The sequence below is a fragment of the Kribbella sp. NPDC051770 genome, from assembly GCF_040681455.1.
GTDB lineage: Bacteria > Actinomycetota > Actinomycetes > Propionibacteriales > Kribbellaceae > Kribbella.
Map to the genome: position 1 here is coordinate 1,085,066 of NZ_JBFAYT010000001.1, position 56,250 is coordinate 1,141,315.

Consider the following 56,250-nt stretch of genomic DNA (forward strand, 5'->3'; position numbering starts at 1 on the left):
TCTACCCGCTGATCCCCGCGCTCGAGCCGACGCTTGTGGTGCTGATGATCGGCTGGTCGATCGCCGGTGCGGGGATCGCGTTCTGGTCGGTGCTGTGGTCGACCACCGTGCAGACGCAGGTGCCGCCCGACCTGCTGAACCGCGTCTACGCGTACGACGTCGCCGGGTCGCTCGTCACGATGGCGCTCGGGCGCACGCTCGCCGGGCCGATCGCCGGGGTGACCGGCGCGGTCCCTCTGATGGTCTTCGCCACGGGGCTCGGGCTGGTGTGCGCGGCGCTGCTGCTCGTCGTACCGGCTACTCGCCGGCTGCAGGTGCGCTGACGGTCTTCACGTACCGGTGGCAGGGCACGGGGAGCGTGCCGCCGTCGACCGCGGCCTGGTACTCGAAGGCGCCGTCGTCGGTCCAGCCGGAGCGCTCGTAGAACCGCCGGGCCCGACCGTTGCCGGTAGCAACGGCCAGCCAGGCGTGGGGGTGTCCGGCCTGCGCTACTTGACGTTCTGCTTCGGCAAGTAGGAGACCAGCAACACCTGATCCGCGGTGCTCCGAGGAGACGTAGACCTGCTCGACCTCGTCGCCGGAGACGATCACAAACCCGGCCACTACTTGTTCTACGGTGGCGACTGTTGTCTCAGAGGTTCTCTCGGCGGCGCGGGTCCAGAAGGTGTCCTTGGTGCGGACGGCGCTCAGTTCCTCGGGGACGTTCCCGTCGTGGCCGTCGTGCCAGCCGGTGAACCAGATGGCGGCGACGGCCTCGGTGTCTTCGGTGGTGGCGGGGCGCACGTGCATGCGCCCCACCGTGCCACCTACTGCGGGTCGTACGCCAGGTTCGGGCGCAGCCAGCGCTCCATCTCGTCGAGCTCCAGGCCGCGGCGCTTGGCGTAGTCCTCGACCTGGTCGCGGCCGAGCCGCCCGACGCTGAAGTACCGCGCGGACTCGCTGGCGAAGATCAGGCCGGAGACGGCCGCGGCCGGGGTCATCGCGTACGACTCGGTCAGGCCGAGGCCGATCTTCTCGGCCTCGATCAGCTCGAAGAGCTCCTTCTTCTCGCTGTGGTCCGGGCTCGCCGGGTAGCCCAGCGCGGGCCGGATGCCGCGGAACCGCTCGGCGTGCAGGTCCTCCAGCACCGGGACGACGTCCGGCTCGAACCACGCCTTGCGGGCCTCCAGGTGGATCCACTCGGCGAACGCCTCGGCCAGCCGGTCGGCCAGCGCCTTCACCATGATCGCCCGGTAGTCGTCGTTCTTGGCCTCGTACGCCGCCGCCAGCTCCTCGGCGCCGTGGATCGCGACCCCGAACCCACCGAGGTGGTCGCCGGACGGCGCGATGTAGTCGGCCAGGCAGCGGTTGTGCCGGCCGGCCGGCTTCTCGGTCTGCTGGCGCAGCATCGGGAACGACAGCCCGCGGTCGTCGAGCACGATGTCGTCGCCCTCGCTGTGCGCCGGCCAGAACCCGTACGCGCCCTCGGCGGTGAACGATCCGTCGGCGATGATCTGGTCGAGCAGCGTGTTCGCGTCGTCGAACAGCTCCTTGGCGACCGGGTTGTCCAGGATCGCCGGGTACTTGCCCTTCAGCTCCCAGGCCAGGAACAGGAACTGCCAGTCGATCATCTCGCGCAGCGTCTCCAGGCTGGGCGTCTCGCGCCGCAGCCCGGTGAACGCGGGCACCGGCAGTTCGCCGTACTCGACCGGTTCGGCGTTGGCCCGGGCCTGCTCGACGGTCAGCAACGGTGCGCGCTGCTTGTTCGCGTGCTGCTCGCGGAGCCGGTCCTGGTCCTCACGGTTGCTGACGGCCAGCGCTGCCGCGCGGTCCTCGTCGAGCAGGTCCGACATCACGCCGACCACCCGGGAGGCGTCCAGCACGTGCACCGTGGTCTGGTCGTACGCCGGGGCGATCCGCACCGCCGTGTGCTGCTTGGACGTCGTCGCGCCACCGACCAGCAGCGGCAGCTTCAGCCCGCGGCGCTGCATCTCCGCGGCGACCGAGACCATCTCGTCCAGCGACGGCGTGATCAGCCCGGACAGGCCGATCGCGTCGGCCCCCTCAGCGATCGCGGTGTCCAGGATCTTCGCGGCCGGCACCATCACGCCGAGGTCGATCACCTCGTAGTTGTTGCAGCCGAGCACCACGCCGACGATGTTCTTGCCGATGTCGTGCACGTCGCCCTTGACCGTGGCCATCACGACCTTGCCCTGCCCGCGGAACGCCTCCTCGCGGCCCTCCAGCCGGGCCTGCTCCTTCTCGGCCTCCATGAACGGCTCCAGGTAGGCGACCGAGCGCTTCATCACCCGGGCGCTCTTCACCACCTGCGGCAGGAACATCTTGCCGGAGCCGAACAGGTCGCCGACGATGCTCATCCCGTCCATCAGCGGGCCCTCGATCACCTGCAGCGGCCGCGGGTACTGCTGCCGGGCCTCCTCGGTGTCCTCCTCGACGAAGTCGACGATGCCGTGCACGAGCGCGTGCGACAGCCGCTCCTGGACGGTGCCCTCGCGCCAGCTCAGGTCGACCTCGCGCTTGGTGCCCTGGCCCTTCACGTTCTCGGCGAACGCGACCAGCCGGTCGGTGGCGTCGTCGCGGCGGTCGAAGATGACGTCCTCGACCAGCTCCAGCAGGTCCTTCGGGATGTCCTCGTAGACCGCCAGCTGGCCGGCGTTCACGATGCCCATGTCCAGGCCGACCTTGCCGGCGTGGTACAGGAACGACGAGTGCATCGCCTCGCGGACGACGTCGTTGCCGCGGAACGAGAACGACAGGTTCGAGATGCCGCCGCTGATGTGGACGCCCGGACAGCGCTCCTTGATCTGCGGCAGCGCCTCGATGAAGTTCTTGGCGTAGCCGTTGTGCTCGGACATCCCGGTCGCGACGGCCAGCACGTTCGGGTCGAAGATGATGTCCTCGGCCGGGAAGCCGATCCCGGTCAGCAGGTCGTACGCGCGGGCGCAGATCTCGACCTTGCGCTCGACGGTGTCGGCCTGGCCCTGCTCGTCGAAGGCCATCACGACCGCGCCGGCGCCGTAGCTCATGATCCGGCGGGCCCGGTCGAGGAACTCCTCCTCGCCCTCCTTGAGGCTGATCGAGTTGACCACGCCCTTGCCCTGCACGCACTTCAGGCCGGCCTCGAGCACCGACCACTTCGAGCTGTCGATCATGATCGGGATCCGGGCCACCTCGGGCTCGGTCGCGATCAGGTTCAGGAACGTGGTCATCGCCTGCTCGCTGTCCAGCAGGTCGGCGTCCATGTTCACGTCCAGCAGGTTCGCGCCACCGCGGACCTGCTCCAGCGCCACGTCGACCGCGGCCTGGTGGTTGTCACCCTCGATCAGCCGGCGGAACTTCGCCGAGCCGGTCACGTTGGTGCGCTCGCCGATCATCACGAAGCCGGTGTCCTGGCCGATCGAGAACGGCTCCAGGCCGCTGAACCGGGTCCGGTCGTACGGCGCGGCCACCTCGCGCGGCGTCACCCCGCGGACCGACTCGGCGATCGCGGCGATGTGCGCGGGCGTCGTACCGCAGCAGCCGCCGACCAGGTTGACCAGGCCGGACTGCGCGAACTCCTCGAGCATCCCGGCGGTCTGGTCCGGCGTCTCGTCGTACCCGCCGAAGGCGTTCGGCAGGCCGGCGTTCGGGTGGGATGCGACGTAGGTGTCGGCGAACCGGGCCAGGTCGGCCACGTGCGGGCGCATCTCGTGCGCGCCGAGCGAGCAGTTCACGCCGACGACCAGCGGCTTGGCGTGCTCGATCGAGCTCCAGAACGCCTCGACGGTCTGGCCGGACAGCGTGCGGCCGGACAGGTCGACGATCGTCACCGAGATCCACAGCGGCAGCTCAGGGGCGACCTCCTGGGCGGCGGCGATCGCGGCCTTGCAGTTCAGGGTGTCGAAGATGGTCTCGATCAGCAGCAGGTCGACGCCGCCGTCGCGGAGCGCGGCGATCTGCTCGGCGTACGCCGCCTTGACCTGCTCGAACGTCACCGCCCGGTACGACGGGTCCTCGACCCGCGGGGACAGCGACAGCGTGACGTTCAGCGGGCCGATCGAGCCGGCCACGAACCGGCCACCGAACTCGTCGGCGGCCTGGCGGGCCAGCCGGGCGCCTTCCAGGTTCATCTCGCGGACCAGGTGCTCCAGGCCGTAGTCGGCCTGACCGATGCTGGTCGCGGTGAAGGTGTTGGTGGTGGTGATGTCGGCGCCGGCGTTCAGGTACTGCCGGTGCACGTCGAGGATGACGTCCGGCCGCATGATGTTCAGCAGGTCCGGGTCACCGGTCACGTCATGGGTGTGGTCACCGAAGCGGTCGCCCTGGTAGTCCTCCGGCGTCAGCTTCGCGCCCTGCAGCATCGTGCCCCACGCACCGTCCAGCACCGCGATGCGCTGGTCGAGCAGGTCTCGCAACGAGCTTGTGGTCACCCTTGGCCTCCAGAAGATTCCCGGAGGCGCCCTTGCGTGTGCTGATCAGGACGAGCGTGGCGGGCCTCCGGCCCGTTGCAGCGCCTCTCGGCCCAAGGAAAGATCGTACTGGCCCGAGCGCCCGGAAACACCACAAAATGTCCAGTTAGTGAGACTGCTGTCCATTCTGGTCGATCAGGTGCTGCAGGGCCGGGCCATAGAGGTCGGCGAGCAGCTCCGGGTCAGCGGCTGCGGCTTCGCCGGATTTCTGGACGGCGAGCAGGGCGCCGAGGCCGAGCAGGTGCGCGACGATCAGCTCGGCGCGCAGCTCGCGATCGGCGCCCTCGAGGTTGTCGGCGAAAACTCGCACGACCTGCTCGTGGAAGCGGTCGCGCATCATCTTCCGCTCGTCGCCGTCGCCGGCCGCGAAGACGACCCGGACCATCAGGTCGCTGTCGTGCTCGCGCCGCCAGCGGACCAGCGTCAGCACGGCGTGCCGCCCGAGCTCGGCGTTCGGCGCCGCGACCAGCAGCTGCCCGGCGTCCCCGAAGTCGGCGACGACGTCGAAGAGCTGATCCTTGCCGCCGTAGTGCTTGACGATCAGCGACGCGCTGACGCCGGCGTCGGCGGCGATCCCCCGCAACGTCACCGCGGCGTACGGCTGCCGCGCGAACGCGCGCTTGGCCGCTCTGAGGATCGCGGTCCGGCCGTCGTCGCTCATGTCACGGTCTCCACCAGTACCGCGGCCTTGCGCCGCGCAGGAATCAGCAAGGTGAGAACGATCGCCACCAGCGCCGCCGTACCGGCGATCACGAACACGATCAGGTAGGCGTCGAGCGTCGGCGCCGTGTGTCCTGCGTGCGTCGCCACCACCGTGCTCAGCACCGTCGCGACGACCGCGCTGCAGACAGCCTGCCCGATCGTGCGCATCAACGTGTTGAGGCCGTTCGCCGCGGCCGTTTCGGTCACCGGCACAGCATGCATGATCAGAGCGGGCAACGCCGAATACGCGACCGCCGTCCCCGCCGAGACCACGGTCGCTCCGGCCACGATCGCGATCAGGTTCTCACTGGTGAACAGCCGTACGACGTACCCGGCAGCCATCAGCGCCGCCGCGAACGCCAGCGTGAACCGCGGGCCGCGCGCGGCGGAGATCCGCGCCGAGACCGGCGAGAGCAGCACCATCGCGACGCCGCCCGGCAGCAGACACAACCCGCTCACCACGATCGACGCACCGAGCCCGTAGCCGGTCGACACCGGCTCCTGGACGAGCTGTGCGGTCGACAACGAGTTCGCGTAGAAGGCGAAGCCGATCAGCAGCGCCGCGAGATTGGTGAACAACACAGCCGGTCGCGCGGACACCCGAAGGTCGACCAGCGGGCTCGCCGTACGCAGCTCGAAGAACACCCACAACGGCACCACCACGAGCGCCCCCGCGAAGGTCGCGATCGTCGCCGCCGATCCCCATCCCCAAGCACTCCCCTTGGAGACAGCCAGCAGCAGACAAACCAGGAACGCGCTCAGCCCGAGCGCCCCCAGCACGTCGAACCGCCCACTGGTCCGCAGCTTCGACTCCGGCACGATCAGCAGCACGACGAGGATGTCGAGCACGCCGAGGCCGGCGCAGATCCAGAACATCGTGTGCCAGTTTGCGTACTCGACCACCAACGTCGCCGCCGGAATCCCGAACGCCGCCCCGACCCCGAGCGTCGAGCTCATGATCGCGATCGACGGAATCACCCGCTCGGCCGGCAGCTCGTCCCGCAGAATGCTGATCCCCAACGGCACCACAGCCACCGCCGCGCCCTGGAACGCCCGCCCCACCACCAGCACCGCCAGCACCGAGCTCGTTGCACAAAGCAACGACCCCAGCACCATCGACACCAGCGCGACCAGCAGCACCTTGCGCTTCCCGTACATGTCCCCCGCCCGCCCGAGCAGCGGCGTGAACACAGCACCGGTCAGGAGCGTCACCGTCAACAACCAGCTCACATCAGCCGGCTTGCTGTGCGTCAGCCCCGGCAACTCGGGCAGCAGCGGCACGACGATGGTCTGCATCACCGAGACGAGCACGCCGCAGGAGGCGAGCGCGGCAAGGATGAGACGAGGATGGGCGGCGGGCCGAACAGTCAACGGGGCGTCCTCACAGGCGGAGATGAACAAACGTTCACCTCCAGAGTAAACAACCGTTCACCGCGGGCGCGACTCCGGACCCGCCATGCTTCTGCCGCGCTCCCGCCGGGGCGGCCGGGGTGAGAGCCGCCGAGCCCGATGCGGCCCGAGCAGAGGTGGTGGGCTGCGGACGTCCACCACTCAGTAACCACCGCCGGGTGGTGCGGTCGCGGGCGCGCTGGGCTCAGATGGGGTGAGCTGTGGAGGGTTAGTGAGTGGTGGAGGTCCGGCTGCCAAGGCAGTCGGGCAGGTCAGCGGGGGCGGCGAGCTGAACCGTCCACTCTCTACCGCCTTTGGCCCACCGGAGCGGCTCGGTATTGGCCCATGGCCGTGGGCCGGTGTGGTTCTAGGGTGCTGGGGTGACTCGGATATTTCTGGCAGGGGCGACCGGGGTTGTCGGGCGGCGGTTGGTGCCGCGGCTGGTGGCGGGTGGGCATGCGGTGACCGCGTTGACCCGGCGTACGGCGGACGTGGAGGCGTTGCGGGCGCAGGGGGTCGAGGCGGTGGTCGGGGATGTTTTTGATGCCGACTCGCTGCGGGCGGCTGTGGTTGCGGCGGGGCCTGAGGTGGTGATGCAGCAGCTGACGGATCTGGCGGGGCTCGACTTTGCGGCGAACGCTCGGCTGCGGAAGGTCGGGACGCGGAATCTGGTGGATGCGGCTCAGGCGGCGGGGGCGCGGCGGTTTGTCGTGCAGAGCATCGCTTGGGCGTACGAGGCCGGGGATGAGCCTGCGTCGGAAGGTACGCCGTTGGATGTGGACGCGGAGTCCGAGCGGCGGCGTGGGACTGTCGACGCGGTGCGGACGATGGAGGAGTTGGCGGCGACGCTGCCGGAGTACGTCGTACTGCGGTACGGGACGCTGTACGGGCCGGGGACTTGGTATGCGCCGGATGGGCTGACGGTTGAGCAGGTGCGCTCTGGGCAGGTGGTGGCGAACGCTGATGTGAGCAGCTTCCTGCACGTCGATGACGCGGCGGGGGCCGCGGTCGAGTCGCTCGGGTGGCCGTCTGGCGCGGTGAACGTGGTGGATGACACGCCGGCGCCTGCGAGTGAGTGGGTGCCTGCGTTCGCGCGGGCGGCGGGGCTGGCCGGACCAGAGCCGGTGAGTGCAGAGCGGACCGGTTGGGCCCGGGGCGCCGACAACTCGTACGCGCGCAAGGAGCTGGGATGGACGCCGCAGCACAGCTCGTGGCGTGAGGGGTTCGGTAGTGCCTGAGACAGACAGCAGCCGGGCCCGGGGCGCCTGAGGGGGGAGGCGCCGGCCGCGCCCGGTTTGTGCGGTCCGCTGGTTGGGGGAGGCGTCAGCGGACCGGTCCGGTGGTCAGTTCGATGTCAGCGGTGTGGCGCTGGCCGGACTGGTCGGTCCAGGTGACTGCGACCTTGTCGCCGGGGTGGTGCTCGTTGAGGGCGGTGGAGAGAGCTTCCGGGGAGTCGATCGTCTTGCCGCCCAGGGCGGTGATGACGTCGCCTGCGGACAGGCCCGCTGCGGCGGCCTTGCCGTTGGCGACCACGTCGTTGACCACCGCGCCCTGGTCGCCGTTGGTGAGAACGGTGATGCCGAGGATCGGGGAGTCGCCGATGTGAACGTCGGCCGAGGACTGGCCGGCCTCGATCTGGTCCGCGATGGCCATCGCTTGGTTGATCGGGATGGCGAAGCCTTGGGTTTGGCCGCTGCCGCCGCCGTCGCCCTGGGACTGGCCGCCGTCGCCCTGCGATTGGCCGTTGCCGAAGCCGCCGTTGCCCTGGGACTGCCCGTCGCCGAACCCGCCGTCGCCTTGGCCGAAGCCGTTGCCCTGGCCGAACCCGCCGTCACCGAAGCCCGGCGCGCTCGGGTCGAACGCCGTCTGACCAGCCCCACCCTGGTTCCCGTTCCCACCCGAGCCGGCGACGTCGACGCCGATCACCTCACCCGCCGAGTTGGCCAGCGGGCCGCCCGAGTCGCCGGCCTGGATGTTCGCGTCCGTCGCGATCAGCCCGGTCAGGTTCTCCGGGTTCTGACCCGACTCGTCCGTCGCTGTGATCGCCTGGTTGAGCGCAGTGACGTCACCCGGCGCGTAGCTCGGCTGCCCGCCCTTGCCGCCCGCGTTGCCGATGCCGACGACGTCGTCGCCGATCTTGACCGTCGAGGAGTCGCCGATCTTCGCGGTCTGCAGCCCGGACGCGTCCTTCAGCTTGAGCACCGCGATGTCGTGGCTGTCGTCGTACCCGACGACGCTGGCCTGGTACGTCTTGCCGTTCCCGACGTCGACCACGCTGATCTGCGTCGCGCCCTGGACCACGTGGTGGTTGGTGAGCACCTCGCCGTCCGGCGTCAGCACGATCCCGGTCCCGGCCGCCCGCGCTCCCTCGAAGCCGAGCACGGTGTTGATGTTGACCAGCCCGGGCGAGACCTTCGCCGCGACGTCCGCGGGGCTCAGCACCTGGGCGAGCTGCGAGGAGTTCGCGACGTGCTGGTCGATGCCCCAGGCGACCGAGCCGGCGACCAGCGCGGCCGCGAGGCCGAGCGCGCCGACCATCGCCGGCAGCCGGCGCCGCCGCTTCGGCGGTTGCGGCTGCTGCCACGGCCCGTACGGCGGCGGGTACTGCCCTTGCTGCCAAGGCCCCGGCTGCGGGTACCCGTACGACACGTACCCCGGCTGCCGCTGATCGTTCTGCCCCTGCTGGTCCATCGTCCCTGCGCCTCCTCAGGCTGTTCCTTCCTGAGATCGAGTAGACCGCGCCGACCTGAGAACCCGATCGGACGAACAGAGGAATCAGCTGAGAATCCGGTGTGCCCCGCAACACACGCCGAGGGCAACTATTTCGTGGCCGGCCCGACCAGGCGTTCGACCGCCGCGACGACGGCCCGCCGCCGGGCGGGCTGATCGGGCACCCCGGACTCGAACTCCGGGTTCATCGAGGACCAGCTGGTCGCGATCGCCTGCACCAGCGACAGCAGCTCGACCGGGCTGAAGTCACTCACCAGCGTCCCGGCCGCCCGCGCCCGCTCCAACTCTTCGAGCCGAGCCGCGTTGACCTCGAGCACCACCTCGAGCCGCGCACTCCCCGGCCGCTCCAGCCGGTACCAGACCGCCAGCCGCAGGTGATCCGGGGACGCCTCGAAGTAGTCGAACACCCGCCCCGCGTACGCCGGCAGGTCGTCCGCGCTGAACCCGACCTCGGCCAGGTACGCCTCGACGTACGCCGTGAACACCGCGTCGAACAGCCCGTCCTTGTTGCCGAAGTAGGCGTAGATCATCGCCTTGTTGCACCCGGCCAGCTCGGCGATCCTGTCCACCCGGGCGCCGGCGATCCCGACCTTGGCGAACTCCCCCGTCGCCGCCGCCAGAATCTCCCCCCGCGTCCGCTCCGCATCACGTGTTCGCCTCATCCTCGCAGCCTAGCAACCAACTGGTCAGTTGCTTAAATGTCTCGGAAGGTGTTTCATGGATGTATCCAACCAGTCAGTTAGTTAGCGAGAAGGAAACCAAGATGTCCAAGACGTGGCTGATCACCGGGAGTTCCCGCGGTCTCGGCAGGGAGTTGGCGGTGGCGGCACTCGAGGCGGGCGATCGTGTCGTGGCGACCGCGCGGACGCCCGAGCAGCTCTCCGACCTCACCGGCAAGTACGGCGATCAGGTGCGCGCCGTCGCGCTCGACGTGACCGACGCCGCGGCCGCTCGCGCGGCCGTCCAGGTCGCGCTCGACGCGTTCGGCGGGCTCGACGTCGTCGCGAACAACGCCGGGTACGCGAACAGCGTCGCGATCGAGGAGATGGCCGAGGACGACTTCCGGGCGCAGGTCGAGACCAACCTGTTCGGGGTCGTGAACGTGACCCGGGCGGCGTTGCCGGTGTTCCGGGAGCAGCGCGGTGGGCACTTCCTGCAGTTCTCGTCGGTCGGCGGGCGGGTCGGCGGTACGCCGGGCATGGGCGCGTACCAGACCGCGAAGTTCGCTGTCGAAGGGTTCAGCGAGGTGCTCAGCAACGAGGTGAAGCCGTTCGGGGTGAAGGTCACGATCATCGAGCCGGGCGGGTTCCGGACCGACTGGGGTGGTTCGTCGATGACGATCCCGCCGGTCGGGGCGGACTACGAGTCGACGGTCGGCGCGATGAACACCTACCGCCGCGAGACCGACGGCACCCAGCCCGGGGATCCGGCCAAGGCCGCCAAGGCGATCGTGGAGATCACCAACCTCGACAACCCGCCGCTGCGGCTGCTGCTCGGCAAGGACGCGCTCGAGGCGGTCCGGAAGTCCTCGGCCGCCCGCGCCGAAGAGGCCGAGCAGTGGGCCCATGTCAGCACGTCCACCGACTACTGAGTCAAGAAGGCATCGATCATCGCGTTCACCTCGGCCGGGTTCTCCAGCGCGGCCAGGTGCGCGGTCTTCTCCAGTACGGCGAACGTCGCGCCCGGGATCGCGTCGGCCATCGCCTGCGTCTCGGCGACTGGGAAGGTCGCGTCCTCGCGGCCGGCCACGACGAGCACTGGCGCCGTGATGGTGCCGAACAGCTCACGCTGGTCCGGCCGCCGGGGCACGACGCTGGTCACCGCGTGCCGCACCGAGGAGACGTCGGCCCGCGACGCCAGTTCGTTGACGAAGGCAACGGCCTCGGGTCGCTCCCGTTTGCTGGTCGGTCCGAGGAACGCGTCCCGGACGGGCCCGACCAGCGGCCCGCGCATCCCGCCGAGCAACTGCGCCGCCCGCACCAGTACGCCGTACTCGGCCTTCTGCCGCAGGCCGGCCGGGGACGCGGTCGCGTTCATCAGCACCGCACGATCGACGCGTGACGGGTGCAGTGCGGCGAAGGTGCCGCCGATCATCCCGCCCCACGAGTTGCCGACCAGATGCGCCCGGTCGATGCCGAGGGCATCGAGAATCTGGACGACGACCTGCGCGCACTCGGCGAAGCTGAACGAACCTGTCAGCGGGCTGCTCCCACCGTGCCCCGGCGGGTCCACCAGGACCACCCGGAACCGCTCAGCGAAGTACGCCGCCTGCGCGTTCCACAGCGTCCCGTCCATCAGCAGGCTCGGCCAGAACACCACCGCCGGCCCCTCACCCGAGACCCGCAAGCGGATCCGCCCGAGCACCGTCTCGACGTACTGGTCTTCCATGCGCTGGACTCTAAGCTCCCGCGAGCCGGGCCGCTACTGTCCGGGCATGCTCGGCGACCTCGGGTGGTGAGACGACCTCGACGGCGACGCCGAGCAGTCCCATGTAGAGGACGAGCTCGTCCAGCGAGTTGGAGCCGGTCCGGACCAGGCAGCTCGCAGAATCCACCGCCTCGATCGTCGCGACCGTCGACGAGAGCCGGTCGGCGACCGCAGCAGCAGAAGCGTGCACGCGGAAGACCGCCTGGTACTTGTAGCCACCGGAAGCGATCCCAGGAAGAGCTTCCGGAATCTCGCGCGGGGTGAACCGCGGCCCGGTCGGAATCCTCAACGTCATCCGATCCAGCCGATAGGTCCGCCAGTCGTCGCGATCCAGATCCCAAGCCGTCAGGTACCACCGCCGGCCCGTGTGAATTAACCGATGCGGCTCGACACTCCGCACACTCGCCGTCCCGTCGTGCGACCGGTAGTCGAACCGCAACCGCTGATGGTCCCGGCACACCGCAGCGACCACCAGCAACACCTCCGGGTCCACAACAGCACCCTGAGCAGCCGGTACGGCGACCGACTGCAGCAGCCGCACCCGGTGCCGCAGCCGAGACGGCAGCACCTGCTCCAGCTTCGTCAGCGCACGCACTGACGACTCCTCCAGCCCAGCCACTCCCCCGGCCGCCGAGCTCCGCAGCCCGATCGCCACCGCAACCGCCTCCTCGTCGTCCAGCAGCAACGGCGGCAACGACGCCCCGGCGCCCAGCCGATAGCCGGCGACACCAGGGACCGCCTCAACCGGGTAGCCGAGGTTGCGCAACTTGTCGACGTCCCGCCGTACGGTCCGGACGCCGACACCCAGCTCCAAAGCCAGCGTCGTCCCCGACCAGTCGCGCGGGGTCTGCAGCAGGGAGAGCAGCTTGAGCAGCCGCGCCGAGGTTTCCAACATGTCCCGAAGTCTGTCATCCAGCTAGGACCGAAGCTGTCCTAACCGGATGACAGAGTCATAGCCATGACGACGATCACCGAGTTCCGCCTCGACATCCCGCAGAGCACCCTCGACGACCTGCAGCGCCGGCTGACCGACGCGCGGCTCCCCATGGAACTTCCGGGCGACGGCTGGGACACCGGCGTCCCCGTCAGCTGGCTGAGCGGCCTCGTCGACTACTGGCGCACCGAGTACGACTGGCGCAAGGTCGAGCAGCAGCTCAACGAGTTCCCGCAGTACACGACCGAGATCGACGGGCAGCGGATCCATTTCCTGCACGTCCGCTCGGCCGAGCTGGACGCGCTGCCGCTGCTGCTGACGCACGGCTGGCCGGGCTCGTTCGTCGAGTTCGTCGACCTGATCGGTCCGCTGACCGACCCGGTCGCGCACGGCGGCGACGCGGCTGACGCCTTCCACGTCGTGATCCCGTCGCTGCCCGGTTTCGGTTTCTCGACGCCGGTCGTGGACGCGGGTTGGACCACCGAGCGGATCGGCCGGGCCTGGGCCGAGCTGATGAGCCGGCTGGGCTACGACCGGTACGGCGTCCAGGGCGGTGACATCGGCGGCGCGGTCTCGCCGCAGGTCGCCCGGGCCGACCGCGAGCGGGTCGTCGGCGTGCACGTCAACGGCGGGCCGGCGCTGCCGCCGTTCCCGCTGCCGGACGAGGAGCTCGCGACGCTGACGCCGCTGGAGCAGGACCGGATCGCGCGGGTCGGTGAGTTCATGCAGGAGCAGTTCGGCTACATCGCGATCCAGTCGACGCGGCCGCAGGCGCTGGCCTACGGGCTGGTCGACTCACCGGTCGGGCAGCTGGCCTGGATCATGGACAAGTTCCGCGAGTGGACGCACCCGCGGGCGACGCTGCCGGACGAGATCATCAGCCGCGACAAGCTGCTCACCAACGTGATGATCTACTGGCTGACCGGCTCGGCCGGTACGGCGGCGTACGTCGGGTACGCCCAGGGCGGCGCCTGGGGTGCTCAGCTGGAGAACTCCGGCGTCCCGACGGCGGCGATCATCTTCGCCCACGACGTCTGCATCCGGCGCTACGCCGAGCGCGAGAACACCATCGTGCGCTGGACGGACGTCGACCAGGGCGGCCACTTCGCCGCCCTGGAGGAGCCGGAGCTCCTGCTCGCCGACGTCCGGGAGTTCTTCAGGAGCGTTCGAGGATGACGATCTGGATCTTGCGGTTGGTCCTGGTCGTGTAGGTGTCGTAGTCCGGCCAGACCTCGACCATCTGCGGCCAGATCCTCATCCGCTCCTCGTCGGTCGCCACCCGGGCGCGGGCCGCGAACCGGTCGCCCTTGATCTGGACCTTCACGTCCGGGTCGGCGACCAGGTTGTGGTACCAGCCTGGGTGCTGCGGCGCGCCGCCCTTGGAGGCGACGATGGCGTAGCCCTCGTCGACCTGGCGGTAGATCAGCGCGTTCTTGCGCTCCTCGCCGGACTTGGCGCCGATCGTCGTCAGGACCAGGATCGTCGCGCCGTGGTCGCCCCAGTCGTAGCCGACCGCGCCGTCGCTGTCCTCGTACGCCTGGACGTGCTCGGCTCCGTACAGTTTCTGCTCTGCCATACGACGTGTAGCCAACCGGACACGCGATCTATTCCCGGCGCGGGACCGGAATCCGGGCCAGGTCCGCGGCGATCACGACCTCGCCGCCGAACTCAGCGCGGGCCTCCTCCTCGAACGGTTTCATGTCGGTGTAGCGCTGCGAGAAGTGCGTCAGCACCAGCGTCCGGACGCCGCACTCCTGCGCGACGCGCGCGGCCTGCCGGGCGGTCAGGTGCCCGAAGTTCCGGGCCAGCGTCGCCTCCGAGGACAGGTACGTCGACTCGATCACCAGCAGGTCCGCACCGTCGGCCAGCCGGAAGACGCTCTCGCACAACCGCGTGTCCATCACGAACGCGAACCGCTGCCCCCGCCGCGGTTCGCTGACCTGCTCGACGGTCACCGTCCGCCCGTCCACCACCAGCGACCCGGCCGCCTGCAACCGCCCGACCGCGGGCCCGCTCACGCCGTACGCCGCCAACTGCTCCGGCAGCATCCGCCGCCCGTCGGGCTCGACCAGCTGGTAACCGAACGCCTCGACCGGGTGCTCCAATCGGCGTACCCAGAGCTGACCGAACGAGCCGACCGAGAGCAGCCCTTCCTCGTCGATCGGCTCCTCGCGCAGCTCGGCCCGCTCGAAGAACGACGCGGCGTACCGGAGCCGGGTGAAGTACTCCTGCCCCGACGCCGGGTAGTGCGCGTGCACCGGGTGCGGTACCCCGTCGAGCGACAACCGCTGCACCACCCCCGGTACGCCGAGGCAGTGGTCGCCGTGGAAGTGCGTGACGCACAGCCGCGTGATCGCGCCGGCCGCGACCCCGGCGTACAGCATCTGGCGCTGGGTCCCCTCGCCCGGGTCGAACAGGAACCCCTCGGAGTCCCAGCGCAGGAAGTAGCCGTTCTGGTTCCGCTCCCGGGAGGCCACCTGGCTCCCGGTGCCGAGCACAACTAGTTCGCGCACGCCCTCACAGTAGTGCGAACGCCTTCAGGAACAGCTCGACGTGCTGGGTCTCCCAGATCAGCGGCGGCCGGATCTTCAGCACCTGACCACCGGGTCCGGTCGTGCCGACCAGTACGCCGTGCTCGCGCAGCCGCTCGGCCAGGTCGGCCGCGGTCACGCCGGCCTCGTCCGGGATCTCGACGCCGACCATCAGCCCCTGCCCGCGGACCTTCGCCGCCCGGTGGATCGACGGCGCCAGCTCGGTCAACCCGGCGAGCAACTGCGCGCCGACCGCACCCGACCGCGCGACCAGGTCGGACTCCTCGATCACGTCGAGCACGGTGTTCGCCGCGACGCAGGAGACCGGGTTGCCGCCGAAGGTGCTGAAGAACTCGTCCACGGTCGCGAACTGCTCGGCGATCGCGCGGCGGGTGATCAGCGCGGCGACCGGGTGCCCGTTGCCCATCGGCTTGCCGAGCGTGACGAAGTCCGGCGTCAGCCCGTAGTCCTCGAACCGCCACAGGTGCCGTCCGCCGCGGCCGAACCCGGCCTGCACCTCGTCGGCGAGGAACAGCCCACCGGCCGCGTGCACCGCGTCCTGCAGCCCACGCATGAACTCACCGGTCGGCGTCAGAATCCCCGCGCTGCTGAAGACCGAGTCGACCGCGAGCAACGCGACGTCGTGCCCGTCCAGCTGGTCGCGCCCGGCCTGAACGCGTTCCCGGGCCTCCTCCGCAGTCGGCTGCCGACCGTCCACAACCCGCGGCGCCTCGAACGTGCCGACGTGTGCCGGACGCGCCGACGGTGGATAGGTGTTGGTCGACCAGGCAGTCGTCGCCTCGCTCACCCCGTGGTACGCCAGATCGGCAGCGATCGCGCCCGACCGCCCGGTGACGATCCGCGCCATCCGCCAGGCCAGGTCGTTGGCCTCGCTGCCCGAGTTCATGAACACGCAGGTGTCCAGCCCGTCCGGCATCGACGCGGTCAGCCGCTCGGCCAGCTCGATCGCGTGCGGGTGCAGGTACCGCGAGTGCACATTCAGTACGCCGGCCTGCCGCGCGACCGCCTGCACCACGGCCGGGTGCGCGTGCCCGACGACCGGAACGTTGTTGTAGGCATCGAGGTAGCGCTTGCCGTCGGTCCCTTCGATCCAGACCCCCGCGGCCCGCGCGACCTGCAACGGCCGCCGGTAGAACAACGGCGACAACGTCCTCCCCCCGAACACCAAGTCCCGGCGGTCGAGCAGGTCATCACCTCCCGCAACACTGACGCGCGACGTGCCGCAGATCCGGTGGAACCGGTCCGACAGCTCCCGCGGCGACAGCTCCGTCCACAAGTCGAGCACGTGCCAGCTCCCGGCGACCAGGCTGGTCAGGTACTCCTCGTTGCCCGGGTACAGCGGCGCTCGCCAAGCCGAGATCAGCGTGCTCGCCGCACACCGCGCGAGCACCAGCTCGCCGATCAGCTCGACCTCCGCCGGCTCCAGTGGCAGCACCCGCTGGTACGCGTCCAGGAACTCGCGCGCGGCCGGCCAGGGGTCCTCGGACTCGCGCAGCAGCGAAGCCAGGCTGATCGCCAGGTCCGCGACGCGCGCGGTGTGGTGCATGTCGCCGAAGTCGATCACGCCGTCGATGCCGTCGGCCCCGAGCAGCACGTTGCTCAGCGTCACGTCGGCGTGCAGGGTCAGCGCCGGCAGCTTGCTCGTTGCCTCCGGCAAGGATTCGAAGCGGTCGAGCAGGCGCTGCATCGGAGCCCGGCGGCGCTCCTCGGGCAGGCGTTCGGCGTACGGGCGCAACGACGAGACCACGCGGGGATCCCAGTCCAGACGGCGGTGCGCGGCCGGATGACCGAAGCCCTGCAGGGCTTTGACGAGCCGCGCGCAGATCGTGCCGAACGACGCGGCGAACCAGCTCGGCAGCCGAACCAGGTCGCCGACCTGGCCGGGCATCACCGTCATCAGCCGGGTCAAGTGCTGGCGGCCGTCCGCGGCCTCGGCGAGCACCACCGAGCTGCCGTCGAGCGCGGGCAGCAGCCGTGGGATCGGCAGCGCCGGATCGGTCAGCTCGACGTGCCGCATCGCGGCGCTCTCCATCGCGATCTGCGCCGGGTCGTCACCGGTGTTGGAGATCTTCAGCACCAGCTCGCGACCGTCGCCGGTGACGGCGAGGAAGTTGCGGTCCCGCTCGCTGCGCAGCATCGTCAGCTCCGCCACGATCCCGTACGCCGTCCGCAGCAGGTCGGTCGCCGCGGCGATCCCGACCTCGGGCGGGTCCTCGATCATGCTTGGCGTCTGCCCTGCGACGGTCTCCACGCTCACTCCTTCACCTGACACTGCTCGCCCCGCGGAACACCAGCGGCGTCCGGGGCTGCGCGGTCTCGAAAGCTCCGCCGGCGGTCCGCCGGAGCAACTGATCGTGACCCGGCAGGACGAAGTCCGCCAGGGCGGCGACCCGCGCGATCGACGCGTTCGCCTGCTCCGGGCCGGTCGGCTGCCCCGACGCCTGCCCGGACCGCAGCACGTCCAGCGTCGGTACGGCGTCGCCGGTCAGCACGACGGTCCCGTCGTCGGTCGCGACGCTGAGCCCGATCGAGCCGGGCGTGTGCCCGGGCAGCTCGATCACCTGGACACCCGGCAGCACCTCGTCGCCTTCAGCAGTCTCGGTGATCTCCAGCCCGGCCAGCACCGAGCTGGTCCAGCTCGGCGTGTGCGGCCCGGCCGGGTTCGCCAGGAAGGTCAGCTCGGCGGGGTGCACGACCACGCGGCTCCCGGCGAACAGGTCGATGTTCTGGATGTGGTCCCAGTGCCCGTGCGACAGCACGACGGTGTCGATGTCGGCCGGTTCGAAACCACGCTCGGCCAGCTCGCGACGCAGCGCCCGGCGGCGGCCGACGTGCCCGAAGTCGAACACCAAACGTCGGCCCTCGCTCTCGACCAGCACGATCGAGCAGAACGCCGGGCTGCCCTGGTCGGTCGCGAGCGAGTAGCCGTTGAGCAGCGCGGTGACGGTGGGCATCAGCCCAGCGCCGTGACGAGCGTGCTCGCCGAGATGTTGCCGCCGCAGGACACGATCGCGACCCGCGCGCCTTCCAGATCCGTACGCCGGGCGCGCGCGGCCGCGAAGGCCATCGCCGCCGAGCCTTCGACCAGCTGGTGCTCGGTGTCGATCACCATCCGCAGCGCGGCGGCGATCGCGTCCTCGCTGACCAGCACCCAGTCGTCGACCAGCTCGCGGCAGAGCGGGAACGTGATGCTGCCCGGTTCGACGCTGCCCGCCGTACCGTCGGACAGGCTCTCCTGCGGCTCGACCTGGACGATCTCCCCGGCCACGATCGACGCGGCCATCGGCGCCTCCCGGACCGGCGAAGCACCGATCACCTTGATGCCCGGCCGGTGCCGCTTCAGCACCGACGCGACGCCGCTGACCAGACCGCCACCGCCGACCGCGACGACGACCACGTCGAGCTGCTGACCGGCCAGCTGCTCGAGGATCTCCACCCCGACCGTGCCCTGCCCGGAGATCGTGTCGGGGTCGTTGTACGGCGGGACGTAGACCAGGTCGTGCTCGGCGGCGTACGCGCGGGCCTTCGGCTCCAGGACGCCGGAGTCGAGGCCTTCGGCGCGCAGCTCCAGCCCGAACCGGCGCAGCGCGGCGACCTTACCCGGCGCCGCGTTCTCCGGCAGGTAGACGATCCCGCGCCCGCCGAGCGTGGCCAGCGCGTTGCCGACGCCGAGCCCGTGGTTGCCGGTGGACGCCGTCACGACGCCGCGCTCGCGCTGCTCGTCGGTGAGGGTGAGGATCTTCGCCATCGACCCGCGGGCCTTGAACGAGCCGGTCCGCTGCAGGTGCTCGCTCTTGACCAGCACCTCGGCGCCGATCTCCTCGCTGAACGCGTCGTACCGGACCAGCGGCGTCATCGGCAGGTGCTCGCGCAGCTTCGGCGCGACCCGCTCGGACCGGGCGGCGATCTCGGCCGGCGTCGGTTGTTCGTCGGTCATCTGGATCTCTCCGTTCAGGAAGACGTCGTACTGAGGGCCGGCGACGGGACGTCGGGACGCTCCTCCGGGCCGGGGCCGTCGTACAGGTTCCAGGGCAGCTGCTGGTAGCTGTTGCTGCAGGGCAGTCCAGGGGTCAGCTGGTAGACGCCGGTGGTCAGGTCGACCAGGCTGGACACGATCGTCTCGTTGCGGTCCAGCTCGTGCCGGCGTGGGTCGGAGTGCTCGCAGACGGCGTTCGGGTGGCCGAAGTGGTCGCTCATCGTGGACTGCACGATCCGCGCGACCGCCTCCTCGCTGGTCCCGTCGAGGCGGATCTGGGCCAGGCCCTCCTCGACCCGCGGCAGCCGGTACAGCGAGTCGACCGAGAACGGCTTGTAGCTGCCGTTGATCTGCTCGGGGACGAACGACTGGAAGTGGTTGCCGTGCACGAGCAGGCCGTCGGTCGGGTACATCCAGCCGTTGCGGCCCGGCGTGGTCTCGATGTCGATCGCGAAGCCGTCCCGGTGCGTCAGCAGCAGGTTGCTGGACAGGCTCTGCCGGGCGTCGAAGATCACCTGCAGCGCGTCGTGGAAGTCCCAGCACTCCAGCACCGTACGGCGAACCACCGTGCCCGGGATCCCCGCGCCCGGGCCGAAGCCCGCGCCGAGTCCGTTCGCGTTCAGCGCGATCCCGGCCGAGTTCGCGCCGTGCCGGGCGACCTGGCCGGCCTCGACGTGACCGATGATCGTCGGCTTGCCGGGCTGGGTGATCCGCAGCACCACGACGGTGCCGGCGACACCGGAGTACAGGTCCCAGTTCTGGCCGGCGAAGACGTGGCCGAGCGGGTTGGCGGCCGGCAGCAGCGCGAACGACGTACAGCCGTCGTCGTTGGCGTCGGCGACCCCGGTGCCCTCGGTGTGCTCGGTCCCGAACACGTCGCCGCGGAGCAGCTCGCCGCGGACGTTCAGGGTCAGGATCTCCTCCAGGCTGCGGTTCGCGCCGAGCGCGATGCCGCGGATCTCCTCGAGCAGGTCCGGCGCGAAGCCCTCGACCAGCGGGATCCACTGCCGCGAGCGCGCCGTCACCTCGTCCCACGGCAGCCCGGTCTTGCGGGACACCGAGGCGGAGTAGAAGGCCAGCGAGCGCTCGATCTGCGCGCGGGCGGCCTCGCCGTACTGCTCACCCCGGCCCCGCGGGTCGGCGGCGGTGAGGTCGATGGTCGGCAACTGCGTCACGAGCTTGACTCCATTCGTTACAAGATCAGGATTCACTGTAGCGTCTATTACGAGCGCGAGGAATGGCCTGTCCGGTCGCCGTCGGACAGGTGCGCGACGGTGACGCCGGTCTCGGTCAGCGTCCGGGTGACCGCGCGGCCGCCGTACACCCAGTAGATGGTCATCTCGTCGTCGCCGGCGTTGACGAAGTGGTGCGGTACGCCGGCCGGCACCCAGGTCGCGTCGCCGGCCTTCAGCTCGACGCGTTCGCCGCCGATCACCGCGACCGCGCGGCCGCGCAGGATCAGCACCGACTCCTCGACGTTGTGCGAGTGCAGCGGGATCTGGGTGCCGACCTGGAAGGTGGTCGTGCCGGTGGTGACGCCGTTGTGGGTGCTGTTCCAGCTGCCGACGTACGGCGTGGTGACGACGCCGTTGCCGCGGTCGAAGACCTCGACCTCGTCGGGGTCGATGACCAGGCACTCGGACTCGGGCGTCGTGGCCGGGCCGACCCAGACGGTCTTGGTGTTCATGAACTCGCGCATACCGTGCGGGCCCAGCTCGCGGCCGTAGCCGGAGCGCTTGATGCCGCCGAACGGGAGCCGGGGGTCGGAGGCGACCATCCCGTTGACGAACACCGCTCCGGCTTCGAGCTTGCGGCTGTACTCCTCGGCCTTGGCCGCGTCGGTCGTCCACAGCGCGGCGCCGAGGCCGAACTCGGTCTGGTTGGCCAGCCGGATCGCCTCGTCGGCGTCGGTCGCGCGGACGATCGCGGCCAGCGGGCCGAAGGTCTCCTCGTCGAACGCGGCCATTCCCGGTACGACGTGGTCGAGCACGGTGGGCTGGTAGAAGTAGCCCTCACGGTCGACGTTCTCGCCACCGCGCAGCAGCTTCGCGCCGGCCTCGACCGAGCGGCGGGCCTGGTCGTGCAGGGTGTCGCGCAGGTCCGCCCTGGCCAGCGGGCCGATCGTCGTCTCGTCCGCGAGCGGATCGCCGATCACCAGCCGGTCGGTCGCGGCGCAGAACGCGTCCACGAACTCGTCCGCCACCGACTCCTCGATGATGAACCGCTTCGCGTTCACGCAACTCTGCCCGACGTTGATGAACCGCGCCCGGACGGCGGTCTCGGCCGCGGCCTGGAGGTCGGCGTCGGCCAGGACGACGAACGGGTCGGAGCCGCCCAGCTCCAGCACCTGCTTCTTCAGCGCCGCGCCGGCCTGGGCCGCGATGATCGTGCCGACCTCGGTCGAGCCGGTGAACGTCACCGCGGCGATCCGCTCGTCGGCGATCAGCTCGGCGACCTTCTTCGTCTCCACCAGGACGACCTGGGCCAGGCCTTCCGGCGTACCGGCCGCGTACAGGACGGCGGCGATCGCCAGCGCGCACTGCGGAACCGAGTTGGCGTGCTTGAGCACGATGCCGTTGCCTGCGGCAAGCGCCGGGGCGGCGAAGCGGAAGAACTGCCAGAACGGGTAGTTCCACGGCATCACCGCGAGGACGACGCCGAGCGGGTCGTGGACGATCCGGCTCTGGCTCGCGTTGCTGCGCACCGGCTGGTCGGCCACGAAGCCGATCGCGTTCGTCGCGTAGTACTCGCAGGTGATCGCGCACTTCTCGATCTCCGCGCGGGCCTCGGTCAGCGGCTTGCCCATCTCCTGGGAGATCAGCAGCGCGAGATCGGCGGACTTGTCGCGCAGCGTCGTGGCGATCCTGCGGAGCAGCTCGGTGCGCTCGCCGATCGGAGTCCGGCGCCAGGCGGCCTGTGCCGCGACGGCCGCGGTCAGGCGTTCGTCGACCGACTGGTCGGACTCCGGCTCGAACTCGGCCAGCTGCTGACCTGTCGCGGGGTTGACGGAACGGATCATCTCAGAGCTCTCCTGCCTTCAGACGCTGCAGCACGTAGGGCAGCACGCCGCCGTGCCGGTAGTACTCGGACTCCCGCGGAGTGTCGAGGCGGATCCGCAGCCGGTAGCTGCGGCCGCCGGAGACGACGGTCGCGAACCCGTCGTCGCCGAGGGTGATGTCGATCGGGTGCTCGCCGGTGAGTTCGTCGCCCTCGCCGTCGGCGAACTCGAGGGGGAGGATGCCGAGACCGACGAGGTTGGAGCGGTGGATGCGCTCGAAGGACTTCGCGAGGACCGCGCGGACGCCGAGCAGGGCGGGGCCTTTCGCGGCCCAGTCCCGGGACGACCCGGTGCCGTAGTCCTTACCCGCGATCACGACGACCGGAGTCTTCTCGAGTCGGTACGCCTGAGCGGCGTCGTACACCGACATCAGCTCCCCGTCCTTGCTGGTGAACCCACCTTCACGGTCCACCAGCTGGTTCCGCAGCCGGAGGTTGGCGAACGCGCCGCGCATCATCACCAGGTGGTTCCCTCTTCTGGACGCGTACGTGTTGAGCTCCTTCACCCCCAGCTCACGCAGGTACTTGCCCGCCACACTGTCCGGCGGGATCGCCCCCGCCGGCGAGATGTGATCGGTCGTCACCGAGTCCCCGAGCCTGACCAGCGCGCGGGCTCCCTTCAGGTCACCCGGCGTGCTCGGCTGCTCCAGGTACGGCGGCCGCTGCAGGTACGTCGACTCGGCTTCCCACTGATAGGTCTTGCTGCCCTCGACCGCCAGGCCACGCCACCGCGCGTCGCCGGCGAACACATCGGCGTACGCGTTGGCGAACATCTCGGGCTTCAGCGCGTTCTGGATGATCTCGTCGATCTCGGCCTGCGTCGGCCAGAGATCCTCCAGGTAGATCCCGTCGGCGATAGGCTCGGTGGTGAGGTCGAGCCCCATCCGCCCCGCGAGCGCGTAGGCGACCACGAGCGGCGGCGACGCCAGGTAGTTCTGCCGGACGTCGGGCTGGATGCGGCTCTCGAAGTTCCGGTTGCCGGACAGCACGGCTGCGACCGAGAGACCCTTCGCCCGGACCTCCTCGGCCACGCCGTCGGCGAGCCCGCCGGAGGCGCCGATGCAGGTCATGCACCCGAAGCCGGCCAGGTGGAACCCGAGCTTCTCCAGGTACGGCGTGAGCCCCGCGGCGGCGTAGTAGTCCATCACGACCCGGGAGCCCGGCGAGAGCGTCGTCTTCACCCAGGGCTTGGTGGTCAGCCCGAGCTCGACCGCCTTCTTGGCGACGAGGCCCGCGGCGACCATCACGCTCGGGTTGGAGGTGTTCGTGCAGGAGGTGATCGCGGCGATCACCACAGACCCGTCGGCCAGCTCTCCCGCTCCCCCATCCCCGCTCGCCGTCCTCGCGGCGACTTCCGTCAACGGGATGCGCTGGTTCGGCCGGTTCGGCCCGGCGATCGACGCCACGACCTCCGACAGGTCGACCGTCAGCTCCTCGTCGTACCGGATCTCCATGCCGTCGTGCCAGAGCCCCTGCTCCTTGGCGTAGTTCTCCACCAGCTCGACATGGTCGCGCCCGGTGAACCGCAGGTAGTCCAGCGTCTGCTCGTCGATCGGGAACCACGCGACCGTCGACCCGAACTCCGGGCTCATGTTCGCGATCGTCGCCCGGTCCGGCACCGGCAGGCCGGCCAGCGACGGCCCGAAGAACTCGACCAGCTTCCCGACCACCCCGTGCGCCCGCAGCCGCTCGGTGATCGTCAGCACCAGATCCGTCGCCGTCGACCCGGCCGGCAACGCACCGACCAGCCGGACGCCGACCACCTTCGGGATCACCATCGAGACCGACTGCCCGAGCATCGCCGCCTCGGCCTCGATCCCGCCGATCCCCCAGCCGAGCACGCCGAGCCCGTTCACCATCGTGGTGTGCGAGTCGGTCCCCAGGCACAGGTCCGGGAACGCGACCCCGTCCCGTACCTCGACCACCCGCGCGAGCTTCTCCAGGTTGACCTGGTGCATGATCCCGGCGCCCGGCGGCACGACCTTCAGCTGCTCGAAGGCCTCCTGCCCCCAGCGCAGGAACTGGTACCGCTCGCCGTTGCGCCGGTACTCCAGCTCGACGTTCCGCTCCAGCGCGTCGGGCCGCCCGAAGACGTCGGCGATCACCGAGTGATCCACCACCAGCTCGGCCGGCACCAACGGATCGACCCGCGCCGGGTCTCCGCCCTGCGCGGCCATCGCGTCCCGCATCGCGGCGAGATCGGCCAGTACGGGGACGCCGTTGGTGTCGTGCAGGAAGACCCGCGACGGGTGGACCTCGATCTCACCGGTTGCCCCCGGCACCCAGTTTGCGAGCACGCTGCTGTCGGTCCCGTGCCGCAGGGCGTTCTCCAGCAGGATCCGCAGCGTCCGCGGCAGATACTGCGGCGCAACCCATCGGAGCGGCTGGTAGTCGGGGGCGATCATGCTGAAGTGATCGCCTTGGCAACAGCCGAACCGAACTCTGCTGTGCCCGCCGTACCACCCAAGTCTCGTGTACAGACTCCTGAGCGGATGGTCGCGAACAGTGCGTCATCCACCAGTTGAGCCGCCTTGCTCGCCGCCGGGTCGTCGCAGCGTCGCCCCAGCCAGTCCAGCAACATCCCACCCGACCCGATCATCGCCGTCGGGTTCGCCAGGTCCTGCCCGGCGATGTCCGGCGCCGAACCGTGCGCGGCCTGCGCCATCGCCCGCTCCGCCGACGCGTTCACCGACGGCGCGATCCCCAGCGACCCGGCCAGCTCACCCGCGAGGTCCGACAGGATGTCCCCGAACATGTTCTCGGTGACGATCACGTCGAAGTCCGCCGCACGGCGTACGAGGTGCACGGTCATCGCATCGATGTGGAAGTCGTCGACGACGACCTCCGGGTACTCCGCCGCGATCTCCTGGCAGATCGCCCGGAACATCCCCGTCGAGGTCCGCAGCACGTTCGCCTTGTGCACGACCGTCAGGTGCTGCCGCCGCCGCTTGGCCAGCTCGAACGCCTCCCGCGCGATCCGCTCGATCGCCGGCCGGGTGAAGACGCCCATCGCGATCGCGACGTCCTTGGTCGGCATGTACTCACCGGTCCCGGCGAACGTGTTGCGGTCGGCGTAGAAGCCCTCGGTGTTCTCCCGGACGACGACCAGATCGGTCCCGCGGTCGTCGAACGACCGGGCCGGGCGGATGTTGGCGTACAGGTCGAAATGCTTGCGGATCGCGCCGCTCGGGTTGAGCAGGGCGCGGTGCGGTTCCGGGTACGCCGCACTGTCGTGCGGGCCGAGCAGCCAGCCGTCGAGCTCACCGAGGGTCTCCAGCGTCGCGGGCGGCAGCGCGCTGCCGTGGGTCTCGATCGCGGCGGCACCGAGCGGCAGCGGGACCCACTCGATCGGGGCCGCACCGGCCGCGGCGACGGCCGCGTCCATCACCTCGACCGCGGCCGGGACGATCTCGGGACCGATGCCGTCGCCGAGCAGGATGCCGAGCCGGTAGCTGCGGGGGGTGGGGTTCACGCTGGTTCCTCTCCGGTGGGTCGGCCTCCACTGTGCTTCGTTATAACCTTCCGCGTCAAGCTGTGTCGCCGACTCGTCTCACGTCTTGATCTTGTGTGGTTTGGGCTAGAATCCTCGTTATAACGAGCTGTGGGGATCGGGTTGCGATAAGTTTGAGCCCCGGCCGGAGGGAGGTGCGATGGACGAGCAGAACGGGAACCGCCCGACCAAGGCGGAGGCGGCGTACGGGCTGGTCCGCGCCCGGATCCTGAGCGGCGAGCTGGTCGCCGGCGCGGTGATCCAGCAGGGCCCGCTGGCCCGCGATCTGGGCATCAGTACGACGCCGCTGCGCGAGGCGCTGCGCCGCTTGATGAGCGACGGCCTGGTCGAGCTCGACGCGCACCGCGACGCCCGCGTCACCGCCCTCACCGCCGAAGAGGCCCGCGACCTCCTGGAGATCCGCCGCTCCCTGGACCCCCTCGCGGCAGGCCTGGCCGCCGAACGCCGTACCCGCGCAGAACTGGACGCCATCCGCGCCTCGGCAACCCAGCTCCTCCCCCTGCGCACTGACCCGAACTCGCTCGAACTGGCCACCCACCGCGAGTTCCATGCCGCGATCTACCGCGCCTCCCACAACCAACTCCTGATCCAGTCCCTCGACAGCCTCTGGGACAAGGCCGACCGCTACCGCCGCCTGGCCCTCGAGACCGGCCGCTCCGAGGAAGACCTGGACCGCACCCACGCCGACCACCTGGCCCTGGTCGAAGCCATCGCCGCCCGCGACACCGAAACCGCGGCAGCGGTGATGCTCGCCCACGTCAACGCCAGCCTCGGCGCCCGAGCAGCGACCCGCCTGACAGCCCCAGAAGACACCCATGTCTGACGCACTCTGGACCGGTTACCGCTTCCGCGAGGTCGACGCCGACGGCTGGGCGACCTTCTGGCGCCTCGACCCCCGCGAGCAGTCCAACGGCCTGCACGACTGGCACGGCCGCCCCGACCGCCCCGGCCACCGCCTCTGGTCCCGCGCCGCCACGCCGGCCGGCGTACGCGCCTCCTGGAAAACCTCAGCCACCGAGATCCGCCTCGAACTGCGCACCGCCCTCGACATCTACACCAAGCTCGCCCCCGTCGACTTCCTCATCGACGGCCAACTCCACCACCGCCGAGAGCTGACGATCGGCGAGCAGGAGATCATCGTCCAACTCCCCGGCGCCCAAGCCGAGCTCACCGTCTGGCTCCCGCAGGCCGGCACTATCGCCGTACGGACGGTCACGTTCACCGGCGAAGCCACCCCCACACCCCCGACCGGCCCGCGCTGGATCACCTACGGCAGCTCGATCACCCAGTGCACCGGCGCCTACGGCCCCTCCGAGACCTGGCCGGCGCTGGTCGCCCGGCGCCACGGCTGGGACCTCACCGCGATGGGCTTCGCCGGCGAGTGCCACCTGGACCCGATCGCCGCCCGCACGATCCGCGACACCCCAGCCCGCCTGATCTCCCTGTGCCTCGGCATCAACATCTACGGCGGCGCGACCTTCTCCGGCCGCACCCTCCCCGGCCAGGTCGAGTCGTTCCTCCGTACGGTCCGCGACGGCCACCCGCACACGCCGCTGGTCGTCATCACCCCGCTGGTCGCCCCCGAGCACGAAGGCAAACCGAACGAGGTCGGCCTCACCCTCGACGACGTCCGCGCCTGCGTCGAGCTAGGCGCCCGCTCCCTCGCCGACCCCGACCTCCAACTCATCGACGGCCGCACGATCCTCACCCCCGAGGAGGCCCGGTCCCTGTACGCCGACGACCTCCACCCCGGCCCCGACGGCTACCGCCTGATCGCCGACCGCCTGGCCCCGCTCCTCACGCTCCCTCTCTGAGCACCCCGCCCAGCACCTCGGCGAACCCGTCCACCGCACTCCCGAATCCCCCGTGATCCCCGGGGAACACCGTCACCCCCACGCCGAGCCCGTCAGCCAACGCAACCGCAGCCCGCCCCGGCGGCTCCTCCGCCGACTGCTCCCCCACCCCAACCACCACCTGTACGCCGCCCAGCGCCGCCAGGTCGACCCGGTACCGGCCGAACGACGGCACCTCGTACCCGATGAAGAACCCGAAGTTCTGCTGCATCCGAGCCTGTACCTCAGCATCAGGCTCGATGATGGACCCCGGCCCCAGCTCACTCTCTTCAACAGCTGGTTCCGCCGACTGCTCAGCAGCAGCAGCAAACGCCGCGTTGAACACCTCCAACGCCGCCCACGGCCCCTCCGCCTGGAACTTCTTCTCCACGTCCTCCATCAACGTGTCCCAGTAGGCGCTGTCCGGCAACAAATGGAACAACGGCGGCTCATGAGCCACCACCGTCCCCACCAACTCCGGCCACCGAGCCGCCAGCTCCAGCGCGATGATCGCCCCCGAACTGTTCCCGAACACCGCAGCCCGCTCCCCCGGCGAAACCACCTCCAGCAACCGCCGCGCATCATCCGCATGCACCGCGATCTCCTGCGGCGATGGCTCCCCGTCCAGCGGACTCCGCGAGTTCCCCCGCCGGTCGTACGTCACCACCGTGTACCGCTCAGCCAGCCGATCGGCCAGCGGCGCATACGCTTCAGCGTCGTACACCCCGCCACACACCAACAGCAGCACCGGCCCAGCACCACGCGCCTCGTAGTACAGCTCCGCTCCAGGAACCACCAGCACAACAACACCTCCACAGGACTGCCGACCCTCCGGCCGATCACTCCCTGGTCGGAGCTGAACCCGCGACCTTGCGCTCACCCGGTGAACGAAACCGGCTTCCCCACCGCCTCGGCGTACGCGATCTCCCGCCGCGTCGACTCCCCGAGATACCCACCGGGATTCACCACCAGCACCCGGTCGGCCAGATCGATCTTCCGCAGATGCAACTCCCCCAACGCAACCTTCTGCTCGTCGGTGAGCTCCGCACCGAAGTCGCCAGGCGCAACGACGATCACCCCGGCGAGGCTCAGCTCCCGGTTCACCGCCACCATCTCGTCCGCGAACTTCAAGGACCCACAGATGCACACGATCTCAGCCACAGCTCAGTGAACAGCAAAGGGCGCCCGGCCGCAGCAGCCGGGCGCCCTTCACCAACGGATCAGCCGAGGCTGGTACCAAGCGCCTGCCAGTCCAGGACCGGCGCCGCCAGGTCGCGGATGGTGGCGAGCAGGCCGAGGCGGGCGGCCTTGACCTCTGGGTCTTCGGCCATCACCAGGATCTCCTCGAAGAACGTGGTGATCGGCTCGACCAGCACCGATGCCGCCGGGACGAACTCGGCGAGGGTGGTCGGGGCCGGGGTGACCTTCTGGACTGCCTCGTGCAGCACGACCTCCGCGGGCTCGGTGAGCTTGCTCGGGTCGTACGACGGGTCGGTGCCGGCCGGCACGATCCGGCGGGCCCGCTGCAGGACGGCGACCAGTTCGGCGAAGCCCTCGGTGTCGACCTGGCGGCCGAGCTCGGCGAGGGTCTCGTCGGCCAGCGCCGGGGCCTCGGCGAGCGGAAGCACCGCCGCGACCTGGAGGTGGTCGTCGCCGCGGTCGATCAGCTGCTGCTCGTACCGGCGTACGGCGAACTCGGACACCTCGGCCAGCGACTCGGCGGGCACCTCGATGCCCTGGGCACCGATCTGCTCGGCGGCGGCCGCGAGGCCGACCGGGAGCGTGATCGCCCGGAGCGACGGGTGCTCGCGCAGGATCGCCACCACACCGGCCGCGGCGCGACGCAGGGCGAACGGGTCCGACGAACCGGTCGGCTTGGCGCCGATCGCGAACAGGCCGGCGAGCAGGTCGAAGCGGTCGGCCAGCGCGAGCAGCGCGCCCGGCGTCGTCGCCGGGACCGGGTCACCGGCCGAGCGCGGCAGCTCCAGGTCGAACAGCGCCTGCGCGACCGCCTCGGTCTCGCCGGCGCGGCGCGCGTACTCGCGGGCCATCGTCCCGGCCAGGCTGGTCAGCTCGACCACCATCTGCGACCCGAGGTCGAACTTGGCCAGCTCGGCAGCCCGGTTCAGCGTGGTCAGGTCGTCGCCGTCGAGCCCGACGGTCCCGGCCAGCGACTGTGCGATCCGCCCGATCCGGCCGGCCCGCTGGGCCATCGAGCCGAGCTTCTCCTCGAAGGCCAGCTTGTCCAGCTCGCCCTTCATCGTCTCCGGCGTGGTCTGCAGGTCCGCGCGCCAGAAGAAGCTCGCGTCCTCGTACCGCGCCCGCAGCACACCTTCGTTGCCCCCGCGGACCACGTCCGGCTTCACCGAACCGTTGGCCACGGCAACGAAGTGCGGGAGCAGCTTCCCGTCCGCGTCCCGCACCGGCAGGTAGCGCTGGTGCTTGCGCATCACGGTGGTGAGGATCTCGCCCGGCAGGTCCAGGTACGCCGGCTCGAAGCCGCCGAGGATCGCGGTCGGCTCCTCGACCAGGTTGACGATCTGGTCGATCAGCGCCGACTCGCCCTCGACGTCGACACTGCCGCCGACGGTCGCGGCCAGTTCCTGCGCCGCCTCGACGATCTGCGTCCGCCGCCGGGCCGGGTCGGCCTCGATGCCGTGGATCCGGAGCAGATCGAGGTACCCCTCGGCGGCCGCGATCTCCACGGTCGGCTGCGCCGCCGTCCGGTGCACCCGGGTGATCCGCCCGGCGGTCAGCGTCGACGCCGCGACCGGGACGACCTGGTCGCCGAGCAGCGCGACCAGCCAGCGCACCGGCCGGGTGAACGACAGCTTGGCGTCGTTCCAGCGCATGTTCTTGTCCGAGCGCAGCCCGGTCACGATCTCGCTCAGTACGCCGCTCAGCACCTCGGCGGCACCGCGGCCCGGGTCGGGCTTGGTCACCGCGACGTACGTGACGCCGTCGACGTCCAGGTCGTGCAGCTCCGAGGCGTCCACGCCCTGGCCGCGGGCGAACCCGGCGGCGGCCTTGGTGATGTTGCCTTCGGCATCGAACGCCGCGGCCTTCTTCGGGCCGCGGGCAACCTTCTCGGCGTCCGGCTCGCCGGCCTGCACCTCGGTGACGAAGGCCACGACCCGGCGCGGGGTCGCGTACGTCGTGACGGTGCCGTGCCCGAGTCGGGTCGCCGCGAGCTTCTCGGTGAGGGCCTTGCGCACCGACTCGGCGGTCTTCGCGACCTCCGACGGCGGCATCTCCTCGGTCCCGATCTCGAACAGCAACTGCCGCGTCCCGGAGACCTTCGGGAACGACGTCGGCACCTCAGCCGCGGCCGGCAGCTCGGCCTGGCCCAGCGGGTACTCCAGCTCGGTGCGCCGCTCGGCCCACAGCTGCGCGACCTCACGGGCCAGCGTGCGCATCCGGCCGAACGCCTTGGCGCGCTCGGTGGTGCTGACCGCGCCGCGGGCGTCGAGCACGTTGAAGGTGTGCGAGCAGCGCAGCACGTTGATGTGCGCCGGGACCGGCAGCCGCGCGTCGAGCATCCGGCGCGCCTCCGCGGCGTACTCCTCGAAGAGCCGCTTCTGCGACTCCACGTCGGCGTCGTCGAGGTAGTACCGGCTCATCTCGTACTCGGCCTGGCCGAACGCCTCGCCGTACGAGATACCCGGCGCGTAGGCGATGTCCTTGAAGTGCGAGACGCCCTGCAGCGCCATCATGATCCGCTCGATGCCGTAGGTGATCTCCACCGACACCGGGTCCAGCGTCATGCCGCCGGCCTGCTGGAAGTAGGTGAACTGGGTGATCTCCAGGCCGTCCAGCCAGACCTCCCAGCCCAGCCCCCAGGAACCGGTCGCCGGGTTGGCCCAGTTGTCCTCGACGAAGCGCACGTCGTGGGCGTGGATGTCGATGCCGAGCACCTCGAGGCTGGCCAGGAACAGCTCCTGCGGGTTGCCCGGGTCCGGCTTGAGCACCACCTGGAACTGGGTGTGCGTCTGCAGCCGGTTCGGGTTCTCGCCGTAGCGGCTGTCGTCGGGGCGCACGCTCGGCTCGACGTACGCGACCCGCCACGGCTCGGGACCGAGCACCCGCAGGATGGTGGCCGGGTTCAGCGTGCCGGCACCCACCTCGGTGTTGAACGGCTGCACCACCATGCAGCCCCGGTCGGTCCAGTACTTCGTCAGCGCGAGCAGCGCGTCCTGCATGGTGAGCACGACAACAACCTCGGGTTCGGTGTGGGGATCTCAAGACCCCGCTGGCCGGGCAAGCCACCGGGATCGACCCGTGAAGTCTATTAGCCCCCACCGCATCCTCGCGCCACGCGTCACCACCCGAGCACTCAGCGCCCCGGAAACCCGGTGCCCGCGGGCCTCGTCGTGTCGTAGCGTCACCCCCGTGACCTGCCCCGTGCACGCGCCAGTCGTCCACTGACTCAGCCGTTCCCGCTCCCTCGCCGCGCTCGCGCGCCGCGAGGTGAGCAGCGCTGCCCCCGGTCACTTCTCTTCGCAGCAGGAACGGCTGATGGACACACCTCTCGTCATCGACGACACCTGGTCGGCTTCGCGCGCGCTCCGCGCCATCGAGCGAGGCTCTCGCCTGCTCTGGCAGGGCGACTGGCACACCGGGAAGCAGGTGGTCGCCGCGCTCAAGCGGCGACTCAGACCTCGCGAGTCGGACTTCGCGTCGTACCGGCGTGCGCGGGGCCGGCAGATGCGGGTCGTGAACTCGGTGCTGGTGCGGATCGACAGCTCGTACGGCGTGGAGGCGCGGCGGGCGCCGGACGTGCGACGGGCTTGTCTGCTCGCGTACGGCGTCGGCCGGGGCGATCGGCTGGTGCCGCTGCAGGAGTTGCTGGGGGTGATCGGGGCCGAGCAGCTGCGGCTTCGCGGGGTCGAGGTGCCTGCGCTGGGTGGTCGGATCCATCCGCACTACGGGGTGTTCGCGCCGACCCGGAGCGAGTACGCGGACTTGGTCGCTCGGGCACCGCTGGACGCAGTAGGTCAAGCATTTGATGTAGGGACCGGGACCGGAGTGCTGGCTGCCGTACTGGCGAAGCGCGGTTTCGCGGTGACAGCAACGGATCTGAGCCCTCGGGCGGTCGAGTGTGCGCGGGAGAACCTGACCCGGCTCGGGCTGACCGCCGACGTGGTGCGCGCCGACCTGTTCCCACCCGGCCGGGCTGACCTGATCGTCTGCAACCCGCCCTGGATCCCAGCCCGGCCGATCGGCCTCCTCGACCACGCGGTCTACGACGAGAACAGCCAGATGCTGCGCCGCTTCCTGTCCGGCGCGCGCGACCACCTGGAGCCCGGCGGCCAGGTCTGGCTGATCCTCTCTGACCTGGCCGAGCACCTCGGGCTGCGCTCCCGCGATGAACTGCTGAAGCTGATCGAGAGCGGGGGCCTCGCAGTCGCCGGGCGATCCGAGATCGCGCCCCGGCACACCAGGGCCCAGACAGCCCGAACCCGACAAGGAGGAGGCGGCCGAGGCGGCGGCCTGCTGGCGGAGGCCCGCGCGCGGGAGATCACCAGCTTGTGGCGGCTGGCGCCCGCCATCCAGCACTGATCAAGCAGGCGTCGGGCCGATGATCGAGGGCGCGCTGAGCGTGGGCGACAGGCCGGTGGCTCGCTTGATCAGTGGTGCAGGTCGGCGGGGTGGCCTGCGACTACAGGTTGTGTGTGATGCGGCCGACGACGTTGCCTGTGGCTGAGGTCGCCTCGGCCGGGTGGTTGCTCAGCAGCTCCCGTAGAACTCGGGCTGGTGGGTGGTGGATGTCCGCAGCGGGGTGGCGCTGGTGGTGGATATCCGCAGCGGGGTGGCGCTGGTGATTGACACCCCGAGCGCGTGAATCGGCGCCGAACAGGTGTTGGAGTTCGGCGGCGCCGCGGCCGCATCGTCGGAGGATGAAGCGGACAGCAGGGTGCTACGGCGTGACCGGGGTGCTGAACGCCGCGTGGGGTGCGACCCTGCCGGCGACCGATGCGCGGCTCGATCTCGGGCCCGGGCGGCTCGGCGTGCTGCTGATGGCGCTGGCGCTCGGGGCGTTGGTGGCGATGCCGATCGCCGGGCGGCTGGCTGACCGGTACGGCGGGCGCCGGGTGCTGGTGTGGTCGCTGCGGGCGGCCGCGCCGGCGCCGGTGCTGGTCGCGGCTGCGCCGTCGTACGGGGTGCTGGTGGGGGCGGCGGTGGTGTTCGGGGTGCTGTCAGGGGCGCTGAACGTGGCGCTGAGTCTGCAGGCGGTGGGCGTCGAGCGGGCGACCGGGCGTGCGGTGATGGGGACGATGCACGGGACGTGGACACTCGGGGCGGTGCTTGGTGGGGCGCTGGCGACGGTCGGGCTGCGGGGTGGGTTGGAGGTGCGGGTGGTGTTGGTGCTGCTCGCGGGGGCGTTGAGTGTCGCGGCGGTTGTGATGACGCGCGGGCTGCCGTCGCCGCAGGTAGGCGACGCTCGCGGGCACCGAGGTCAGGCCTCGCCGGAAAGCGCGGAGCGCGGCACGAAGCTCGTGATCGCGCTCGGGGTCGTCGGAGCGGCCGCGTTCCTCACCGAAGGCGCGGCGACCGACTGGGCGGGGGTCCATGCGACCCGCGTGCTCGGCGCCGATCCGGCGATCGGGTCGCTCGTCTACACCGCGTTCTTCGTCGCGATGACCGTCGTCCGGTTCGTCGGGGATCCCGTCCGCGCCCGGCTCGGGCCGACGGCGACGATCCGGTACGCCGGCGCGGTCGCGACCGCCGGCTACGGGCTGGTGCTGCTCTCAGTTGTCGCTCCGGCAGCACAGGTCGGTACGGCGATGGCCGGCTGGATCCTGGCCGGCGCCGGGATGGCTGTCGTCTGGCCGGTCGTGGTGAGCACGCTCGGCAGCTCCGGCGCCTCCGGGCGGCGGCTGTCGAGCGTGACGACGATCAGTTACGGCGGCGGTCTGGTCGGGCCGGCGCTGATCGGCGCGGTCGCGGGGCAGGCCGGGCTCCCCGTGGCGCTGCTGATCCCGGCGGCACTGGCGGTGGTGGTCGCGAGCGCGGCTCCGGTCGTACTGGGGAGGTTCGTGGAAGGCGGGACGCGGGGTTCCCGGGGTGGTTCGAGAGGTCAGGGCTCTGAGCAGGTGGGCTGTGACGAGACTGGGAGACCTCCGGCGTGGGTGCGTGGCCGGAGTATGTGAAGCTGGAGGCGACCGGCGTGGTGTGAACGGCGCCGGACCGGGCACTGGTCGGGACATCCACGCCGCCCCGCGTGGTGACTTGACCTCAACCGTGGTTGAAGTTTCAAGCTGGTGTAGCTCGGACAGGACATCGGAGATACCGGCCCCCGCGCGGGCCCTGACGAAGGAGCAGAGTTGACCACGTACACGCTTCCCGACCTTTCCTACGACTACGGCGCACTGGCGCCGCACATCGCCGGGGAGATCATGGAGCTGCACCACTCCAAGCACCACGCCACCTACGTGAAGGGTCTGAACGACACGCTCGAGAAGCTGGCCGCGGCCCGCGAGGGCGGCGACTTCGGCGCGATCGTCGGGCTGGAGAAGACCCTCGCCTTCAACCTGGGCGGGCACGTCAACCACTCGATCTTCTGGAAGAACCTGTCGCCGGAGGGTGGGGACAAGCCGGACGGTGAGCTGGCGGCCGCGATCGACGAGTCGTTCGGCTCGTTCGACGCGTTCCAGGCGCACTTCACCGCGGCGGCGACCACCATCCAGGGCTCCGGCTGGGCCATCCTCGGCTGGGACGCGCTCGGCGGCGGCCTGCTGATCCACCAGCTGTACGACCAGCAGGGTCAGCTGCCGGCCGGGCAGATCCCGATCGTGATGCTGGACATGTGGGAGCACGCCTTCTACCTGCAGTACAAGAACGTCAAGCCGGACTACGTCAAGGCCTGGTGGAACGTCGTGAACTGGGCCGACGCCCAGCAGCGCTTCGACGCCGCCCGCACCAACGCCGGTGGCCTGATCACCGTCGGCTAGTTCGATTCCTGCAGCGTCCGGAAGAGGTCCCAGCCTCCTCCGGACGCACCGCAGGTCACCTCTGCCCGCGTCCTGACGCCAGGCGTTCGACCGCCTTGGTGATCCGGTTGGCGCGGGTTTCCGGTTTCTTGGCCTCCTCGATGCCGAGCACGAACCAGCGGCGCTGGCTGTACGAGAGCCCCTCGTAGAACGCCTTCGCCTTCGGGCTCGCGTCCAGGGCCGCGGCGAAGTCCGCCGGTACGGCGACCTCGCGCGGGGCCGTGTCGAGCTCCAGCTCGATCTCGACCTCGTCGCCCCCGGCGACCCCCGCCGCCGCGCGGTTGTCGGCGTTGACACCGACCATGTAGACCCCGCCCATCACCGCGACCGTGCTGCGGTAGGTGAAGTCGCCGATCGTCACCCGCACCGCGGGCTTCTTGCCCGCGCCGAACGACTCGACCACCTCGGGCGGGACCTCGAAACCGACCTTCGTCGTCCCCTGCAGAACCGTCCGGAACCTCATCCGAAGAACTCCTTCAGCGCGCCGGCCATCACGGCCGGGTCGACGTTGTGCTCCTGACCGTCGAGCGTACGGTGACTGCCGTCCACCAGCCCGGCCACGACGGCGAGGTTCCCGTCGACCATCCACTGCCACGACGCGCCGCCGGTCAGCACCCGCGTCGGGACACCCACCTTCGCGAGCGCGTCGACCGGGAGCGAGTAGTCACCCATCACCGTCGCGTCGTACGCGAGCGTGTGCGCGATCGCCTCCTGCGCGGGCCACCACGGCGACGCCTTCGCCATCGCGACGAACTCCTCCGGCAGCCCGACCACCTCGGCCATGAAGTACTCCGCCGCCTTGTCCCGCCGCCCGGCGGCGACGAAGTCCCGGTAGATGTCGGCGGTGTTCGCCAGCGGCCGCGGCCGGGTGCCGTCGAGGATGTACGGCGGCTCCCACAGCACCAGCCGCCCGACCGGCAGCCCCGAGGCCGTCGCCAGCAGCGCGAGCGCCGCACCCGACGACGTCCCGTAGACGTACGCCGTACCGCCCGCGGCCGCGATCACCGCGCCGAGGTCCTCGAACTCGCGCTCGACGGCGTACTCGGGAGCGTCGCCGGAGTCGCCGCGGCCGCGGCGGTCGTAGTTGTAGACGGTGAAGTGCTCGGCCAGCAGCGCGGCCAGCGGCGCGTTCGACATCCGGTCGACCGAGCCTCCGCAGACCAGGACCACCGCGGGTCCGGCGCCGAGCTTGTCGTAGGCGATCGGCGTACCGTCCGCCGAGGTGACCTTGTCCATCAGCTTGCTCCTCGTCTCGGGGGCCGCGGTCCGGCCTCGCACCACTGCGTCGATCACGCCAGCCCGGAATCGACACCGCTCTCCCGGAAGATTTCCATAAAGCTTGTATATAAATGAGCTATGCTTCTCGGATGGGTCACCACGACATCGGGGCCGCCCTCTACGGGCTGGCCACCAGAGCCACCCGGCGCCTGCCCCGGGACATGAGCCTGACGTCCGCCGCCACCCTGGCCACCCTGGACCGGACCGGCCCGCGACGCATCACCGATCTGGCCGCGGTCGAGGGCGTCACCCAGCCCGCGATGACCACGCTGGTCCGGGTGATGGAGGAGTCCGGCCTGGTCGAGCGGCGGGGTAATGCGTCCGACCGGCGGATCACGCTGGTGTGCCTGACCGAGGCCGGCGCCGCCTACGTCCGGGCGCGACGCCAGGCGGGCGTGGACGCGTTCGAGCGGTTGATCGGCCGGCTGTCCACCGACGAGATCGACGCGCTGCGGGCGGCCCTTCCGGCGCTGGACCATCTGGCCGAGCTCGAGAGCCAGGACCGCGAAGGGCCGAAGCAGTGACCGAGCGATCTGTCGATGTGACGGAGGACCGGCTGCTGGTCCCCGCCCTGGTGTTCATCGCGCTGGTCGTGGCGGCGGTGGCCAGCCTCGGGACGCCGCTGATCACCAGCGTGGCGACCTCCTTCCACGTCTCGCTCGGCAGCGCGCAGTGGACCCTGACGATCGCGTTGCTGAGCGGCGCCGTCGCCACGCCCGTCCTGGGCCGGCTCGGCGCCGGCCCGCACCGGCGAGCCACGATCCTCGCCACGCTGGCGATCGTGGTCGCCGGCAGCACGCTCACCGTCCTGCCGCTGCCGTTCGCGTGCCTGCTGATCGGCCGGGCGGCCCAGGGCGTCGGGCTCGGGCTGACGGCGCTGATGATGGGCGTGGCCCGGGACCACCTGCCCGAGAAGCGCAGCGCGGCCGTGATCGCGCTGATCTCGGTGGTCTCGATCATCGGGGCCGGCGTCGGCTACCCGCTGGCCGCGCTGCTCGCCGAGCTCGGCGGCGTACGGGCGGCGTACGGGCTCGGGCTGGTGGTGACCACGGCCGCCCTGCTGACCGCGTGGAGCTCGATGCCCGAAGCCCCTGAGGGCCGCTCCGCCCACCTGGACCTGGCGGGCGCGGTCGTCCTGGCCTGCGCGCTGGTGCTGGTGCTGCTCCTCGCGGGCGAGCGCAATCTGTGGAACCAGCACCTCGCCGTGGCGGCCGGCCTTGCCGCCGTCGCGGTGGTGCTGCTCGGCGCCTGGATCGTCGTCGAGCTGCGCAGTACGGCGCCGCTGGTCGACGTACGGGCGGTACGGCACCCGGCGGTCGCCGGGGCGAACCTGGCCATGTTCACAAGCGGGATCGGGATGTACCTGCTGCTCACGCTGATCACCCGGTACGCGCAGACGCCGAACGGCGCCGGGTACGGTTTCGGGCTGACGACCTTCGTCGCCGGCCTCGTGCTGATCCCGTTCTCGGTCTTGGGATTCGTCGCCGGCAAGCTCACACCGCGGGCCCGGACGCGGATCGCCGATCCGCTGCTCCTGGCCGCGAGCGCCGTCGTGGTCGGCGGCGGGTTCGCCCTGTTCGCGGCGGCCCGATCGCACCTGGTCGAGCTGTTCGTCGCGATGGGCGTGCTCGGCCTCGGCGTCGGCGGCTTCTCGGCCGCGATGCCCGGCGTCATCCTGGCCGTCACGCCCAAGAGCGAGACGTCGAGCGCGATGAGCTTCAACTACGTCGTCCGCAGCGTCGGGTACGCCCTGGGCAGCGCGATCGGCGGCCTGATCCTCGCCGCGGGCACCGACGGCCTCTTCCCCGCGGACAGCGCCTACACCACCGCGGCCCTGGTCGGCCTGGGCGCGATGGCGATCACCACGCTAATCAGCCTCGCACTCGCCCGCCGAGGCGGGTCCGCGACCAACCCGTGAGTCACGCGGTGCGGCTCAGCAGGCGGCGGCGCGGTCCAGCAGGAGCGCGCGCTCCCGCTCGTTACGGGTCAGCGACGCCGCCCGTTCGAACTCGGCCCGCGCCTCGTCGAGCCGGCCGAGCTTGAACAGCAGATCGCCGCGCACGCTCGGCAGCAGGTGGTAGTCCTTCAGCGCCGGCTCGTCGAGCAGCGCGTCGACCGCGACCAGCCCGTTCTCCGGGCCGAACGCCATCGAGATCGCGACCGCGCGGTTCAGCTCGACCACGGGTGACGGCACAGCAGCAGCGAGTACGGCGTACAGCCCGGCGATCCGCGCCCAGTCGGTGTCCTCGGCCTCAGCCGCCCGCGCGTGACAGGCGGCGATCGCGGCCTGCAGCACGTACGGGCCGGGCTCGCCGTCGAGCGCCCAGGCGCGATCGATGCTCTCCAGGCCGCGCCGGATCAGCAGCCGGTCCCAGCGGCGGCGGTCCTGGTCGAGCAGCAGCACCGGCTCGCCGGCCGGGCCGACGCGGGCCTTCACGCGGGACGACTGCAGCTCCATCAGCGCGAGCAGGCCGTGCACCTCGGGCTCCTGTGGCAGCAGCTCGGCGAGCAGCCGGCCGAGCCGGATCGCCTCGTTGCACAGGCTCGGGCGCATCCAGTCGTCGCCAGCAGTCGCGGAGTACCCCTCGTTGTAGATCAGGTAGACGACCTCGAGCACGGAGCCGAGGCGGCTCAGCAACTCGTCACCGGTCGGGACCTCGAACCCGACCTCGGCCTTCGCAAGGTTGCGCTTGGCGCGCACGATCCGCTGCGCGATGGTCGCCTCGGGGGCGAGGAACGCGCGAGCGATCTCGTCGGTCTTCAGCCCACCGAGCAGTCGCAGCGTCAGGCTGACCCGGGCGTCGGTGGTGATCACCGGGTGGCACGCGGTGAACACCAGTCGCAGCAGGTCGTCCTCGATGGTGTCCTCGAGGATCGCCTCGACGTCGTCCTCGACCGAGTCGCCGTCGATCTCCAGCTCGTGGCCCATCTCCGCGAGCTTGCGCTGGTAGGTCTCCTTGCGCCGGATCAGGTCGATTGCCCGCCGCTTGGCGATCGCCATCAGCCAGGCGCCCGGGTTCCGCGGTACGCCGGACTCCGGCCACTGCTCCAGCGCCGCGACCAGCGCGTCCTGCGCCAGCTCCTCGGCCAGGCCGACGTCGCGCACGATCCGCGCCACCCCGGCCACGATCCTGGCCGACTCGATCCGCCAGACCGCGTCGATCGCCCCGTGCGTGTCCGTCACCGTCACCCGACCGATAGAACAGCACCCCCGGGGTCACGGCAAGCGGCGTCCGCCGAAATCTGTTCGGACCAGCATGTCGATCTCCCGATGACCCGGTCGACGTGAGAGTAAGTGACCGACCGACCAACGAGGAGTCAGCAGATGCGCTACATGATCATCAACAAGGCCGACGAAGCCAGCGAAGCCGGGCGGATGGTGAGCGACCAGGTCGCCGCGAACGTCGGCGCGCTGGTCGACGACCTGGCCAAGGCGGGGGTGCTGCTGGTCGCCGAGGGCGTGCACCGCAGCGCGCTCGGCGCGCGGGTGAAGGTGACCGGCGGCAAGCGCACCGTGACCGACGGCCCGTTCGCCGAGACCAAGGAGCTGATCGGCGGCATCATCGTCGTCGAGGTCCGCAGCAAGGACGAGGCGATCGAGTGGGCCGCACGGCTCGCCGAGGCCCTGGACGACGAGGTCGAGGTCCGGCGGGTCGTCGACGAGGCCGACTTCGGCCCGGACTCCGACCTGTTCACCTGAGCACGCCCTTCGTCAGCTCGTAGAGCCGGCGAGCAGCACCCGGATCGAAGGTCGGTAACGACGGATCCACCGGCCGGTCGAGCGCGCGCAGAATCAGGCGCTCGGCCGGCTGCTCGTCCATCAGCGCGATGGTTCCCCGGATGTGTGGACTAAGGCGTATCGCCCGACGGGTGGTACGCGCACGCATCCCGCAGATCCTCCGTCGGACCCGCGGGCGGCGCGGCGGGAGTGCCGGACTTGCCCGGCTTGCCGGGTGTCACCGGAGTACTGGGCGGCGGCGCCGGGGTGTCGGCCGGGTCGTGCTCAAGGGCCTTCTCGATGGTTTCGCGCAGCCCGTCGTAGTCGGGGTGCAGGTACTTCATCTTCAGCTTCGACTGGTCGAGGGCGACGTTCGAGACCGTCCCGGACTTCACCTTCAGGGCCAGTTGGACCAGCGCGGGCAGCAGCTCCTGCGGGATGTCGGTGCGGAGCAGGTTCTTCCCGGCTCGCGCGATCGCCTGGTACTTCGTGACCAGGGTCTTCGGGTCGGCCGCGTCGACGATGCCCTTGATCGCGCAGCGCTGCCGGATCTGGCGCTGGTCGTCGTCCGCGCCGTACCGGCCACGCGCGAACCAGAGTGCCTTGAAGCCGTCCAGGTGCTGGTTCGGGCCGGGCTCGATCCACTGGCCGGGCGGGATGTGCGAGCTGCTGATGCCGCCCATCGCGACCCGCTCGTTGACGTTCACGGTGATCCCGCCGAGCGCGTCGACGATCTGGTCGAAGCCCTGCAGGTTCACCTGCAGGTAGTAGTCGATGTCGAGCCCGGTGGCCTCGCCGACGGACTGCTTGACCACGTCGGCGCCCTCGTTGTCGGACGGGCCGAGGATCCCCGGGTGCGCCTCGGGGATGTTCTGGTACATCGCGGTCAGCATCCACTCCAGCCGCCCGGTCAGGCTCAGCCCCTCCTTGCCGAAACCGCTCGGGTAGAACTTGTGCAGCGGCGAGTCCTTCGGGAACGGCATGAACATCAGCTGCCGCGGCAGCGAGATCAGCGCCGTGTCCCCGGTCTTGGTGTCGATGCTCGCGACGATCACGGTGTCGGTCCGGACGCCGATCCGTCCCTTGCCGTCGTCACCGCCGAGCAGCAGCAGGTTCAGCCGCGGCTTGTCCTCCCACGGGTCCTTCACGTTCACCGTCTCCGGCCGGGTCGCGCTCTTGCTCTCGCCCTGGGAGACGAACACGTTGGTCACCAGATCGCGCTGCGCGAGCACACTCTGTACGCCGACCGCCGCCGGCGCCGTGATCGCGAAGCAGAGCAGCCCGACGAAGACCGCCCCGGCGGCCCGCCCGGCCGGCCCACCCGTTGCCGGGCGCAACAACCGGTGCGAGGCGACGACCACGATCACCCAGCCGAGCGCCAGCGCGCCGATCGCGATCGCGGCCCCGAGCAGCCGGTTCGGGATCACCGACGACTCGACCACCTCGGCCCGGCGCCAGAACCCGACGTACAGGCCGAAGCCGACCAGCCCGAGGGTCAGGGTGAGCACGAACGCACCGATCCGGCGGCGGCCGCCGAGAATCAGCCCGGCCCCGGGCAGGATCGCGCTGACCAGGGTCAGCCCGAGTGACTGAGGCACCGTCCGGGCGCGGCTGTGCCGGGCCTCGGAACGCCCCTCGGACTGTCCGTCGCCGGGCGTGCCGGCCTGTCCCGCGGCGCGGGTGGCGCGTGAACGACTCCCCATGGTTCCCCTGTCGATGCCCCGTGACCTGGGAAGCAGGTACCCAGGTCGCACACTGGTAGAGACGTTGGGCGGGGTCGATCGGTTTACCTCGGGAAAAGTCTACTGGCTCACGTGCCACCCGCGGGGGACTAACGGGACAGGTTCCGGAACCTGCGGGCCGACAGCGGCAGGAACACGATCACCAGGAGCAACGGCCAGATCACCGCCCCGGCGAGCGCGTGCTCACCGATCCACGACCCGGCCGATCCGCCCGGGTTGCCGAACAGCCCGCGGGCCGCGGTCGCCGTCGACGACATAGGGTTCCACTGCGAGACCGCGCCGAGCCAGTCCGGCATCGTCGCGGTGTTCACGAACGCGCTGGACAGGAACCCGATCGGCCAGATCGCCACCTGGATCACGGTGATCGACTCCGCGTTGCGCACCGACAACCCGATGAAGATCCCGACCCAGAGCAGCGCGAACCGCAGCAGCAGGAGCAGCCCGAACGCCGCCAGCGCCTCCAGCGGCGACCCGTGCCAGCGCCAGCCGAGCGCGAGCCCGGTGCCGGCCAGGACGACCAGCGTGACCGCCGAGTCGAGCATGTCGGCGATGCACCGGCCCAGGACGACGGCCGCCGAGCTCATCGGCAGCGACCGGAACCGGTCCGTCACGCCCTTCGCCGCGTCGGTGGTGATCGCGGTCATCGTGCCTTCGAGCCCGAACAGCATCGCCAGCGTGAAGATCCCCGGCACCAGCAGCTCGTAGTACGACTCACCGCCCGGCATCTCCATCGCACCGCCGAGCAGCGCACCGAACATCAGCAGCATCAGCACCGGGAAGAACCAGCCGAAGATCACCAGCCCGGGCTGGTTGCGCCAGTGCGTGAGCGTGCGCAGCGCGATCGTCCAGCCGTCGGCCAGCGCCCACCTCATGCCGCCACCTCCGCTCCGGTCAGGTGCAGGAAGACCTCGTCCAGCGTCGGGCGTCTCAGCGTGATGTCCTCCGGCTCGATCCGTACGTCGCGCAGCGCGGTCGCCACGTCGACGAGTGCTCGGGTGCGGTCCTTCACCGGGACGCTGACGGTCAGGTCGTCGACCCGGATCTCCCCCTCGGCCAGCCGCTCGACCAGGCCAAGCACCACCGGGACGTCGCCGGGGTCGGCCAGCACCAGGTCCAGCCAGTCGCCGCCGAGCTGGGCCTTCAGCTGGTCCGGGGTGCCCTCGGCAACGACCTTGCCGGCCTTGAGCATCGAGATCCGGTCGGCGAGCTGGTCGGCCTCCTCCAGGTATTGCGTGGTCAGCAGCACCGTCGTACCGGCCCGGACCAGGTCGCGGACCGCGGACCAGACCTCGCGCCGCCCGGCCGGGTCGAGCCCGGTGGTCGGCTCGTCGACGAACAGCAGCGCCGGGGCGACGATCAGGCTGGCGGCCAGGTCGAGGCGCCGGCGCATCCCGCCGGAGTACTTGCTCGCGGCCTGGTCCGCGGCGTCGTGCAGGGCGAAGCGGTCGAGCAGCTCGTCGGCGCGCTGCGCGGCCGCCCTGCGGGAGAGGTGGTTGAGGCGGCCGAACAGCACCAGGTTCTGGCGGCCGGTGAGGATCTCGTCGACCGCGGCGTACTGGCCGACCAGGCCGATCCGTTTCCGGACCTCCTGGCCCTGGCGGCGTACGTCGTACCCGGCGACGGTCGCGACGCCGGAGTCCAGGTCGAGCAGCGTGGACAGGATCCGGACCGCGGTGGTCTTGCCGGCGCCGTTCGGGCCGAGCAGTCCCACCACCGACCCGGCGCCCACCTCGAGATCGAACCCGTTCAGGCCCGCCCCCTCGGTGCCGCCGGGGTAGTTCTTGCGCACGTCGTCGGCGACGATCACGCGTTCTGCAGTCACTTCCACCTCGTTCTCGAGTTGTTCCGTACGGTCTTGGTACGGCGTACCGTACACCGTACGACTCAGGTACGATCGGGTAAACGACGAGCGGTTGGAGTTTGTTCCCGGTGAGTGCAAAGAAGTCCGCGGCGCCCGATCCGGCGCGCAGTCTGGCCCTGCTCTGGGGCAGTCACAGCAAACCCGGGCGCTCCGGGCTGACCGTGCGCGCGATCGTCGACGCGGCCATCGGGCTCGCCGACGCCAACGGGCTGGAGGCGGTCTCGATGCGGATGGTCGCCGAGCAGCTCAAGGCCGGGACGATGTCGCTCTACACGCACGTCCCGGGCAAGGGCGAGCTGACCGACCTGATGTTCGACAGCGTGTACGCCGACCTGTACGCCGACGTCGACGAGCCGGCGCGGCAGAGCGGGTGGCGGGCGGGGATGGAGTTCGTCGCGCTGCGGAACTGGGAGGTGCTGATGGCGCACCCCTGGATCCACGAGGTGCCGGCGATCCGGAGCGCGCTCGGGCCGAACATCACGCTCAAGTACGAGGCCGAGCTGCGCCCGCTGGACGGGTCAGGGCTGAGTGACGTCGAGATGGACTCGGCGCTGACGCTCGTCCTCACCCATGTGCAGGGGACGGCGCGGGGCGCCGCGGAGCATCAGCGGACGCAGCAGGAGACCGGGCTGACCGATGAGGAGTGGTGGCTGACCACTGGGCCGCTGCTCGACCGGTACATGGCTGGGTTGGCGGATCGCTTTCCGGTCGCTGGGCGGGTGGGGACGGCGGCGGGCGAGCAGTACCAGGCGGCGATGGACTCCGACCACGCGTTCCGCTTCGGGCTGGACCGGATCCTGGACGGGATCCAGCTGCTGATCGACTCGCGGAGCTGACCCCGCGCCCTTCGGGCGCGGGTGGAGAAAGAAGAGCGGGGGACGGGAGCCCGGGGACCGGGCCGGTGGGCGGGGAGCTTGCCCGCTCCGCTCACACCGGGATGTGAGCTCCGGTGATCGCGTCGGAGTCGACCAGGAAGTGGATCGCCTTGGCGATCCGGCTCGGCGGGGTCCAGTGGGTGGTGTCGGCGTTCGGGCGGGACGCGCGGTTGGTGGGGGTGTCGATGGTGCCGGGCAGGATCGTGTTCACCCGGATGTGGTCGGCGGCGTACTCGACGGCGAGGGCGTCGGCGAAGGCGATCACGCCGGCCTTCGAGGTGATGTAGCCGGCCGCGCCGGGGAACGGTTTGAGCGCGGTCTGGCTCGACGTACAGACGATCGCGCCGCCTCCGTTGGCGATCAGGTGCGGGACGGCGGCCTGGGTGATCAGGTAGAGCGGGCGCAGGTTGAGCGCGAGCTGCCGCTCGAAGTCCTCGACCGGCGTCTCGTGGACGCGCTTGCCCGAGTCGAACCCGCCGACCAGGTTCACCAGCGCGTGCAGCGGCGCGGACTCCTCGGAGGTCGCGAGCGCGACGACATCGGCCGCACCGGCCGGGTCCGACAGATCCGCGAGCACCGGAGCGAGTCGCTCGTTCGCCCCGAGCGCGGCGAGCGACTCCTCACTACGACCTGGTACGACGACCCGCCACCCACCGGCCAGCAGCTCGGCCGTCACCGCCCCACCCAGCCCACCGGTGCCCCCGGCAACAATCACAGTGCGCGTCATTGCAGCAGCCTAGTCCCACCACCCCCGTCGCGCTGCGCGCGACTGGGAGGGGAGAAGACGAGGGGCGGGCGGCGCGCCTGTTACTCGGGCAGCGCCAGCGTGCGGCCGGCGTCCCTCGCCGCGTTGATCGACCTCGTGAACGTGTCCTTCAGCGCGGCCGCTTCGTCCGAGAACCCCTGGACCAGCGCCGTGTCCCCCGCCGGTTCCGTGCGCGCGAGCAGCTCGATGTAGCGGTCACCGTCCTCCAGCGCCGCTTCAGCGCGCAGCGCAGCGTCCGCGGAGCGCACGCGGTCGGCGTACTGTTCCAGCAGCTCAACCTTCCGCTTGGTCGCATCGACCGACCGCGACAGCGCCCGCCGCTGCGGGCCGAGCACCGCCTCCAGCTCCGCCGTCGCCATCCCGCGCGCGACCTCCTGCTGCCGTGCCCGCAGGACCGACTGCTCGTGCAGCACCTGGCCGATGTCCCACAGCTGCTCCGGCAGCACCAGTTCGTTCTGCATCTCGTCGAGTAGTCCGCGCTGCGTGACCGTTGCCCCCAGCACCGTTTTCACGGCTCGCTGGGCCCGCCCGAGCAGCTTGCCCGACGGCTCGTCGAAGTCCTCGGCCAGCAGGTACTTTCCGTGCTGCTGCCGGACCTGCTTGCGCCCGCCGTCCTCCACCACCGACCGGACCACGATCCCGCCGGTCGCGACCACCGCGACGACAGCGAGTGACACCGCGGCCCACGCCGCGACGTCGGTCGGCAGCGTGAGCGCCAGGACGATCACCGCGAGCGTCCAGCCGCCGACGCAGACCGCGAGCCAGACCAGCATCGTGCCGAAGGTGTTGCCGGGCGCCTCCGACCACGACGTACTGCGCTTCGGCCGCGGCTGACCGGCGGGCACGAACAGCTCGGGCCTGCGCTCGAACAACCGGCGTACCGCGATCGGCACGCCCGGCGCGAACACCGGATCCATCGCCACCTCCACCCTTCGGTCGACGACACTCAGCGTAGCCGCGCCCGTACCGGTTCGAGGCGCGCGCCCAGCCCGTCGAGCACCAGTTGCAATCCGAACTCGAACAACTGGTCCAGATCGAAGTCGAAGTCGAACTCCTCCCCCAGCGCCCGGAACCCCGCCAGTCCACCAGCCAGTACGGCGAGCCGCTCCGCCTGCTCACCGGCCCACTCGTCCGCGGTCATCCCGGTGTCCTGCTCGGCCAGCGCCTCGGCCTCCAGGTTGAGCGCGACGCCGCGCACGTACCCGAACACCGTGATCGCGGCGTACATCGCCGTACTCGGGTCGACCCCGAACCCACCGACCGCCCGCAGGACGACGTCGGTGTGCGACAGCAGACTCGGCAGCAGCTGCGGCCGACCGATCGTCACCGCCCCCGCGAGCCACAGGTGCCTCCGGTACGCCGACCACTGCAACCGCGCAGCGGCCTCGATCGCCGCCCGCCAGTCCGCGGGCTCGTCGGCCGGGAGCGGGAAGTCCGCGAGCGCCCGGTCGACCATCTGCAGCACCAGCGCGTCCTTGCCGCCGACGTGCCGGTAGAGCCCCATCGTCGACACGCCCAGCTCGCTCGCGATCCGCCGCATCGACAGCGCGGCGAGCCCCTCGGTGTCGGCGAGCGCGATCGCGACCCGGACCACCTCGTCGCGGCTGAGCGCCGGTTCGCCGGCCCGGGCCGCCGTCCGCCGGGCCGGCCCGACGACCGTGCCGACGCCGGGCCGCGCGTGCACGAGCCCTTCGGCCTGCAGCGTCGTGAGCGCCTTCGTCGCGGTCGCCATCGCGACGCCGTACTCGCGCATCAGCTCGCGCGTCGACGGGACGCGCTCACCGCGCCCGAGCTCGCCGGTGCTGATCCGCAGCCGCAGCGCGGCGGCGATCTGCTGGTACGGCGCTGTCATCTGCCCTCCTCAGGAGTGCCCTAGTGCACGTGGACGGCGCCTGAGCCGGTCCGGCATCGTGCTGCGTACACCGTACAGCGCACTACCCCCAGGGAGACACCATGAAGGTACTGATCAGTGGCGCCGGGATCGCCGGGCCGGCCCTCGCGTACTGGCTGCAGCGCGCCGGGTTCACGCCGACCGTCGTCGAGCTCGCGGCCGCGCCGCGGCCGGGCGGGCAGACCGTCGACCTGCGCGGCGTCGCGCGGGACGTCATCGAGCGGATGGGCCTGATGCCCGCGGTCAAGGCGCGGCAGCTGCACGAGAAGGGGATGGCCTACGTCCGCGCCAACGGCAAGCGCGCCGCGGCGCTGCCGGCCGAGCTGCTCGACGGCGCCGGGCCGGTCGCCGAGATCGAGATCCTGCGCGGCGACCTGTCCGAGATCCTGCTCGCGGCGACGCCGGACGTCGAGTACCTGTACGGCGACTCGATCGCCGGGCTGGCGCAGTCGGCGGACGGCGTACGGGTGACGTTCCGGAGCGGGACCGTGCGGGACTTCGATCTCGTCGTCGGGGCGGACGGGGTGCACTCGCGGGTGCGGGCGCTGGCGTTCGGCCCGGAGCGCGAGTTCGTGCAGCACCTCGGCGGGTACGGGTCGTACTTCACGATGCGGGTGCCCGAGGACCTGGACGGGTGGATGAAGGTCCACAGCTCGCCCGGGGGCCGGTGGGTGGGTCTGCGGCCGGATCACGATCCGCGGTTCGTGCGGGCGTTGCTCAGCTTCCGGTCGCCGGAGCTCACCTTCGACCGGCACGACCTCCCGGCGCAGAAAGCCTTGCTGCGCAAGGTCTTTCGAGGTGCCGGCTGGTACACCCGAGAGGTGCTCGACGGGATGGACGCCGCCGATGACTTCTACCTCGACAGCACCAGCCGGGTCGTCGTCCCCGAGTGGTCGCGCGGCCGGGTCGTGCTGCTCGGCGACGCCGGGTACTGCGGGTCGCCGCTGGCCGGGCACGGGACGGCGATGTCGCTGGTCGGCGCGTACGTGCTCGCCGGGGAGCTTGCCGCGAGCAACGATCATCGGCGCGCGTTCCCGGCGTACCAGGAGGTGATGCGCGAGTACGTCGTACAGCGCAGCGCCCTGCCGCCGGGCGGGATCGCGATGGCGATGCCGAGGACCGCGCTCGGGATCCGCGCCCGGGACCTGATGACCGCGACGATGACCTCCCGGCCGTTCCGCGGCGTCCTGGCCAAGGCCGCCGCGGCCCAACCGGACGCGATCGAGCTGCGTGACTACCTCACTCCGGCCACTCCGAGCCGAGGATGACGTCGACGAAGTTGGTCCGCTCGAACCCAGGCACGAACCGGTCGAGCACGTCGGCCTTCACGTTGCCGAAGGTGGTCGCCGGGCGGTGCTTGATGCCCTCGGTGAACGCGTGCAGGATCCGGTTCTTGAAGTCCGGACGCGGGTGCGCGGCAACGATCTCCGCCCGCTCGGCGGCGGTGATCCGGTCCAGGCCGAGCCCGAGCACGTCGGCCTCGACGCCACGGGTGACCAGCGCGATCTCCGGCTGCATGTGCAGCGGGACCTCGGGCGTCGTGTGCAGCGCGATCGCCGTCCAGACGGCCTGCACGTCGGCGTCGGCGATGCCGTTGCCACGCAGGAAGTCGGCGGCCGCGTCGGCGCCGTCGATCTCGAACCGCTGCTGGGAATCCCGGTACCCGGCGGTCAGGCCGAGGTCGTGGAACATCGCCCCGACGTACAGCAGCTCCGGGTCGTAGCTCAGGTCGCGGCCGTGCAGCGCGCCGAACAGGTACACCCGGCGCGAGTGGTCGTACACCAGGTCGTCGGTCACGTCGCGAACCAGCTCGGTCGCCGCGGTGGCGAGCTTGCTGTCCGGGATCTCGATCCCTGCGATCACTGTGGTCAGCCTCCTTCTTCGGTCGGTTTCCTCCAGCGTGACGCGGCGCGGGCGTCCGGCGTACGGGCGATCCGGACGGGTGGCCCACGGATCCGGACACGCATACTGCTGTCGTGGAACGCGTTGTCGTGGTGGTCGTGTACGACGGGGTCCGGCTGCTCGACGTGACCGGGCCGCTGGAGGTCTTCGCGGTCGCCAACGAGCAGGGCGGCGGGGCGTACCGGTCGGTGATCGCTTCGCCGGACGGTCGCGATGTGGTCGCCAACACCGGGACGCGGCTGGGCGTCGACGTGAGCCTGGCCGACGTCGACGCGCGGGGTGCGACGCTGGTGGTGCCGGGTGGGCCGAACTGGTTGCACACGATCAGCGATGCGGGATTGCTGGCCTCGATCCGGGCGTTGTCGGCTCAGTCGTCGCGGACGGCGTCCGTCTGTGCGGGGGCGTTCGCGCTGGCCGCGGCGGGGTTGCTCGACGGGCGGCGGGCGACGACGCACTGGGAGCTCGCCGACCAGCTCGCGCTGCGGTTTCCCGCCGTACGGGTGGACAGCGACGCGATCTTCGTGCAGGACGGGCCGGTGATCACGTCCGCCGGGGTGACGTCGGGGATCGATCTGGCGTTGGCGCTCGTCGAGGCCGATCTCGGATCTGCTGTGGCGCGGCTGGCCGCCAAGCATCTCGTGGTGTTTCTGCAGCGGCCTGGTGGTCAGTCGCAGTTCAGCGTGCGGTTGAGCGCCGGGCAGGCGCGGCACGAGCTGGTGCGGGGTGTGCTCGACTCGATCACCGTCGACCCGGCCGGAGACCACAGCTTGACCGCGCTCGCTTCACGGGCCGGCGTCAGTGAGCGGCATCTGACGCGGCTGTTCAACGACGAGGTCGGTACGACGCCCGGCCGCTTCGTCGAGAAGGTCCGGGTCGAGGCGGCGCAGCACCTGCTCGAGGCGACGACGGATCCGCTGGACGTGATCGCCCGGCGTACGGGCCTGGGGACCGCTGAGACGCTCCGGCGGGCGTTCACCCGGGTCCTCGGCATCAGCCCCGGCGCCTACCGCAACCGCTTCCACACCAGCGGGGTGGTCACCTCGGCCTCGATCGAGCGGTGAGCTCGCGCCGGCGGTGAGCTTCAGTCGAGCGGTGAGACCCAGTCCGGGTTGCGGCCGAGCAGGGCGAGCAAGGTCTCGAAGTCGCCGGCCTCACCAGGCACCTTCACCGCCCGATCGAACGCAGCCCCCGGCCCCCGGCTCCCCTCGGTGTCCGGAATCCGCCGCGCGAGACTGAGCGCCATCTCCACCATGTCCACCGGCGGCTCGTACGGTACGTCGATCGCCCGCGCCAGATCCCACGCGTGCACCACGCAGTCGAGCTGGTGGAACGTCAGCGCCACCCGCCGCGGAAACGTCCCGAACTCCCGCACCTCGATCGGCCGGTCCAGCGCCCCACCATCGGCGAACGCCTCCGCCACCTTCACGTTCGACCGCCGGTAGGCCCCGGCCGGGTTGTCCCCCAGCCGCCCCCCGTTCCAGGTCTGCACCGGAGCCGACCCGTTCGCCGCCGCAGCCGCGAACCCCTCGTTGTCACTCACGATGTGCCGCAGCAGCCCGCGCACAGTCCAGTCCGGACAGGGCGTCGGAAACCAGAGCTGCTCAGCCCGAACCTGCATCACCACTTCCCCGAGCACCGCACCAGCCCGCCGGTCCAGATCCCGAATATCCACCCAAACCCCTCCCGTAGCCGCCCAGCCGAGCATAGGCCCGCGCCCGCACGCCCACCGGAAACCGGCCGAGATCCACGGGTTAACCCGCACGCGTGCGGCGTACGGCAGGAGTTGGGTCAGCCGCCCACAACCCCCGTCGCGATGTCCTGCTCCACGTTCCGCCCGCCCTCAGGCTCCAGCACCGGCGTCCCCGGGTGCGTGCTGACCGTGTCCTCGATGCGGATCGGGTCCGGCAGGCGCGTGTAGTCGGGCTCGCTCATCAGAACCTCCGAGAATCAGGCCACGTGGAGCTCCCAGTGTGCCCGCCCGCAGGCCCGAGCGGGAAGGATGCGTGCGACGATGGCCTCATGGGTTTCCAGATCGCCAACGAACCCGAGGCCGACAAGGTCCTCGACCAGTACCCGTTCGCCGTCCTGGTCGGCATGATGCTCGACCAGCAGTACGGCATGGAGCACGCCTTCCGCGGCGGCTACAAGGTCCTCAGCCGCTTCGGCAACCTCGACCCGGCGGCGATCGCCGCCGCTGACCCCGAGGAGTTCAAGGCGCTCTGCAGCACTCCCCCGGCGATCCACCGCTTCCCCGGCTCGATGTCGGCCCGCCTGCAGGAGCTCGCGGCGCTGATCGAGTCCAAGTACGACGGCGACGTCACCCGCCTGTGGACCGAACCGGACACCGGCAAGGAGCTCCTCAAGCGCGTCCAGGAGCTCCCCGGCTTCGGCAAGCAGAAGGCACAGATCTTCGTCGCCCTCCTCGCCAAGCAGCTCGGCATCAAGCCCGCGGGCTGGGAAGCCGCCGCCGGCGACTACGCCCTCGACGGCTACCGCTCGGTCGCCGACGTCGTCGACGCCGACTCCCTCCTCAAGGTCCGCGAGTACAAGCAGGCCAAGAAGGCCGCCGCCAAGCTCAGCTGAGCTCCCCTACATCGGCAACGGTGTGTCCCGACTTCGGGCACACCCAAACCGCCGCATCCTCCACCAACTGCGCCTCCAGTGGATGCGTCCCTGGGTGCTCCTCACACTCCGGCCAGCTAGTCGACCGTCCGGCCAGCCACAACTCCTCCACCACGAACTCCTGCACCTGATCCGCCACATGCTGCACCAGCTCAGCGCCACTCATCTCCCGAGGCGCCAGCAATCCCGTCCGCGCAGGCCACTGCGCCGACAACAGCACCACCGACTCGTACGCCGGATCCGCGGTCACCGACTCGTCCGCCACCCGCAGCGCCGGCCCACCGGTCCGCTCGAGATCCCGCACCACCAGCCGCAGCGCCGAGGCAAGCTCCATGCACCAAGCCTAGAAGGACCTCACAGCTTCGTCGTGCGAGTTCTCCACAGCAGGTACACGAAGTACGGCGCCCCGATCATCGCGGTGAGCAGCCCCGCAGGGATCTGAGCCGGCGCCAGCAGCGTGCGCCCAAGCGAGTCGGCCACGGAAACCAGCACCGCGCCAAGCAACGCCGCCACCGGCAGCAGCCGCGAGTGTCGTCCGCCGACCAGTGCCCGCGCGGCATGCGGCGCGACCAGACCGACGAAACCGACCACACCGATCGCCGACACAGCCGCCGAGGTCAGCAGCGCAGAAGCAGCAAGCGCGAGCAGCCGCGTCCGTTCCAGCCGTACGCCGAGGATCCGCGGCACATCGTCGTCCAGCGACAGCAGATCGAGTTCGCGCCGAGCGAGCACGACCACCGGCGTGAGAACGAGCAGCGCCGCCGTCACCGGGATCACCTGCGGCAGCGTCCGCCCGTACGTGCTGCCCGAGAGCCACGTCATCGCCATCGAGATGTTCCACGGGTCGGTGTAGACGATGACGAAGGTGATGACCGCGGTCGTCGCCGACGAGACGCCGACCCCGATCAGCACCAGCCGGTCCGAACTGAGCCCACCCCTCCAGGAGACCAGGTAGACCAGCGCGAAGGTGCCCAGCGCGGCCGCGGAGGCGACGCCGGACAGGAGCCAGATGCCGGCCGCGGGGACCAGCATCAGTGTGACGACGGCGCCGACTCCGGCGCCGCCGGTGATGCCGAGGATGCCGGGCTCGGCCAGCGGGTTGCGGCAGACCGCCTGTACGGTCGCGCCGGCGATCGCCAGCGCGGCGCCGCACAGCACCGCCGACAGCACCCGCGGGAAGCGCTGGTCGAGCACGAACGTGATCGCCCGGCCGGATCGGCCGTTGACCCAGTTCACGATGTCGCCGGTGCGAAGGAACGCGTCCCCCGCGAGCATCGCCAGCACCAAAGCGCCGACGAGCAGCACTGACAGCACCACGACGACGATGACGAACGTACGCCGGCTCCGCAGCCCCGAGGACGCACCGGCCGGCGTACGGCTCGGGCCGGAGTCGCGGTACCGGCGGGCGAGCCAGACCAGCACGATCGCGCCGACGAGCATCGTCATGATGCCGGTCGGGATCTCCACGCCGGCCTGCCCACCGAGCACAGCGCGCAGTACGACGTCCGCCGCGAGCACCACCAGGATCCCCGCGAGCCCGGACAGCGGCAGCAGAACCCGATGCCGCATCAGCCCGGGCACCAGCGGCGCGACGAGCCGCACGAGCACCGGCGCCACCAGTCCCACGAAGCCGACCGGCCCGGCCACCGTCACAGCCGCCGCCGACAACATGACCGTGACGAGCGTGATCAGCACCCGCGTACGGCGTACGCGAACTCCCAGCACCGATGCGGTGTCGTCGCCGAGCGAGAGGATGTCGAGCCGCGACGCCAGCCACAGCGCGGCGACCAGCGACACCACGACGATCGGCGTCATCTGCCCGACCGCGTCGAGGTCGGTCTGGACGAGCGTCCCGGCCCCCCACGCGAACGTGCCGACCGTCTCCTCACGGCGCAGCAGCATCAGCAGCGTCGTCACCCCGGACAACGCCATCGCCACCGCCGACCCAGCGAGGATCAACCGCGTCGGCCCCGACGTACCACCAGCAGACAGAGCGAGCACCAGTACGGCGGCCGCCAGCCCGCCCGCGAACGCGACCCCGCCGGCCGGCAGCACCGGCAGGTTGATCCCGAACGCGGCGACCACCACGACCGCCAGGTACGCGCCCGCGTTGACGCCGAGGGTGTCCGGCGAGGCGAGCGGGTTCCGGGCCAGCGACTGCAGGCCCGCACCGGCGACACCGAGCGCGAGACCGACCAGTACGCCGGCCAGCAGCCGCGGCAGCCGCGACGCGATCAGCACGTTCGCCGAGTTGTCGGTGCCCTGGCCGATCACCAGCCGGAGCAGATCCCCGGCGCCGACCGACGAGGTGCCCTGGGTGATGTGCACCGCGGCCAGTACGACGACCGCGGCCAGGGCGATCACGAACACCCCGGCGACGCGGATCCGTCGTACCGGCTGGAGGGCCTCGGCGACCTGCGGCCGCTCGGTGGTCAGCTGGGTCAAGAGGTGACTGCCTGCACCGTGGCGTCGATGAACTGCTCGGTCGACTTCGGCCCGCCGAACATCCAGATGCCGTCGGACAGGCGGTGCACGCTGTTGGACTTCACGAACGGCAGGTTCTTCCAGATCGCGTTCTTCGACAGGTCGCCGCCGAACACGTCACCGCCGTCGGCGGTGGAGGCGATGTACAGGAAGCTGCCGTCGCCGAGCTTGGTCAGACCCTCGATGTCGGTCTGGGCCAGGCCGTAGTCGGGGTCGCCGGAGCCGGTCCAGTTGTTCTTCAGGCCGAGCTCGACCGCGACCGCGCCGAGCAGCGAACCGGTGGTGAACATCCGGATCGAGATCGTGCTGCCTTCCTTGTAGCCGTCGGCCATCGTGAAGCCCTCGCCGGCCTTGCCCGCGTCGGCGATCTTCTTCTTGCCGTCGGCAACGGCCTGGTCGAAGGCGGCGTTCGCCTCGGCGGCCTCCTTGGACTTGCCGATCGCGGCGCCGACCAGCTCCAGGTTCTTCTTCATCTGCGGGATCGCGTTCTTGGCGTCCGCACCGCGGACGACCAGGACCGGCGCGGCCTTCTCCATCTGCGCGATGGTGCTGGCCGACTCGTCGGTGGTGGTGATGATCAGATCGGGGTTCAGGGCAACGATCGCGTCGACGCTGGACTCACCGCGGGTCCCGACGTCCTTGACCCCGGCGTCGAGCTTGGCCGCGGTCACCCAGGTCGTGTAGCCCTTCACGTCGGCGACGCCGACCGGCTGCACGCCGAGCGTGATCAGGTTCTCGATCACGCCCCACTCCAGGCCGACGACCTTGGTCGCCGGCTTGGGCAGGTCGATCTTCTTGTTCCGGGCGTCGGTGACCGAGACCGGCTGGGCGGCGGCGGAGCTGTCCGCCTGCGGCTCGGCCGCCGGCTCGCTCGTACCGCAGGCGGTCAGCGCGAGCAGCAGGCTCGCGGCCAGGACGGTGACTCTTCTCATCGAAACCTCAGATGTCTTGGAGGATGTGCCGGTGCAGGTGCCTGCCGACCGGCTGGGTGCTGATCCGCCCGGTGTCCGGGTCGGTGCTGACGTCGATCCGGATCCCGTAGGTCTCGGTCAACGCGGCCGCCTGCAGGACCTCGGCCGGCGTACCGGTCGCCCGGACCCGGCCCTGGTCGAGCAGGACGATCCGGTCGGCCACGTCGGCCGCCTGGTTCAGGTCGTGCAGTACGACGCCGACGGCGACGCCGTGCTCGTCGGCGAGATCGCGCATCAGGTCGAGGATCTCGATCTGGTAGCGCAGGTCGAGGAAGGTGGTCGGCTCGTCGAGCAGCAGGACGCCGGTGTCCTGCGCCAGACAGGTGGCCAGCCAGACGCGCTGCAGCTCACCACCGGACAGCTCGTCGACGGCCCGCTCGGCCATCGCGGTGACCCCGGTGACGTCCATCGCGTGCTCGATCGCCGCGTTGCCGTCCGGGTCGTCGCTGCGCCAGCGCCCGCGGTACGGGTGCCGGCCGTAGCCGACCACATCCCGCACACTCACCCCGTTCGGCGTCGGCCGCGACTGCGACAGCAGCGTCACCTTCCGCGCGAACTCCTTCTGCGAGAGCGCCAGCGCGTCCTCCCCGT

Annotated in this window: 53 protein-coding genes (2 of these 53 only partly in view); 16 read left to right on the top strand and 37 right to left on the bottom strand. The window is 70.7% G+C overall.

The genetic code is table 11. From position 1 onward, the window contains the following. Positions 1-323, top strand: partial view of an MFS transporter gene (locus tag AB0M01_RS05240; RefSeq protein ID WP_363665630.1) — the end only. 856 nt of this gene lie to the left of the window's left edge; only the last 323 of its 1,179 coding nucleotides appear in the window; its start codon lies beyond the left edge, outside the window; it ends in the stop codon at positions 321-323. Here the strand turns inward: AB0M01_RS05240 and AB0M01_RS05245 are convergent. From AB0M01_RS05245 to AB0M01_RS05260, 4 genes are all read right to left on the bottom strand, one after another. Further along, on the bottom strand, positions 298-789 hold the full coding sequence (locus tag AB0M01_RS05245; protein ID WP_363665632.1) for a GNAT family N-acetyltransferase: 492 nt from the start codon (positions 787-789) through the stop codon (positions 298-300). The genes AB0M01_RS05240 and AB0M01_RS05245 overlap by 26 nt on opposite strands. A 17-nt stretch (positions 790-806) precedes the next feature. After that, positions 807-4,409 (bottom strand): methionine synthase, encoded by a 3,603-nt coding sequence (gene metH, locus AB0M01_RS05250; protein ID WP_363665634.1) that lies wholly within the window; start codon positions 4,407-4,409, stop codon positions 807-809. 145 nt (positions 4,410-4,554) lie between these two features. After that, positions 4,555-5,109, bottom strand: coding sequence for a TetR family transcriptional regulator (locus AB0M01_RS05255; protein ID WP_363665636.1), 555 nt, complete (start codon positions 5,107-5,109; stop codon positions 4,555-4,557). Continuing rightward, positions 5,106-6,521, bottom strand: a complete 1,416-nt coding sequence (locus tag AB0M01_RS05260; protein WP_363665638.1) for an MFS transporter — start codon at positions 6,519-6,521, stop codon at positions 5,106-5,108. Before AB0M01_RS05260 ends, AB0M01_RS05255 begins: the two co-directional genes overlap by 4 nt. A 398-nt stretch (positions 6,522-6,919) precedes the next feature. Between AB0M01_RS05260 and AB0M01_RS05265 the strand changes: the two genes are divergently transcribed. After that, a complete protein-coding gene (locus tag AB0M01_RS05265) occupies positions 6,920-7,777 on the top strand; it encodes an NAD(P)-dependent oxidoreductase (protein ID WP_363665640.1) in 858 nt (285 codons plus the stop codon). Between the two features lie 85 nt (positions 7,778-7,862). Here the strand turns inward: AB0M01_RS05265 and AB0M01_RS05270 are convergent, their stop codons facing one another. Both AB0M01_RS05270 and AB0M01_RS05275 read right to left on the bottom strand, forming a co-directional pair. Next, positions 7,863-9,230 carry a trypsin-like peptidase domain-containing protein gene (locus tag AB0M01_RS05270; RefSeq protein WP_363665642.1) on the bottom strand — a complete coding sequence of 456 codons (1,368 nt, stop codon included), beginning with the start codon at positions 9,228-9,230 and terminating at the stop codon, positions 7,863-7,865. 128 nt (positions 9,231-9,358) lie between these two features. Then, entirely contained in the window at positions 9,359-9,931 is a 573-nt protein-coding gene (locus AB0M01_RS05275; RefSeq protein WP_363665644.1) for a TetR family transcriptional regulator, read from the bottom strand. Positions 9,932-10,032: 101 nt separating this feature from the next. Here AB0M01_RS05275 and AB0M01_RS05280 point away from each other — a divergent pair, with 101 nt between their 5' ends. Then, positions 10,033-10,860, top strand: a complete 828-nt coding sequence (locus AB0M01_RS05280) for an oxidoreductase (RefSeq protein WP_363665646.1) — start codon at positions 10,033-10,035, stop codon at positions 10,858-10,860. On the opposite strand, the gene AB0M01_RS05285 is transcribed toward AB0M01_RS05280, so the two are convergent. Then, complete coding sequence (locus AB0M01_RS05285) at positions 10,854-11,657, bottom strand: alpha/beta hydrolase (protein ID WP_363665648.1); 804 nt, start codon at positions 11,655-11,657, stop codon at positions 10,854-10,856. The two genes, AB0M01_RS05280 and AB0M01_RS05285, sit on opposite strands and share 7 nt — an antisense overlap. Positions 11,658-11,667: 10 nt before the next feature. Then, a complete protein-coding gene (locus AB0M01_RS05290; RefSeq protein ID WP_363665650.1) occupies positions 11,668-12,591 on the bottom strand; it encodes a YafY family protein in 924 nt (307 codons plus the stop codon). A 63-nt stretch (positions 12,592-12,654) separates the two neighbouring features. On the opposite strand from AB0M01_RS05290, the gene AB0M01_RS05295 reads away from it, so the two are divergent. Further along, a complete protein-coding gene (locus AB0M01_RS05295) occupies positions 12,655-13,806 on the top strand; it encodes an epoxide hydrolase family protein (RefSeq protein ID WP_363665651.1) in 1,152 nt (383 codons plus the stop codon). On the opposite strand, the gene AB0M01_RS05300 is transcribed toward AB0M01_RS05295, so the two are convergent. Genes AB0M01_RS05300 through AB0M01_RS05340 form a run of 9 tightly spaced genes read right to left on the bottom strand, consistent with a single transcriptional unit; the run spans position 13,787 to position 25,687 of the window. After that, positions 13,787-14,206: a nitroreductase family deazaflavin-dependent oxidoreductase gene (locus AB0M01_RS05300; RefSeq protein WP_363665653.1), complete on the bottom strand. Its 420-nt coding sequence runs from the start codon at positions 14,204-14,206 to the stop codon at positions 13,787-13,789. The two genes, AB0M01_RS05295 and AB0M01_RS05300, sit on opposite strands and share 20 nt — an antisense overlap. 28 nt (positions 14,207-14,234) lie before the next feature. Further along, entirely contained in the window at positions 14,235-15,143 is a 909-nt protein-coding gene (locus AB0M01_RS05305; protein WP_363665655.1) for a ribonuclease Z, read from the bottom strand. 4 nt (positions 15,144-15,147) lie between these two features. Next, positions 15,148-17,433: an aminotransferase class III-fold pyridoxal phosphate-dependent enzyme gene (locus AB0M01_RS05310; protein WP_363665657.1), complete on the bottom strand. Its 2,286-nt coding sequence runs from the start codon at positions 17,431-17,433 to the stop codon at positions 15,148-15,150. A gap of 10 nt (positions 17,434-17,443) precedes the next feature. Continuing rightward, positions 17,444-18,136 carry an MBL fold metallo-hydrolase gene (locus AB0M01_RS05315; RefSeq protein WP_363665659.1) on the bottom strand — a complete coding sequence of 231 codons (693 nt, stop codon included), beginning with the start codon at positions 18,134-18,136 and terminating at the stop codon, positions 17,444-17,446. Then, positions 18,136-19,119: a pyridoxal-phosphate dependent enzyme gene (locus AB0M01_RS05320; protein ID WP_363665661.1), complete on the bottom strand. Its 984-nt coding sequence runs from the start codon at positions 19,117-19,119 to the stop codon at positions 18,136-18,138. Before AB0M01_RS05320 ends, AB0M01_RS05315 begins: the two co-directional genes overlap by 1 nt. A 14-nt stretch (positions 19,120-19,133) precedes the next feature. Continuing rightward, positions 19,134-20,333: a C45 family peptidase gene (locus AB0M01_RS05325; protein WP_363665662.1), complete on the bottom strand. Its 1,200-nt coding sequence runs from the start codon at positions 20,331-20,333 to the stop codon at positions 19,134-19,136. A gap of 47 nt (positions 20,334-20,380) precedes the next feature. After that, a complete protein-coding gene (locus AB0M01_RS05330; RefSeq protein WP_363665664.1) occupies positions 20,381-22,177 on the bottom strand; it encodes an aldehyde dehydrogenase family protein in 1,797 nt (598 codons plus the stop codon). Between the two features lies 1 nt (position 22,178). Then, positions 22,179-24,620, bottom strand: coding sequence for an aconitate hydratase AcnA (acnA, locus tag AB0M01_RS05335; RefSeq protein WP_363665666.1), 2,442 nt, complete (start codon positions 24,618-24,620; stop codon positions 22,179-22,181). Next, positions 24,617-25,687: an isocitrate/isopropylmalate dehydrogenase family protein gene (locus AB0M01_RS05340; RefSeq protein WP_363665668.1), complete on the bottom strand. Its 1,071-nt coding sequence runs from the start codon at positions 25,685-25,687 to the stop codon at positions 24,617-24,619. The genes acnA and AB0M01_RS05340 overlap by 4 nt, the downstream gene beginning before the upstream one ends. Positions 25,688-25,865: 178 nt before the next feature. Between AB0M01_RS05340 and AB0M01_RS05345 the strand changes: the two genes are divergently transcribed. After that, a complete protein-coding gene (locus AB0M01_RS05345) occupies positions 25,866-26,549 on the top strand; it encodes a GntR family transcriptional regulator (protein WP_363665670.1) in 684 nt (227 codons plus the stop codon). Further along, a complete protein-coding gene (locus AB0M01_RS05350) occupies positions 26,542-27,540 on the top strand; it encodes a GDSL-type esterase/lipase family protein (RefSeq protein WP_363665672.1) in 999 nt (332 codons plus the stop codon). The genes AB0M01_RS05345 and AB0M01_RS05350 overlap by 8 nt, the downstream gene beginning before the upstream one ends. Here the strand turns inward: AB0M01_RS05350 and AB0M01_RS05355 are convergent. The 3 genes from AB0M01_RS05355 to AB0M01_RS05365 form a co-directional block, all read right to left on the bottom strand. Then, on the bottom strand, positions 27,524-28,360 hold the full coding sequence (locus AB0M01_RS05355; RefSeq protein WP_363665674.1) for an alpha/beta hydrolase: 837 nt from the start codon (positions 28,358-28,360) through the stop codon (positions 27,524-27,526). The two genes, AB0M01_RS05350 and AB0M01_RS05355, sit on opposite strands and share 17 nt — an antisense overlap. A gap of 74 nt (positions 28,361-28,434) precedes the next feature. Next, a complete protein-coding gene (locus AB0M01_RS05360; protein ID WP_363665676.1) occupies positions 28,435-28,719 on the bottom strand; it encodes a hypothetical protein in 285 nt (94 codons plus the stop codon). A gap of 59 nt (positions 28,720-28,778) precedes the next feature. Next, a complete protein-coding gene (locus AB0M01_RS05365) occupies positions 28,779-31,757 on the bottom strand; it encodes a glycine--tRNA ligase (protein ID WP_363666214.1) in 2,979 nt (992 codons plus the stop codon). A 316-nt stretch (positions 31,758-32,073) separates the two neighbouring features. Here AB0M01_RS05365 and AB0M01_RS05370 point away from each other — a divergent pair, with 316 nt between their 5' ends. From AB0M01_RS05370 to AB0M01_RS05380, 3 genes are all read left to right on the top strand, one after another. After that, entirely contained in the window at positions 32,074-33,117 is a 1,044-nt protein-coding gene (locus tag AB0M01_RS05370) for a methyltransferase (RefSeq protein ID WP_363665678.1), read from the top strand. Between the two features lie 338 nt (positions 33,118-33,455). Then, positions 33,456-34,709: an MFS transporter gene (locus AB0M01_RS05375; RefSeq protein ID WP_363665680.1), complete on the top strand. Its 1,254-nt coding sequence runs from the start codon at positions 33,456-33,458 to the stop codon at positions 34,707-34,709. Between the two features lie 174 nt (positions 34,710-34,883). Further along, on the top strand, positions 34,884-35,510 hold the full coding sequence (locus tag AB0M01_RS05380; RefSeq protein ID WP_363665682.1) for a superoxide dismutase: 627 nt from the start codon (positions 34,884-34,886) through the stop codon (positions 35,508-35,510). A 55-nt stretch (positions 35,511-35,565) separates the two neighbouring features. On the opposite strand, the gene AB0M01_RS05385 is transcribed toward AB0M01_RS05380, so the two are convergent. Further along, positions 35,566-36,012, bottom strand: coding sequence for a YdeI/OmpD-associated family protein (locus tag AB0M01_RS05385; protein WP_363665684.1), 447 nt, complete (start codon positions 36,010-36,012; stop codon positions 35,566-35,568). Next, the gene (locus AB0M01_RS05390) at positions 36,009-36,785 is read right to left on the bottom strand and encodes an alpha/beta fold hydrolase (protein ID WP_363665686.1); all 777 of its coding nucleotides are present in this window, start codon (positions 36,783-36,785) and stop codon (positions 36,009-36,011) included. The genes AB0M01_RS05385 and AB0M01_RS05390 overlap by 4 nt, the downstream gene beginning before the upstream one ends. 131 nt (positions 36,786-36,916) lie before the next feature. On the opposite strand from AB0M01_RS05390, the gene AB0M01_RS05395 reads away from it, so the two are divergent. Together AB0M01_RS05395 and AB0M01_RS05400 are read left to right on the top strand one after the other, a co-directional pair. Continuing rightward, positions 36,917-37,351, top strand: coding sequence for a MarR family transcriptional regulator (locus AB0M01_RS05395; protein ID WP_363665688.1), 435 nt, complete (start codon positions 36,917-36,919; stop codon positions 37,349-37,351). After that, positions 37,348-38,745, top strand: coding sequence for an MFS transporter (locus AB0M01_RS05400; RefSeq protein WP_363665690.1), 1,398 nt, complete (start codon positions 37,348-37,350; stop codon positions 38,743-38,745). Before AB0M01_RS05395 ends, AB0M01_RS05400 begins: the two co-directional genes overlap by 4 nt. Before the next feature lie 15 nt (positions 38,746-38,760). Here the strand turns inward: AB0M01_RS05400 and AB0M01_RS05405 are convergent, their stop codons facing one another. After that, entirely contained in the window at positions 38,761-40,017 is a 1,257-nt protein-coding gene (locus AB0M01_RS05405; RefSeq protein ID WP_363665691.1) for an RNA polymerase sigma factor, read from the bottom strand. A gap of 135 nt (positions 40,018-40,152) precedes the next feature. On the opposite strand from AB0M01_RS05405, the gene AB0M01_RS05410 reads away from it, so the two are divergent. Continuing rightward, positions 40,153-40,527 (top strand): YciI family protein, encoded by a 375-nt coding sequence (locus AB0M01_RS05410; protein ID WP_363665693.1) that lies wholly within the window; start codon positions 40,153-40,155, stop codon positions 40,525-40,527. Here the strand turns inward: AB0M01_RS05410 and AB0M01_RS05415 are convergent. From AB0M01_RS05415 to AB0M01_RS05430, 4 genes are all read right to left on the bottom strand, one after another. Further along, positions 40,520-40,648: a hypothetical protein gene (locus tag AB0M01_RS05415; RefSeq protein WP_363665695.1), complete on the bottom strand. Its 129-nt coding sequence runs from the start codon at positions 40,646-40,648 to the stop codon at positions 40,520-40,522. The two genes, AB0M01_RS05410 and AB0M01_RS05415, sit on opposite strands and share 8 nt — an antisense overlap. Before the next feature lie 28 nt (positions 40,649-40,676). Further along, positions 40,677-42,248 carry an LCP family protein gene (locus AB0M01_RS05420; RefSeq protein ID WP_363665697.1) on the bottom strand — a complete coding sequence of 524 codons (1,572 nt, stop codon included), beginning with the start codon at positions 42,246-42,248 and terminating at the stop codon, positions 40,677-40,679. Between the two features lie 128 nt (positions 42,249-42,376). Further along, a complete protein-coding gene (locus tag AB0M01_RS05425) occupies positions 42,377-43,159 on the bottom strand; it encodes an ABC transporter permease (protein ID WP_363665699.1) in 783 nt (260 codons plus the stop codon). After that, positions 43,156-44,109 (bottom strand): ATP-binding cassette domain-containing protein, encoded by a 954-nt coding sequence (locus AB0M01_RS05430; protein WP_363665701.1) that lies wholly within the window; start codon positions 44,107-44,109, stop codon positions 43,156-43,158. Before AB0M01_RS05430 ends, AB0M01_RS05425 begins: the two co-directional genes overlap by 4 nt. 107 nt (positions 44,110-44,216) lie before the next feature. On the opposite strand from AB0M01_RS05430, the gene AB0M01_RS05435 reads away from it, so the two are divergent. Further along, the gene (locus AB0M01_RS05435; RefSeq protein WP_363665703.1) at positions 44,217-44,984 is read left to right on the top strand and encodes a TetR/AcrR family transcriptional regulator; all 768 of its coding nucleotides are present in this window, start codon (positions 44,217-44,219) and stop codon (positions 44,982-44,984) included. A gap of 91 nt (positions 44,985-45,075) precedes the next feature. Here AB0M01_RS05435 and AB0M01_RS05440 read toward each other — a convergent pair whose 3' ends face one another. From AB0M01_RS05440 to AB0M01_RS05450, 3 genes are all read right to left on the bottom strand, one after another. After that, complete coding sequence (locus AB0M01_RS05440) at positions 45,076-45,750, bottom strand: SDR family NAD(P)-dependent oxidoreductase (RefSeq protein ID WP_363665705.1); 675 nt, start codon at positions 45,748-45,750, stop codon at positions 45,076-45,078. A gap of 80 nt (positions 45,751-45,830) precedes the next feature. After that, the gene (locus AB0M01_RS05445) at positions 45,831-46,706 is read right to left on the bottom strand and encodes a hypothetical protein (protein ID WP_363665706.1); all 876 of its coding nucleotides are present in this window, start codon (positions 46,704-46,706) and stop codon (positions 45,831-45,833) included. A 29-nt stretch (positions 46,707-46,735) separates the two neighbouring features. Next, a complete protein-coding gene (locus tag AB0M01_RS05450) occupies positions 46,736-47,641 on the bottom strand; it encodes a GntR family transcriptional regulator (RefSeq protein WP_363665708.1) in 906 nt (301 codons plus the stop codon). Between the two features lie 101 nt (positions 47,642-47,742). On the opposite strand from AB0M01_RS05450, the gene AB0M01_RS05455 reads away from it, so the two are divergent. Continuing rightward, positions 47,743-48,948, top strand: a complete 1,206-nt coding sequence (locus AB0M01_RS05455) for an FAD-dependent monooxygenase (protein WP_363665710.1) — start codon at positions 47,743-47,745, stop codon at positions 48,946-48,948. Here the strand turns inward: AB0M01_RS05455 and AB0M01_RS05460 are convergent. After that, a complete protein-coding gene (locus AB0M01_RS05460; protein WP_363665712.1) occupies positions 48,920-49,543 on the bottom strand; it encodes an HD domain-containing protein in 624 nt (207 codons plus the stop codon). The genes AB0M01_RS05455 and AB0M01_RS05460 overlap by 29 nt on opposite strands. A gap of 113 nt (positions 49,544-49,656) precedes the next feature. On the opposite strand from AB0M01_RS05460, the gene AB0M01_RS05465 reads away from it, so the two are divergent. After that, positions 49,657-50,643 carry a DJ-1/PfpI family protein gene (locus AB0M01_RS05465; protein WP_363665714.1) on the top strand — a complete coding sequence of 329 codons (987 nt, stop codon included), beginning with the start codon at positions 49,657-49,659 and terminating at the stop codon, positions 50,641-50,643. Between the two features lie 20 nt (positions 50,644-50,663). Here the strand turns inward: AB0M01_RS05465 and AB0M01_RS05470 are convergent, their stop codons facing one another. Both AB0M01_RS05470 and AB0M01_RS05475 read right to left on the bottom strand, forming a co-directional pair. Continuing rightward, the gene (locus tag AB0M01_RS05470) at positions 50,664-51,254 is read right to left on the bottom strand and encodes a TIGR03086 family metal-binding protein (protein ID WP_363665715.1); all 591 of its coding nucleotides are present in this window, start codon (positions 51,252-51,254) and stop codon (positions 50,664-50,666) included. A 116-nt stretch (positions 51,255-51,370) separates the two neighbouring features. Then, positions 51,371-51,514, bottom strand: coding sequence for a hypothetical protein (locus tag AB0M01_RS05475; protein ID WP_363665717.1), 144 nt, complete (start codon positions 51,512-51,514; stop codon positions 51,371-51,373). Between the two features lie 87 nt (positions 51,515-51,601). Here AB0M01_RS05475 and AB0M01_RS05480 point away from each other — a divergent pair, with 87 nt between their 5' ends. Then, the gene (locus AB0M01_RS05480; protein WP_363665719.1) at positions 51,602-52,165 is read left to right on the top strand and encodes an HhH-GPD-type base excision DNA repair protein; all 564 of its coding nucleotides are present in this window, start codon (positions 51,602-51,604) and stop codon (positions 52,163-52,165) included. On the opposite strand, the gene AB0M01_RS05485 is transcribed toward AB0M01_RS05480, so the two are convergent. The 4 genes in view from AB0M01_RS05485 to AB0M01_RS05500 are tightly spaced (at most 20 nt apart) and all read right to left on the bottom strand, a layout consistent with a single transcriptional unit that may run on beyond the window. Then, positions 52,158-52,538, bottom strand: coding sequence for a hypothetical protein (locus tag AB0M01_RS05485; protein WP_363665721.1), 381 nt, complete (start codon positions 52,536-52,538; stop codon positions 52,158-52,160). The genes AB0M01_RS05480 and AB0M01_RS05485 overlap by 8 nt on opposite strands. 20 nt (positions 52,539-52,558) lie before the next feature. Beyond that, positions 52,559-54,649 carry an iron ABC transporter permease gene (locus tag AB0M01_RS05490; RefSeq protein ID WP_363665723.1) on the bottom strand — a complete coding sequence of 697 codons (2,091 nt, stop codon included), beginning with the start codon at positions 54,647-54,649 and terminating at the stop codon, positions 52,559-52,561. Next, entirely contained in the window at positions 54,646-55,620 is a 975-nt protein-coding gene (locus tag AB0M01_RS05495) for an iron-siderophore ABC transporter substrate-binding protein (RefSeq protein WP_363665725.1), read from the bottom strand. Before AB0M01_RS05495 ends, AB0M01_RS05490 begins: the two co-directional genes overlap by 4 nt. A gap of 7 nt (positions 55,621-55,627) precedes the next feature. Then, positions 55,628-56,250, bottom strand: the 3' portion of a protein-coding gene (locus tag AB0M01_RS05500) for an ABC transporter ATP-binding protein (protein WP_363665727.1). The gene runs 199 nt beyond the window's last position; the window shows 623 of its 822 coding nt (coding positions 200-822); the start codon falls outside the window, past its right edge — the gene reads right to left on this strand; the stop codon is at positions 55,628-55,630.

Bases quoted from the DNA above. Each gene is read 5' to 3' on its own strand.
- AB0M01_RS05245 (WP_363665632.1), bottom strand. From the start codon at position 789: ATGCACGTGCGCCCCGCCACCACCGAAGACACCGAGGCCGTCGCCGCC.
- AB0M01_RS05255 (WP_363665636.1), bottom strand. From the start codon at position 5,109: ATGAGCGACGACGGCCGGACCGCGATCCTCAGAGCGGCCAAGCGCGCG.
- AB0M01_RS05270 (WP_363665642.1), bottom strand. From the start codon at position 9,230: ATGGACCAGCAGGGGCAGAACGATCAGCGGCAGCCGGGGTACGTGTCG.
- AB0M01_RS05275 (WP_363665644.1), bottom strand. From the start codon at position 9,931: ATGAGGCGAACACGTGATGCGGAGCGGACGCGGGGGGAGATTCTGGCG.
- AB0M01_RS05280 (WP_363665646.1), top strand. From the start codon at position 10,033: ATGTCCAAGACGTGGCTGATCACCGGGAGTTCCCGCGGTCTCGGCAGG.
- AB0M01_RS05285 (WP_363665648.1), bottom strand. From the start codon at position 11,657: ATGGAAGACCAGTACGTCGAGACGGTGCTCGGGCGGATCCGCTTGCGG.
- AB0M01_RS05290 (WP_363665650.1), bottom strand. From the start codon at position 12,591: ATGTTGGAAACCTCGGCGCGGCTGCTCAAGCTGCTCTCCCTGCTGCAG.
- AB0M01_RS05295 (WP_363665651.1), top strand. From the start codon at position 12,655: ATGACGACGATCACCGAGTTCCGCCTCGACATCCCGCAGAGCACCCTC.
- AB0M01_RS05300 (WP_363665653.1), bottom strand. From the start codon at position 14,206: ATGGCAGAGCAGAAACTGTACGGAGCCGAGCACGTCCAGGCGTACGAG.
- AB0M01_RS05315 (WP_363665659.1), bottom strand. From the start codon at position 18,136: ATGCCCACCGTCACCGCGCTGCTCAACGGCTACTCGCTCGCGACCGAC.
- AB0M01_RS05320 (WP_363665661.1), bottom strand. From the start codon at position 19,119: ATGACCGACGAACAACCGACGCCGGCCGAGATCGCCGCCCGGTCCGAG.
- AB0M01_RS05330 (WP_363665664.1), bottom strand. From the start codon at position 22,177: ATGATCCGTTCCGTCAACCCCGCGACAGGTCAGCAGCTGGCCGAGTTC.
- acnA (WP_363665666.1), bottom strand. From the start codon at position 24,620: ATGATCGCCCCCGACTACCAGCCGCTCCGATGGGTTGCGCCGCAGTAT.
- AB0M01_RS05345 (WP_363665670.1), top strand. From the start codon at position 25,866: ATGGACGAGCAGAACGGGAACCGCCCGACCAAGGCGGAGGCGGCGTAC.
- AB0M01_RS05350 (WP_363665672.1), top strand. From the start codon at position 26,542: ATGTCTGACGCACTCTGGACCGGTTACCGCTTCCGCGAGGTCGACGCC.
- AB0M01_RS05365 (WP_363666214.1), bottom strand. From the start codon at position 31,757: ATGCAGGACGCGCTGCTCGCGCTGACGAAGTACTGGACCGACCGGGGC.
- AB0M01_RS05370 (WP_363665678.1), top strand. From the start codon at position 32,074: ATGGACACACCTCTCGTCATCGACGACACCTGGTCGGCTTCGCGCGCG.
- AB0M01_RS05375 (WP_363665680.1), top strand. From the start codon at position 33,456: ATGAAGCGGACAGCAGGGTGCTACGGCGTGACCGGGGTGCTGAACGCC.
- AB0M01_RS05385 (WP_363665684.1), bottom strand. From the start codon at position 36,012: ATGAGGTTCCGGACGGTTCTGCAGGGGACGACGAAGGTCGGTTTCGAG.
- AB0M01_RS05390 (WP_363665686.1), bottom strand. From the start codon at position 36,785: ATGGACAAGGTCACCTCGGCGGACGGTACGCCGATCGCCTACGACAAG.
- AB0M01_RS05395 (WP_363665688.1), top strand. From the start codon at position 36,917: ATGGGTCACCACGACATCGGGGCCGCCCTCTACGGGCTGGCCACCAGA.
- AB0M01_RS05410 (WP_363665693.1), top strand. From the start codon at position 40,153: ATGCGCTACATGATCATCAACAAGGCCGACGAAGCCAGCGAAGCCGGG.
- AB0M01_RS05415 (WP_363665695.1), bottom strand. From the start codon at position 40,648: ATGGACGAGCAGCCGGCCGAGCGCCTGATTCTGCGCGCGCTCGACCGG.
- AB0M01_RS05420 (WP_363665697.1), bottom strand. From the start codon at position 42,248: ATGGGGAGTCGTTCACGCGCCACCCGCGCCGCGGGACAGGCCGGCACG.
- AB0M01_RS05425 (WP_363665699.1), bottom strand. From the start codon at position 43,159: ATGAGGTGGGCGCTGGCCGACGGCTGGACGATCGCGCTGCGCACGCTC.
- AB0M01_RS05440 (WP_363665705.1), bottom strand. From the start codon at position 45,750: ATGACGCGCACTGTGATTGTTGCCGGGGGCACCGGTGGGCTGGGTGGG.
- AB0M01_RS05445 (WP_363665706.1), bottom strand. From the start codon at position 46,706: ATGGATCCGGTGTTCGCGCCGGGCGTGCCGATCGCGGTACGCCGGTTG.
- AB0M01_RS05450 (WP_363665708.1), bottom strand. From the start codon at position 47,641: ATGACAGCGCCGTACCAGCAGATCGCCGCCGCGCTGCGGCTGCGGATC.
- AB0M01_RS05455 (WP_363665710.1), top strand. From the start codon at position 47,743: ATGAAGGTACTGATCAGTGGCGCCGGGATCGCCGGGCCGGCCCTCGCG.
- AB0M01_RS05475 (WP_363665717.1), bottom strand. From the start codon at position 51,514: ATGAGCGAGCCCGACTACACGCGCCTGCCGGACCCGATCCGCATCGAG.
- AB0M01_RS05480 (WP_363665719.1), top strand. From the start codon at position 51,602: ATGGGTTTCCAGATCGCCAACGAACCCGAGGCCGACAAGGTCCTCGAC.
- AB0M01_RS05485 (WP_363665721.1), bottom strand. From the start codon at position 52,538: ATGGAGCTTGCCTCGGCGCTGCGGCTGGTGGTGCGGGATCTCGAGCGG.
- AB0M01_RS05495 (WP_363665725.1), bottom strand. From the start codon at position 55,620: ATGAGAAGAGTCACCGTCCTGGCCGCGAGCCTGCTGCTCGCGCTGACC.